The organism is Streptomyces sp. NBC_00887 (genome assembly GCF_045207585.1).
On sequence record NZ_CP108788.1, the window covers coordinates 5,713,514 to 5,769,224 of the forward strand.

The 55,711-nt window shown below is 70.8% G+C and carries 54 protein-coding genes, 3 tRNA genes, 2 pseudogenes and 1 riboswitch (2 of these 60 cut by a window edge); of the genes and pseudogenes, 34 read left to right on the forward strand and 25 right to left on the reverse strand.

Annotated elements, in window-relative coordinates; all coding sequences use genetic code 11:
- A protein-coding gene (cobN, locus tag OG844_RS26110) for a cobaltochelatase subunit CobN (RefSeq protein WP_406393505.1) crosses the window boundary here: on the reverse strand, positions 1-2,784 show its 5' portion. The gene continues 819 nt to the left of window position 1, outside the view; 2,784 of the gene's 3,603 nt are visible here — the first part of the coding sequence; its start codon is at positions 2,782-2,784; its stop codon lies beyond the left edge, outside the window.
- Positions 2,785-2,815: 31 nt separating this feature from the next.
- Positions 2,816-2,967: riboswitch (cobalamin riboswitch) on the reverse strand.
- Positions 2,968-3,166: 199 nt separating this feature from the next.
- Between cobN and OG844_RS26115 the strand changes: the two genes are divergently transcribed.
- From OG844_RS26115 to OG844_RS26130, 4 genes are all read left to right on the forward strand, one after another.
- Positions 3,167-4,444: a cobalamin biosynthesis protein CobG gene (locus tag OG844_RS26115; protein WP_406393507.1), complete on the forward strand. Its 1,278-nt coding sequence runs from the start codon at positions 3,167-3,169 to the stop codon at positions 4,442-4,444.
- A gap of 68 nt (positions 4,445-4,512) precedes the next feature.
- Positions 4,513-5,139 carry a precorrin-8X methylmutase gene (locus tag OG844_RS26120; RefSeq protein ID WP_351170042.1) on the forward strand — a complete coding sequence of 209 codons (627 nt, stop codon included), beginning with the start codon at positions 4,513-4,515 and terminating at the stop codon, positions 5,137-5,139.
- Complete coding sequence (gene cobJ, locus OG844_RS26125; protein WP_406393509.1) at positions 5,136-6,650, forward strand: precorrin-3B C(17)-methyltransferase; 1,515 nt, start codon at positions 5,136-5,138, stop codon at positions 6,648-6,650. Before OG844_RS26120 ends, cobJ begins: the two co-directional genes overlap by 4 nt.
- A gap of 75 nt (positions 6,651-6,725) precedes the next feature.
- Entirely contained in the window at positions 6,726-7,238 is a 513-nt protein-coding gene (locus tag OG844_RS26130) for a DinB family protein (protein WP_406393510.1), read from the forward strand.
- Positions 7,239-7,288: 50 nt separating this feature from the next.
- On the opposite strand, the gene OG844_RS26135 is transcribed toward OG844_RS26130, so the two are convergent.
- Positions 7,289-8,086, reverse strand: coding sequence for a cobalt-precorrin-6A reductase (locus tag OG844_RS26135; RefSeq protein ID WP_406393512.1), 798 nt, complete (start codon positions 8,084-8,086; stop codon positions 7,289-7,291).
- A 15-nt stretch (positions 8,087-8,101) separates the two neighbouring features.
- On the opposite strand from OG844_RS26135, the gene OG844_RS26140 reads away from it, so the two are divergent.
- Positions 8,102-9,220: a cobalt-precorrin-5B (C(1))-methyltransferase gene (locus tag OG844_RS26140; protein ID WP_406393514.1), complete on the forward strand. Its 1,119-nt coding sequence runs from the start codon at positions 8,102-8,104 to the stop codon at positions 9,218-9,220.
- 41 nt (positions 9,221-9,261) lie between these two features.
- Here OG844_RS26140 and cobM read toward each other — a convergent pair whose 3' ends face one another.
- Both cobM and cbiE read right to left on the reverse strand, forming a co-directional pair.
- Positions 9,262-10,011 (reverse strand): precorrin-4 C(11)-methyltransferase, encoded by a 750-nt coding sequence (cobM, locus tag OG844_RS26145; RefSeq protein WP_406393516.1) that lies wholly within the window; start codon positions 10,009-10,011, stop codon positions 9,262-9,264.
- Positions 10,008-11,297 carry a precorrin-6y C5,15-methyltransferase (decarboxylating) subunit CbiE gene (gene cbiE / locus OG844_RS26150; RefSeq protein WP_406393518.1) on the reverse strand — a complete coding sequence of 430 codons (1,290 nt, stop codon included), beginning with the start codon at positions 11,295-11,297 and terminating at the stop codon, positions 10,008-10,010. Before cbiE ends, cobM begins: the two co-directional genes overlap by 4 nt.
- 224 nt (positions 11,298-11,521) lie before the next feature.
- On the opposite strand from cbiE, the gene OG844_RS26155 reads away from it, so the two are divergent.
- The 3 genes from OG844_RS26155 (at position 11,522) to OG844_RS26165 (ending at position 14,069) form a co-directional block, all read left to right on the forward strand.
- A complete protein-coding gene (locus OG844_RS26155; protein WP_406393519.1) occupies positions 11,522-12,259 on the forward strand; it encodes a sensor domain-containing protein in 738 nt (245 codons plus the stop codon).
- A 144-nt stretch (positions 12,260-12,403) separates the two neighbouring features.
- Positions 12,404-12,811 carry a YciI family protein gene (locus OG844_RS26160; protein WP_406393521.1) on the forward strand — a complete coding sequence of 136 codons (408 nt, stop codon included), beginning with the start codon at positions 12,404-12,406 and terminating at the stop codon, positions 12,809-12,811.
- Between the two features lie 22 nt (positions 12,812-12,833).
- On the forward strand, positions 12,834-14,069 hold the full coding sequence (locus tag OG844_RS26165) for an RNA polymerase sigma factor (protein ID WP_406393522.1): 1,236 nt from the start codon (positions 12,834-12,836) through the stop codon (positions 14,067-14,069).
- 26 nt (positions 14,070-14,095) lie between these two features.
- Here OG844_RS26165 and OG844_RS26170 read toward each other — a convergent pair whose 3' ends face one another.
- Together OG844_RS26170 and OG844_RS26175 are read right to left on the reverse strand one after the other, a co-directional pair.
- Complete coding sequence (locus OG844_RS26170; protein WP_406393524.1) at positions 14,096-14,497, reverse strand: hypothetical protein; 402 nt, start codon at positions 14,495-14,497, stop codon at positions 14,096-14,098.
- Between the two features lie 42 nt (positions 14,498-14,539).
- Entirely contained in the window at positions 14,540-14,992 is a 453-nt protein-coding gene (locus OG844_RS26175; RefSeq protein ID WP_406393526.1) for an SDR family oxidoreductase, read from the reverse strand.
- Between the two features lie 7 nt (positions 14,993-14,999).
- On the opposite strand from OG844_RS26175, the gene OG844_RS26180 reads away from it, so the two are divergent.
- Positions 15,000-15,620 carry an HhH-GPD-type base excision DNA repair protein gene (locus OG844_RS26180; protein WP_406393528.1) on the forward strand — a complete coding sequence of 207 codons (621 nt, stop codon included), beginning with the start codon at positions 15,000-15,002 and terminating at the stop codon, positions 15,618-15,620.
- Positions 15,621-15,748: 128 nt separating this feature from the next.
- Positions 15,749-17,272: a M28 family metallopeptidase gene (locus OG844_RS26185; protein WP_406396259.1), complete on the forward strand. Its 1,524-nt coding sequence runs from the start codon at positions 15,749-15,751 to the stop codon at positions 17,270-17,272.
- A gap of 74 nt (positions 17,273-17,346) precedes the next feature.
- On the opposite strand, the pseudogene OG844_RS26190 reads toward OG844_RS26185, so the two are convergent.
- Positions 17,347-17,674: pseudogene (locus tag OG844_RS26190) on the reverse strand (helicase HerA-like domain-containing protein); the annotation flags it as partial.
- 103 nt (positions 17,675-17,777) lie between these two features.
- Here OG844_RS26190 and OG844_RS26195 point away from each other — a divergent pair.
- Both OG844_RS26195 and OG844_RS26200 read left to right on the forward strand, forming a co-directional pair.
- Complete coding sequence (locus OG844_RS26195; RefSeq protein WP_003955420.1) at positions 17,778-18,074, forward strand: type II toxin-antitoxin system VapB family antitoxin; 297 nt, start codon at positions 17,778-17,780, stop codon at positions 18,072-18,074.
- 141 nt (positions 18,075-18,215) lie between these two features.
- The gene (locus tag OG844_RS26200) at positions 18,216-18,815 is read left to right on the forward strand and encodes a LytR C-terminal domain-containing protein (RefSeq protein WP_406396261.1); all 600 of its coding nucleotides are present in this window, start codon (positions 18,216-18,218) and stop codon (positions 18,813-18,815) included.
- A 13-nt stretch (positions 18,816-18,828) separates the two neighbouring features.
- Here the strand turns inward: OG844_RS26200 and upp are convergent, their stop codons facing one another.
- On the reverse strand, positions 18,829-19,464 hold the full coding sequence (gene upp / locus OG844_RS26205) for a uracil phosphoribosyltransferase (protein ID WP_406393530.1): 636 nt from the start codon (positions 19,462-19,464) through the stop codon (positions 18,829-18,831).
- Positions 19,465-19,567: 103 nt separating this feature from the next.
- Between upp and OG844_RS26210 the strand changes: the two genes are divergently transcribed.
- The 8 genes from OG844_RS26210 to OG844_RS26245 all read left to right on the forward strand — a co-directional run bounded on the left by OG844_RS26210 (position 19,568) and on the right by OG844_RS26245 (position 24,342).
- Positions 19,568-19,816 (forward strand): hypothetical protein, encoded by a 249-nt coding sequence (locus OG844_RS26210; protein ID WP_329208900.1) that lies wholly within the window; start codon positions 19,568-19,570, stop codon positions 19,814-19,816.
- 218 nt (positions 19,817-20,034) lie between these two features.
- Positions 20,035-20,610: a hypothetical protein gene (locus tag OG844_RS26215; protein WP_406396262.1), complete on the forward strand. Its 576-nt coding sequence runs from the start codon at positions 20,035-20,037 to the stop codon at positions 20,608-20,610.
- 81 nt (positions 20,611-20,691) lie between these two features.
- Positions 20,692-21,120: a tRNA adenosine(34) deaminase TadA gene (tadA, locus tag OG844_RS26220; protein WP_406396264.1), complete on the forward strand. Its 429-nt coding sequence runs from the start codon at positions 20,692-20,694 to the stop codon at positions 21,118-21,120.
- Positions 21,121-21,199: 79 nt separating this feature from the next.
- Positions 21,200-21,284 (forward strand) — tRNA-Ser (locus tag OG844_RS26225).
- 442 nt (positions 21,285-21,726) lie between these two features.
- Positions 21,727-21,891, forward strand: coding sequence for a hypothetical protein (locus OG844_RS26230; RefSeq protein ID WP_164494166.1), 165 nt, complete (start codon positions 21,727-21,729; stop codon positions 21,889-21,891).
- Positions 21,892-21,901: 10 nt separating this feature from the next.
- A complete protein-coding gene (locus tag OG844_RS26235; RefSeq protein WP_406393533.1) occupies positions 21,902-22,195 on the forward strand; it encodes a Dabb family protein in 294 nt (97 codons plus the stop codon).
- 188 nt (positions 22,196-22,383) lie between these two features.
- On the forward strand, positions 22,384-23,241 hold the full coding sequence (locus tag OG844_RS26240; protein WP_383183084.1) for an RNA polymerase sigma factor SigF: 858 nt from the start codon (positions 22,384-22,386) through the stop codon (positions 23,239-23,241).
- Between the two features lie 234 nt (positions 23,242-23,475).
- Complete coding sequence (locus OG844_RS26245; RefSeq protein ID WP_329208907.1) at positions 23,476-24,342, forward strand: RNA polymerase sigma factor SigF; 867 nt, start codon at positions 23,476-23,478, stop codon at positions 24,340-24,342.
- Between the two features lie 309 nt (positions 24,343-24,651).
- On the opposite strand, the gene OG844_RS26250 is transcribed toward OG844_RS26245, so the two are convergent.
- Positions 24,652-24,867, reverse strand: coding sequence for a hypothetical protein (locus OG844_RS26250; RefSeq protein ID WP_384606402.1), 216 nt, complete (start codon positions 24,865-24,867; stop codon positions 24,652-24,654).
- Positions 24,868-25,237: 370 nt separating this feature from the next.
- Here OG844_RS26250 and OG844_RS26255 point away from each other — a divergent pair, with 370 nt between their 5' ends.
- The 5 genes from OG844_RS26255 to OG844_RS26275 all read left to right on the forward strand — a co-directional run bounded on the left by OG844_RS26255 (position 25,238) and on the right by OG844_RS26275 (position 30,705).
- Entirely contained in the window at positions 25,238-25,750 is a 513-nt protein-coding gene (locus OG844_RS26255; RefSeq protein ID WP_406393536.1) for a MarR family winged helix-turn-helix transcriptional regulator, read from the forward strand.
- Positions 25,751-25,773: 23 nt separating this feature from the next.
- Positions 25,774-28,260 (forward strand): MFS transporter, encoded by a 2,487-nt coding sequence (locus tag OG844_RS26260; RefSeq protein ID WP_406393538.1) that lies wholly within the window; start codon positions 25,774-25,776, stop codon positions 28,258-28,260.
- A 181-nt stretch (positions 28,261-28,441) separates the two neighbouring features.
- Positions 28,442-29,257, forward strand: coding sequence for a YceI family protein (locus OG844_RS26265; protein ID WP_384606398.1), 816 nt, complete (start codon positions 28,442-28,444; stop codon positions 29,255-29,257).
- 9 nt (positions 29,258-29,266) lie between these two features.
- A complete protein-coding gene (locus OG844_RS26270; protein WP_351173178.1) occupies positions 29,267-29,737 on the forward strand; it encodes a PPOX class F420-dependent oxidoreductase in 471 nt (156 codons plus the stop codon).
- A 26-nt stretch (positions 29,738-29,763) separates the two neighbouring features.
- Positions 29,764-30,705, forward strand: coding sequence for an NAD(P)-dependent oxidoreductase (locus tag OG844_RS26275; RefSeq protein WP_406393541.1), 942 nt, complete (start codon positions 29,764-29,766; stop codon positions 30,703-30,705).
- A gap of 10 nt (positions 30,706-30,715) precedes the next feature.
- Here OG844_RS26275 and OG844_RS26280 read toward each other — a convergent pair whose 3' ends face one another.
- Together OG844_RS26280 and OG844_RS26285 are read right to left on the reverse strand one after the other, a co-directional pair.
- Positions 30,716-31,486 carry a TetR/AcrR family transcriptional regulator gene (locus tag OG844_RS26280; protein WP_406393543.1) on the reverse strand — a complete coding sequence of 257 codons (771 nt, stop codon included), beginning with the start codon at positions 31,484-31,486 and terminating at the stop codon, positions 30,716-30,718.
- A 107-nt stretch (positions 31,487-31,593) separates the two neighbouring features.
- Complete coding sequence (locus OG844_RS26285; RefSeq protein WP_406393545.1) at positions 31,594-33,141, reverse strand: MFS transporter; 1,548 nt, start codon at positions 33,139-33,141, stop codon at positions 31,594-31,596.
- A 167-nt stretch (positions 33,142-33,308) separates the two neighbouring features.
- Here OG844_RS26285 and OG844_RS26290 point away from each other — a divergent pair, with 167 nt between their 5' ends.
- Complete coding sequence (locus OG844_RS26290) at positions 33,309-34,178, forward strand: endonuclease/exonuclease/phosphatase family protein (protein ID WP_406393547.1); 870 nt, start codon at positions 33,309-33,311, stop codon at positions 34,176-34,178.
- Here the strand turns inward: OG844_RS26290 and OG844_RS26295 are convergent.
- From OG844_RS26295 to OG844_RS26325, 7 genes are all read right to left on the reverse strand, one after another.
- The gene (locus OG844_RS26295; RefSeq protein ID WP_406393549.1) at positions 34,157-36,370 is read right to left on the reverse strand and encodes a glycosyltransferase family 39 protein; all 2,214 of its coding nucleotides are present in this window, start codon (positions 36,368-36,370) and stop codon (positions 34,157-34,159) included. The two genes, OG844_RS26290 and OG844_RS26295, sit on opposite strands and share 22 nt — an antisense overlap.
- The gene (locus OG844_RS26300; RefSeq protein ID WP_406393551.1) at positions 36,367-37,671 is read right to left on the reverse strand and encodes a glycosyltransferase; all 1,305 of its coding nucleotides are present in this window, start codon (positions 37,669-37,671) and stop codon (positions 36,367-36,369) included. The genes OG844_RS26295 and OG844_RS26300 overlap by 4 nt, the downstream gene beginning before the upstream one ends.
- Before the next feature lie 25 nt (positions 37,672-37,696).
- On the reverse strand, positions 37,697-39,307 hold the full coding sequence (locus OG844_RS26305) for an ATP-binding protein (RefSeq protein WP_406393553.1): 1,611 nt from the start codon (positions 39,305-39,307) through the stop codon (positions 37,697-37,699).
- A 4-nt stretch (positions 39,308-39,311) separates the two neighbouring features.
- Positions 39,312-40,052 (reverse strand): response regulator transcription factor, encoded by a 741-nt coding sequence (locus OG844_RS26310; RefSeq protein WP_406393555.1) that lies wholly within the window; start codon positions 40,050-40,052, stop codon positions 39,312-39,314.
- 71 nt (positions 40,053-40,123) lie between these two features.
- Complete coding sequence (locus OG844_RS26315) at positions 40,124-41,005, reverse strand: amidohydrolase family protein (RefSeq protein WP_406393557.1); 882 nt, start codon at positions 41,003-41,005, stop codon at positions 40,124-40,126.
- 36 nt (positions 41,006-41,041) lie between these two features.
- Positions 41,042-41,926, reverse strand: a complete 885-nt coding sequence (locus OG844_RS26320) for a DUF2797 domain-containing protein (RefSeq protein WP_406393558.1) — start codon at positions 41,924-41,926, stop codon at positions 41,042-41,044.
- 21 nt (positions 41,927-41,947) lie between these two features.
- Complete coding sequence (locus tag OG844_RS26325; RefSeq protein ID WP_406393559.1) at positions 41,948-42,295, reverse strand: hypothetical protein; 348 nt, start codon at positions 42,293-42,295, stop codon at positions 41,948-41,950.
- Between the two features lie 234 nt (positions 42,296-42,529).
- Between OG844_RS26325 and OG844_RS26330 the strand changes: the two genes are divergently transcribed.
- From OG844_RS26330 to OG844_RS26340, 3 genes are all read left to right on the forward strand, one after another.
- Positions 42,530-43,474, forward strand: coding sequence for an RNA polymerase sigma-70 factor (locus OG844_RS26330; protein WP_406393560.1), 945 nt, complete (start codon positions 42,530-42,532; stop codon positions 43,472-43,474).
- A 93-nt stretch (positions 43,475-43,567) separates the two neighbouring features.
- Complete coding sequence (locus OG844_RS26335; RefSeq protein ID WP_406393562.1) at positions 43,568-44,773, forward strand: NAD(P)/FAD-dependent oxidoreductase; 1,206 nt, start codon at positions 43,568-43,570, stop codon at positions 44,771-44,773.
- 471 nt (positions 44,774-45,244) lie between these two features.
- Positions 45,245-46,597 (forward strand): hypothetical protein, encoded by a 1,353-nt coding sequence (locus OG844_RS26340; protein WP_406393564.1) that lies wholly within the window; start codon positions 45,245-45,247, stop codon positions 46,595-46,597.
- A 369-nt stretch (positions 46,598-46,966) separates the two neighbouring features.
- On the opposite strand, the gene OG844_RS26345 is transcribed toward OG844_RS26340, so the two are convergent.
- A complete protein-coding gene (locus tag OG844_RS26345; RefSeq protein ID WP_406396405.1) occupies positions 46,967-47,119 on the reverse strand; it encodes a hypothetical protein in 153 nt (50 codons plus the stop codon).
- A gap of 330 nt (positions 47,120-47,449) precedes the next feature.
- Between OG844_RS26345 and OG844_RS26350 the strand changes: the two genes are divergently transcribed.
- Positions 47,450-49,015 (forward strand): HEAT repeat domain-containing protein, encoded by a 1,566-nt coding sequence (locus OG844_RS26350; protein ID WP_406393566.1) that lies wholly within the window; start codon positions 47,450-47,452, stop codon positions 49,013-49,015.
- 125 nt (positions 49,016-49,140) lie between these two features.
- Here the strand turns inward: OG844_RS26350 and OG844_RS26355 are convergent, their stop codons facing one another.
- Positions 49,141-49,611 (reverse strand): NUDIX domain-containing protein, encoded by a 471-nt coding sequence (locus tag OG844_RS26355; RefSeq protein WP_406393568.1) that lies wholly within the window; start codon positions 49,609-49,611, stop codon positions 49,141-49,143.
- Between the two features lie 2 nt (positions 49,612-49,613).
- Positions 49,614-49,850 (reverse strand): annotated as a pseudogene (locus OG844_RS26360) (XRE family transcriptional regulator); the annotation flags it as partial.
- Positions 49,851-49,905: 55 nt separating this feature from the next.
- On the opposite strand from OG844_RS26360, the gene OG844_RS26365 reads away from it, so the two are divergent.
- Together OG844_RS26365 and OG844_RS26370 are read left to right on the forward strand one after the other, a co-directional pair.
- Positions 49,906-50,247, forward strand: coding sequence for a hypothetical protein (locus OG844_RS26365; protein ID WP_406396407.1), 342 nt, complete (start codon positions 49,906-49,908; stop codon positions 50,245-50,247).
- Positions 50,139-51,161 (forward strand): tyrosine-type recombinase/integrase, encoded by a 1,023-nt coding sequence (locus OG844_RS26370; RefSeq protein WP_406396266.1) that lies wholly within the window; start codon positions 50,139-50,141, stop codon positions 51,159-51,161. The genes OG844_RS26365 and OG844_RS26370 overlap by 109 nt, the downstream gene beginning before the upstream one ends.
- Before the next feature lie 115 nt (positions 51,162-51,276).
- Here OG844_RS26370 and OG844_RS26375 read toward each other — a convergent pair whose 3' ends face one another.
- From OG844_RS26375 to OG844_RS26390, 4 genes are all read right to left on the reverse strand, one after another.
- Complete coding sequence (locus OG844_RS26375) at positions 51,277-51,453, reverse strand: hypothetical protein (RefSeq protein ID WP_401306052.1); 177 nt, start codon at positions 51,451-51,453, stop codon at positions 51,277-51,279.
- Between the two features lie 5 nt (positions 51,454-51,458).
- Positions 51,459-51,671 (reverse strand): DUF2188 domain-containing protein, encoded by a 213-nt coding sequence (locus OG844_RS26380; protein ID WP_401306054.1) that lies wholly within the window; start codon positions 51,669-51,671, stop codon positions 51,459-51,461.
- 596 nt (positions 51,672-52,267) lie between these two features.
- A tRNA-Arg gene (locus OG844_RS26385) sits at positions 52,268-52,340 on the reverse strand.
- Positions 52,341-52,544: 204 nt separating this feature from the next.
- Positions 52,545-52,635 (reverse strand) — tRNA-Ser (locus OG844_RS26390).
- A gap of 298 nt (positions 52,636-52,933) precedes the next feature.
- Here OG844_RS26390 and OG844_RS26395 point away from each other — a divergent pair.
- Together OG844_RS26395 and OG844_RS26400 are read left to right on the forward strand one after the other, a co-directional pair.
- Positions 52,934-53,407: an SSI family serine proteinase inhibitor gene (locus OG844_RS26395; RefSeq protein WP_406393571.1), complete on the forward strand. Its 474-nt coding sequence runs from the start codon at positions 52,934-52,936 to the stop codon at positions 53,405-53,407.
- 256 nt (positions 53,408-53,663) lie between these two features.
- A protein-coding gene (locus OG844_RS26400; RefSeq protein WP_406393572.1) for a PAS domain-containing protein crosses the window boundary here: on the forward strand, positions 53,664-55,711 show its 5' portion. The gene runs 2,023 nt beyond the window's last position; the window shows 2,048 of its 4,071 coding nt (coding positions 1-2,048); the start codon lies at positions 53,664-53,666; its stop codon lies off the right edge, out of view.

Genomic DNA, 55,711 nt, shown 5'->3' on the forward strand with positions numbered 1-55,711 from the left:
GCGCACCGCGTCGTCCAGCAGGCCGATGGTGCGCGGGAAGGCGTCCCGGAAGAAGCCGGAGATGCGCAGCGTGACGTCGATACGGGGACGGCCCAGCTCCTCGTACGGGATCGGCTCCAGGCCCGTGACGCGGCGCGAGGCGTCGTCCCAGACGGGGCGGACGCCGAGCAGGGCGAAGGCCTCGGCGATGTCGTCGCCCGCGGTGCGCATCGCGCTCGTGCCCCACAGGGACAGGCCGACGGAGGTGGGCCATTCGCCGTTGTCTGCGCGGTAGCGCTCCAGGAGCGAGTCCGCGAGGGCCTGGCCGGTCTCCCAGGCGAGACGGGACGGGACGGCCTTCGGGTCGACGGAGTAGAAGTTCCGGCCGGTCGGCAGGACGTTCACCAGACCGCGGAGCGGGGAACCGGACGGGCCCGCAGGGACGAACCCGCCGTTCAGCGCGTGGACGGTGTGGTCGAGCTCGTCGGTCGTGGCGGCGAGACGGGGCACGACCTCCTTGGCGGCGAAGTCGAGGATGTCGGCGACGGCGGACGGCTGTCCGGCGGCCACGCGGGCGACGGCGGCCGGATCCCAGGCCGCGTCCTCCATCGCCTGGACGAGGGTGCGGGCCTGCTCCTCGATCTCGTCGGCGGCGGTGCGCGTGGCCGCGGACTCGTCGAGGCCGAGCGCCTCGCGCAGACCGGGCAGCGAGGTCGTACCGCCCCAGATCTGGCGGGCGCGCAGGACGGCGAGGACGAGGTTGACGCGGTCCTTGCCGGCCGGGGCGCCGCCCAGGACGTGCAGCCCGTCTCGGATCTGGACGTCCTTGATCTCACAGAGCCAGCCGTCGAGATGCATGATGAACTCGTCGAAGCCCTCGTCCTCGGGCCGGTCCTGCAGCCCCAGGTCGTGATCGAGCTTCGCGGCCTGGATCAGTGTCCAGATCTGGGCGCGTACGGCCGGGAGCTTCGCCGGGTCCATCGCGGCGATCTGCGCGTGCTCGTCCAGGAGCTGTTCGAGGCGGGCGATGTCGCCGTAGCTGTCGGCGCGCGCCATCGGCGGTACGAGGTGGTCGACCAGGGTGGCGTGCACACGGCGCTTGGCCTGGGTGCCCTCGCCCGGGTCGTTCACCAGGAACGGGTAGACGAGCGGCAGATCACCCAGTGCGGCGTCGGGGCCGCAGGCGGCGGACAGGCCGGCGTTCTTGCCGGGCAGCCACTCCAGGTTGCCGTGCTTGCCGAGGTGGATCATCGCGTCGGCGCCGAAACCGTTGTCGTCCGCGGACGCGGCGATCCAGCGGTAGGCGGCCAGGTAGTGGTGCGAGGGCGGCAGATCGGGGTCGTGGTAGATCGCGATCGGGTTCTCGCCGAAGCCGCGCGGCGGCTGGATGAGGATCAGCAGGTTGCCGCGGCGCAGGGCGGCGAGCACGATGTCGCCCTCGGGGTTGCGGGACCGGTCGAGGAACATCTCGCCGGGGGCCGGGCCCCAGTGCCGCTCGACGGCCTCGCGGAGTTCGGCGGGCAGCGTGGCGAACCAGCGGCGGTAGTCGGCGGCGGGGATCCGGACCGGGTTGCGGGCCAGCTGCTCCTCGGTGAGCCACTCCTGGTCGTGGCCGCCGGCCTCGATCAGCGCGTAGATCAGCTCGTCGCCGTCGCCGGAGACCAGACCCGGGATCTCCTCCTCGGGCCCGAAGTCGTAGCCCTCGGCCCGGAGCCTGCGCAGCAGGGCGACGGCGCTTGCGGGGGTGTCGAGGCCGACCGCGTTGCCGATGCGGGAGTGCTTGGTCGGGTACGCGGACAGGACGAGGGCGATCCGCTTCTCGGCGGCCGGGATGTGGCGGAGCCGGGCGTGCCGTACGGCGATCCCGGCGACCCGTGCCGCGCGCTCGGTGTCGGCGACGTACGCGGGCAGGCCGTCCTCGTCGATCTCCTTGAAGGAGAACGGCACCGTGATCAGGCGGCCGTCGAACTCCGGCACCGCGATCTGGGTGGCGGCGTCCAGCGGGGAGACGCCCTCGTCGTTCTCCTCCCAGGCGGCGCGGGGGCTGGTGAGGCAGAGCGCCTGGAGCACCGGCACGTCGAGGCCGGTGAGGGCGCCCGCGTCCCAGGACTCGTCGTCGCCGCCCGCGGACGCGGTGGCCGGCTTGGTGCCGCCCGCGGCGAGGACGGTCGTCACGATGGCGTCGGCGGCACGGAGTTCGTCGATGAGCTCGGGCTCGGGGGTACGGAGCGAGGCGACGTACAGCGGGAGGGCGTGGGCCCCCGCGTCCTCGACGGCGGTGCAGAGCGCTTCGATGAACGCCGTGTTCCCGCTCATGTGGTGGGCGCGGTAGTAGAGCACCGCGACGGTGGGCCCGGTGACGCCCTCACGGGCCGTCCGCTCCAGCGGGCCCCAGGCGGGTGCGGGGGCGGGCGGCTCGAAGCCGTGACCGGTGAGCAGCACGGTGTCGGAGAGGAACCGGGCCAGCTGCTCCAGGTTGGCGGGGCCGCCGTGCGCGAGGTAGGCGTGCGCCTCGGCGGCGATGCCGATGGGGACGGTGGACGCGGCCATCAGCTGGGCGTCGGGCGCCTGTTCACCGGTCAGCACGACGACGGGGCGACCGGTCGCCAGCACCAGGTCGAGGCCGTCCTGCCAGGCCCGTACGCCCCCGAGGAGGCGTACGACGACGAGGTCCGTGCCGTCCAGCAGCTCCGGGAGTTCATCGAGGGAGAGCCGGGAGGGGTTGGCGTAGCGGTAGTTGACCGGGCCCGCGGATGCGCGGGCGCTGAGCAGGTCGGTGTCGGACGTCGACAGGAGCAGGATCATGCGGCGTCAGCCCTTCCTCGGGGTGTCCACGCCCCGGGCGGTGTCGGACGGCAGGAGTTCCTGACTCGCCCGGTCGTGGACCGGGCTCACAGTGGCGGGACCGCGCCGGAATCTCACCGGGCTTCCTCCCATGTCGCCGTCTGGCGATGGCGGGCCGAACGGACCGCCGCTAGGCATAGTAGGCGGCGGACGGCCGGGCGTGACGGGATGCCCCTGGACGGGACTTGTCCTGGTCGCACGACGGGCCGGTTTTCGCCCTGCGGCGGCCGGGACCGGGCAACGAACCCGGCACGGGCCCCGGACCGGTCGCGATTCCGGGTCCGGCCGGTGGGTGTCCTACAGGTCACAGTCACCGTAGGACTGTGCCGCGGTCACGGTCGGTATGCTCGCCGCCATGCCCCCATCCGCCCTCCCGCCCCGGTCTCCGGGCGGTGATGCCTGCCCCGGAACACTGCGTCTGCACCGGGCGGACGACGGTGCGCTGGCGCGGGTCCGGCTGCCCGGCGGCGTGCTGACGGTTGCGCGTGCGAACACCCTCGGAGAGGCCGCGGAGCGGCTGGGCGACGGTGAGTTGCACCTCACCTCGCGCGGCAACGTGCAGCTGCGCGGGCTCGCCCCGGACTGCGGTGCGGAGTTGGCCGGACTGCTGGGCAGGGCCGGGCTGCTGCCCTCCGAACGCCACGAGCGGATACGCAACATCGTCGCTTCCCCCCTCGCGGGACTCGACGGCCTCGGAGCCGCTGAGGTCGGAGTGTGGCTGGCCGGACTTGACCGCTTGCTGTGCGGAAGCGACCGTGCGGCCGCGCTCTCCGGCCGCTTCCTGTTCGCACTCGATGACGGCCGCGGTGATGTGGACGCCCTCGGCGCCGACCTCACCCTGCTGGCCCGTGACGACGGCGAAGCGATGCTGCGTGTCGGGGACACCGACGCCGTCCTGCGTATCCCGGCTTCCGAGGGACCCCGCGCCGCACTCCTGGCCGCCGAAGCGTTTCTGGACGCCGCCCCGGACACCGGTGCCTGGCGGGTCAAGGACCTGCCGTGCGGCGCCGCCGCACTGTCCGACGACGTCGTACGGCGGTTGAGGCGGACCGGTACCGCCGTGTCGGAGGACCGCCGCCCCCTCCCCCATGCGTCCCTCCCTCCTGCCCTCGGCCCCGTACGCGGCGGCCGCCGCGAGGTCGCGCTGTCCGTCGGCGTACCGCTGGGGCGCCTTGACCCGAACCAGTGGCGGCTGCTGTCGAGCGCCGGCGAACTGCGGCTCACCCCATGGCGCGGCGTCGTCGTCACCGGCGTCGCACCGGATCGAGCGGACGAACTGCTCGCCGCCCTCTCGGAGGCCGGTCTGATCACCGGACCCGGCTCGCCGTGGGCCGGGGTCGGGGCGTGCATCGGACGGCCCGGCTGTGCGAAGTCGCTGGCCGACGTGCGGGCCGAAGCGGGGGCCGCCGTCGGACCCGCGGGACGGCTGCCTGTGTACTGGTCCGGGTGCGAACGCCGCTGCGGCCATCCGCACGGGGAGTGGATCGACGTGGTCGCCACCCCGGACGGACACCGGATCTCCCATGTGACGGGGGACAGGTCGGACGCCACGGCGACGGTCCGGGACGACCCTGTCGCGCTGGCCGCCGCGGTGGCAGCGGCGCGAGGCTCTCGCACCTGACCGCGCATCACCTTGTTCACCTGTGTCTGGCCGCCGGCCACAAACCCGATGAAGAAAGCGACAGCACTGTGCATCAGTACGAGAAGGACGGACCGGCGATCTACCGCCAGTCCTTCGCCACCATCCGCGCGGAGGCGGATCTGGCAGGGCTGCCCGCCGATGTGAGCCAGGTCGCCGTCCGCATGATCCATGCCTGCGGCATGGTCGACCTCGTACGCGATCTCGCCTTCTCGCCGGATGCCGTGGCCGGCGCCCGCGCGGCGCTGCGGTCCGGTGCGCCCATCCTGTGCGACGTGGCCATGGTCGCCAGCGGTGTCACCCGCAAGCGGCTGCCGGCGGACAACGACGTGGTGTGCACCCTGTCCGACCCGGCCGTTCCGGAACTGGCCGCGAAGCTCGGCACCACCCGCAGCGCCGCCGCGCTGGAACTGTGGCGCGACCGCATGGAAGGGGCTGTCGTCGCCGTCGGCAACGCGCCCACCGCCCTCTTCCGGCTCCTGGAGATGATCGAGGAGGGCGCCCCGCGCCCCGCCGCCGTCATCGGTGTCCCGGTCGGCTTCATCGGCGCCGCCGAGTCCAAGGACGCGCTGGCCGCCCACCCGTCCCGCCTCGAGCACCTGATCGTGCGCGGCCGGCGCGGCGGCAGCGCCATGGCGGCGGCGGCCATCAACGCGATCGCCAGCGAGGAAGAGTGAGCGTGAGCGAGCACAGGAAGACCGGACGGCTGTACGGGGTGGGGCTCGGGCCCGGCGACCCGTCCCTGATGACCGTGCGCGCCGTGCAGGTCATCGCCGAGGCCGATGTCGTGGCGTACCACTCCGCCCGGCACGGCCGGTCCATCGCCCGTTCCATCGCGGCGCAGCACATCCGCGCCGACCACATCGAAGAGGCACTGGTCTACCCCGTCACGACGGAGACCACCGACCACCCCGGCGGCTACCGGGGCGCGCTGGACGAGTTCTACACCGAGGCCGCGGCCCGCCTCGCGGTCCATCTCGACGCGGGGCGCACCGTCGCCGTGCTCGCCGAGGGCGACCCGCTGTTCTACGGCTCGTACCAGCACATGCACAAGCGGCTCGCGGACCGCTACGCCACCGAGGTCGTCCCGGGCGTCACCTCGGTCAGTGCCGCCGCCGCCCGTCTCGGCACCCCGCTCGTCGAGGGCGAGGAGGTGCTGACGATCCTGCCGGGCACGCTGCCGGAGGAGGAGCTGACGGCACGTCTGGCGGCCACCGACTCGGCGGTGGTGATGAAACTGGGCCGCACGTTCCCTGCCGTGCGCCGTGCGTTCGAGGCGTCCGGGCGACTGGCCGAGGCGCGTTACGTCGAGCGCGCCACCATGGCCGGGGAGCGCACCGGCGATCTGGCGGACACCGACGCGGACTCGGTGCCGTACTTCGCGGTCGCGGTGCTGCCGAGCCGGATCGACGCACCCCGCCCCGAACGGGCCGCCGGCTCCGGCGAGGTCGTCGTGGTGGGTACCGGGCCGGCCGGCCCGCTGTGGCTGACGCCCGAGACCCGCGGGGCGCTGGCCGCCGCCGACGACATCGTCGGCTACACGACGTACCTGGACCGGGTGCCCGTACGTCCCGGGCAGCAGCGGCACGGCTCCGACAACAAGGTCGAGTCGGAACGGGCGGAGTTCGCCCTGGACCTGGCACGGCGCGGGCGGCGGGTGGCCGTCGTGTCGGGCGGTGACCCGGGGGTGTTCGCCATGGCCACGGCCGTACTGGAAGTGGCGTCCCAGGACGCGTACGCGGACCTGGCGGTACGGGTGCTGCCCGGCGTGACCGCGGCCAACGCCGCCGCCGCCCGCGCGGGTGCTCCGCTGGGACACGACTACGCCACCATCTCGCTCTCGGACCGGCTCAAGCCCTGGGAGGTCATCGCCGAGCGGCTGCGCGCGGCGGCCACGGCCGATCTGGTGATGGCGCTGTACAACCCCGGCTCACGCAGCCGTACCTGGCAGGTCGGCAAGGCCCGCGACCTGCTGCTGGAGCACCGCTCCCCGGACACGCCCGTGGTGCTCGGGCGCGATGTCGGCGGCCCGGCGGAGAGCGTGCGCACGGTGCGCCTCGCCGATCTCGATCCGGCCGAGGTCGACATGCGGACGATCCTGATCGTGGGGTCCTCGCAGACCCGGTGGGTGCGGCGGGGGGACGGCCGGCAGATCGTCTGGACGCCGCGCCGCTACCCGGAGGGCTGAACGCGGTCGCGGCGGGGACGGGCGGAGCCGGCCGCTGCCCGTCCGCTGTCGGACCCCCGTGCCACGATGGCGGACATGAGCACTCCCGAACGTCCCATGCCCCCTTTGGACGCCGGTGAGCGGGCCTCTCTGGAGAGCTGGCTCGACTTCTACCGCACCACGCTCGCCCAGAAGTGCGACGGCCTGACGGAGGACCAGCTCCGCCAGGCGACGGCGGCACCTTCGCCGATCACCCTGCTCGGACTCGTCCAGCACCTCGCGGAGGTCGAGCGGAACTGGTTCCGCCGGGTCCTGGCCCAGGAGGACGTGCCGCCGCTCTTCACCCCCGGGTCCGACCCCGAAGCCGCCGACGGCGGTTTCGACCTGACGGACGGAGCGACGTACGAGCAGGCGCTGACCGTCTGGCAGACCGAGATCGGCCGGGCGCGGGAGAACTGCGCCGCCCGCGCACTCGATGACACCAGCCCCTTCATGGGCGGGCAGGTCACCCTGCGCTGGATCTACACGCACATGGTCGGCGAGTACGCCCGCCACTGCGGGCACGCCGATCTCGTACGCGAACGGATCGACGGTCGTACGGGCGTCTGAGCCGGCATCGAGGCCCGCGATCGCCAGGCCCTCGCCGCCGTGCTCCCCGGCTAGAGCCGCTCGTTCGGATCATGCCGAGCTCGCGGGGTCACGCACGGGAGGTCACGCAGCCAGCCGACGGCTTCCAGGGGGGTCCCGGCGACCGGCACGCCCTCCGGTACCGGTGGCCGGCGGACGACGACCACCGGGATGCCCGCCTCGCGGGCCGCGGTGAGTTTGGGAGCGGTCGCCTCCCCGCCGCTGTCCTTCGTGACGAGGACGTCGACGCGATGGCGGCGGATCAGCTCCCGCTCCCCCTCCAGCGTGAACGGCCCCCGGTCCAGCAGCGTCTCCATCCGCGCCGGGTGCGGCGCCTCGGGAGCGTCCACCGAACGCATCAGGAACCAGAGCTCGTCCAGACCGGCGAATGCGGCGAGGCCCATCCGGCCCGTCGTGAGGAAGACCCTCCTGCCAAGTCCCGGGAGAAGGCCGGCCGCCTCCGCCAGCGAGCCGGCCGCATGCCACCGGTCGCCCTCCGAGGGCACCCAGCCGGGCCGGCGCAGCGCCAGCAGGGGAACATGGACTGCGGCGGCGGCCTCGGCCGCGTTGAAACTGATCTTCCCGGCGAAAGGATGGGTGGCGTCGATGACCGCATTTACTCGGTGCGCCCGGAGCCAGGCGGCCATGCCGTCGGCTCCGCCGAATCCACCGATGCGCACCTCGCCGGGCGGCAGTTTCGGGCGGCCGACGCGACCCGCGAGCGAGCTGGTCACCCGCGCCCCGGCGGGCAGTCCGTCCGCGGCCACCAGGGACTCCGCGAGCAGGCGGGCCTCCGTCGTGCCGCCGAGGACGAGTACGTGCAGAGGCATCGGATCGGTCCATCCATGAGCAGTGAGGCGCAGGGCGGGCGCACCGCCCAACTCAAGCACACCGGTCTGCGGCCCGGATGGACGACCGGCGCCTGTGCGACCGCCGCGGCCACCGCCGCGTACACCGCGCTGCTGACCGGCGAGTTCCCCGATCCCGTGGCCATCACCCTGCCCCGGGGGCAGACCCCGGCCTTCGCGCTCGCGGTGGAGGAGCTCGGCGACGGCTTTGCGACGGCGGGAGTGGTCAAGGACGCGGGCGACGACCCGGACGTGACGCACGGTGCGCTGGTGAGGGCCACCGTGCGGCCGCTCCCGCCGGGGACCGGAGTGGTCTTCCGGGCCGGGCCCGGCGTGGGGACGGTGACGCTCCCGGGGCTGCCGCTCGAAGTGGGGGAGCCCGCGATCAACCCAGTGCCCCGCCAGATGATGCGGGACCACATGGCGCGGGTGGCGGCCGAGCACGGCGGCACCGGCGACGTCGAGATCACGGTCTCGGTGGACGACGGCGAGGAGATCGCACGTTTCACGTGGAACATTCGCCTGGGCATCCTGGGCGGCCTCTCGATCCTGGGTACGACGGGCGTCGTGGTGCCGTACTCCTGCTCGGCCTGGATCGACTCGATCCGCCGCGGGGTGGACGTCGCACGAGCGGCCGGGCACACCCATGTGGCGGGGTGCACGGGCTCGACCTCGGAGAAGACGGTGGTGACCGAGTACGGGCTGCCGGAGATCGCCCTCCTGGACATGGGGGACTTCGTGGGGGCGGTACTCAAGTACGTGCGCCGGCATCCGGTGGAGCGGCTGACGGTCTGCGGCGGGTTCGCCAAGCTGTCCAAGCTCGCCGCGGGTCACCTGGACCTGCACTCGGGCCGCTCCCAGGTCGACAAGATCTTCCTGGCCGGGCTGGCACGGCAGGGCGGGGCGAGCGAGGCGCTGGCAGCCGAGATCGAGGTCGCCAACACCGGCCTGGCCGCGCTGCAGTTGTGCGCGGCGGCCGGTGTGCCGCTGGGCGACCTGGTGGCCGTGGCCGCGCGGGACCAGGCGCTGTCCGTGCTGCGGGGAGCACCCGTGGCGGTGGACGTGATCTGCATCGACCGCGCGGGGACGGTGGTGGGGCGGAGCGAGGTGAGGTGACCGGGGGCCGTCAGCCCGCGGTACTCGCCGAACAGGGTGGGTCAGCAGGTGTGGCGGTCCCGGGCAGGGGAGTAGAGGTGGCTGTCACGGAACTGCTCCGCTCCCAGCGTCCGACCCACCATGATCACCGCGGTCCGGATCACCCCCGCCGCCTTGACCTGCTCCGCGATGGAGTCCAGTGATCCGCGCAGGATGATCTCGTCCGGGCGCGAGGCCATGGCCACCACGGCCGCGGGGCAGTCGGCCCCGTAGTGCGGCAGCAGCTCGTCGACGACCCGGTCCACGTACCGCGCCGCGAGGTGCAGCACGATCAGCGCGCCGCTCCGGCCCAGCGTGGCCAGGTCCTCGCCCTCGGGCATCGCGGTCGCGCGCTGGGCGATCCGGGTGAGGATGACGGTCTGGCCGACCGTGGGCACCGTCAGCTCCCGCTTCAGCGCGGCGGCGGCCGCGGCGAACGCGGGCACCCCGGGCACCACGTCGTACGGCACGCCCGCCTCGTCGAGGCGCCGCATCTGCTCGTTGACCGCGCTGAAGACCGAGGGGTCGCCCGAGTGCAGCCGGGCGACGTCGTGACCGTCGGCGTGGGCGCGGACCAGTTCGGCGGTGATCTGGTCGATGTCCAGGTCGGCGGTGTCCACGAGCCGGGCGTCCGGCGGGCATTCGGCGAGCAGCTCGCGCGGCACCAGACTGCCCGCGTACAGGCAGACGGGACTGGCGGCGAGAACGCGCGCGCCGCGCACCGTGATCAGGTCTGCGGCGCCGGGGCCCGCGCCGATGAAGTGCACGGTCATCTGTTGTCTCCTGAGGCGTGTGAGTCGGGCGAGGCTTTGCGTACGGACCACTGCGTCACGGGCATCGCCTGGCGCCACCCGGTGAACCCGCCGACCGGCACCGCGTGTGCCACCGCGAGCCGCACCAGGTCGCCGCCGTGCAGCCGGTACCGCTCGGCGAGCAGCGCCTCCGACTCCAGCGTGACCGTGTTGGCGACCAGCCGGCCGCCCGGAGGCAACGCGTCCCAGCAGGCGTCGAGCAGGCCGGGCACGGTGAGCCCGCCTCCGATGAACACGGCGTCGGGGACGGGCAGTCCGGCGAGGACGCCCGGCGCCCGGCCGGTGACCACGCGCAGGGCGGGGACTCCGAGCCGGTCCGCGTTGCGGGCGATGCGCAGGGCGCGCACGGGGTCGCGCTCCACGGTCACCGCACGGCAGGACGGATGGGTCCGCAGCCATTCGACGGCGATCGATCCGGAGCCGCCGCCGATGTCCCAGAGGAATTCACCGGGGGCGGGCGCGAGTACGCCGAGCGTGGCGGCCCGTACATGGCGCTTCGTGAGCTGGCCGTCGTGTTCGTACGCCTCGTCGGGCAGGCCCGGTACGGCGCCGATGCGCAGGGCGTCCGGCGTGGAGCGGCACTCCACGGCGATGATGTTGAGGGGGTCGCCGGGCTCTCGCGCCCAGGTGTCCGCGGTGCCGTCCACACAGTCCTCGCGCTCGCCGCCGAGCTGTTCGAGCACCCGCATCCGGCTTGGCCCGAAGCCGTGTTCCCGCAGGAGTGCGGCCACGGCGGCCGGAGTGGCGGCGTCCGCGCTGAGGACGAGCAGCCGACGCCCGTCGTGCAGGGCGGCGGCCAGCCGGGCCGTGGGACGGCCCACCAGGGTGACGACCTCGGTGTCCTCCAGCGGCCAGCCGAGCCGGGCGCAGGCGTAGGAGGTCGACGACGGGTGCGGCAGGACGTGCAGCGCCCCTGGGCCGAGCTCCTCGGTGAGCGCCCGGCCGATGCCGTAGAACATGGGATCGCCGCTGGCCAGTACGGCGATCCGGCTCCCCTCATGGGCGGCGAACAGGCCGCGCACGGCGGGCCGCAGCGGCGACGGCCAGGGCACGCGCCGGCCCCCGCAGTCGGGCGGGAGCAGCCGCAACTGGCGCTCACCGCCGATCAGTACCTCGGCGTCCAGGAGCGCGGAGCGTGCCGTGTCCGGCAGGCCCGCCCATCCGTCGGCACCGATGCCCACCACGCTCACGACACGCGCGTCGGACGGGAGCTGCGGGGCGGGTGGTTCGGATGGTGCGGGGGACACGGCCGGTACCTCGGTGTTCGGGGGATGACGCTGCCGAACTCTACTGTCCGGTCCGGTCCGCGGCCCGGCCAGGTCGGACGACCGCCCACCGCGATCCCCCGGGGCGCCCGGGGGGCAGCCCCACCCCCAACCGGCCTGGTCACCCCATGCCGTTGGGGGCGCGGATCCACGAGTGTGGAGCGCGTCAGCACGGAGCATCCCCACCCGATGATGTCGAGGCCGCCATGACCACCAGCACCCTCCCGCGCACCACAGCACCGTCCACCGCCGACGCGCCCGTCGCGCGGGCCACGAGGACCGCACCCCCGACGGCGTTCCGGCGCGGCCCGTTCGCCGCCGCCACGTACCGGGAGATCGGTTACGCGCTGACCTCGCTGCCGATCGCCATCGGCGGATTCGTCCTCTCCGTGACCCTGTTCCCGCTCGGCGCCGGGCTCTCCCTCACGGTGCTCGGCCTGCCTGTCCTGGCCGCCCTGCTCGCCGCCGCACGCGGCCTCGGTGCCGCCGAGCGGCGACGGGCGGGCGCGCTGCTCGGCCTGGACGTCACAGGGCCGGCAGACATCCCCGCAGCGCAGCGGCCCGGCTGGTGGGCGGGCGTCCAGGCCCGGCTGACGGACCCGGCGGGCTGGAAGGCGCTGCTCTTCCAGGTCGTCATGTTTCCGTGGCGGGTGGCGAGCTTCTGCCTGACGCTGACCTTCCTGATCACCGGATGGACGGTCGCGCTCTACCCGCTGTACGCCTGGGTCTTCCCCCGGTACGTGGGCTGGTCCGGGTACCAGGTCTTCGACTACACCTCGGACGGCGTCCGCCACCAGTACTACCTCTCCTCCCCCCTGCAGATCGCCGCGGCCTCCCTCCTCGGCCTCGTGATCGTCTTCCTCACCCCGAAGCTCGTCCGCGCCCTCACGAACGTCGACCGCGCGGCGGTGCGCGCGCTGCTCGGCCGGAACCGGGCGCGGTAGGGCGCGGCGCGCCTGCCGCCGGGCCGCACCTGCTGGAGTGATTCCGGAAAACCCTCCGCGTGGTGTCGAGAACCCGTCCGCGGCTCCGACGTCCCCTGTGAGAGTTGCCCATGAGGGGCAGCACAGCCGCCGAGGGAGCGAATCATGAAGTACCTGGTGATGGTGCAGGGATCCCAGGCCGACTACGAGGCGATGCGCGGCAAGGCGTCCGCGAGCAGCCCGGCCTGGAACGAGCAGGACGTGAAGGCGATGTTCGCCTTCATGGAAGGAATCAACAACGACCTCGCCGAGTCCGGTGAGATGGTGGACGGCCAGGGACTGGTCGAGCCCGCGAAGACCCGTTTCGTGAGCGCGGGCGCCGACGGACAGCCGGTGATCTCCGACGGTCCGTACGGGGAGACCAAGGAGCTCCTGGCCGGGTACTGGGTGCTCGACTGCGAGAGCCTGGAGCGGGTGACCGAGATCGCGGCACGCATCGCGCTCTGTCCGCAGCCCGAGGGCGCTCCCGAGTACCCCGTGGTGATCCGCCCGATCGACTCGGGCGGTGCCTGAGGAACCTGGTCGGAGGTGACGAGTGGACCGTAGGACGACGGACGTCGAGGGCCTGCTGCGCCGGCACGCGCCGCAGGTCCTCGGCGCGCTCGTGCGCCGGTACGGACACTTCGACGCCGCCGAGGACGCCGTACAGGAAGCACTCCTCGCGGCGGCGCAGCAGTGGCCGGAGCAGGGGCTGCCGGACAACCCCCGCGGCTGGCTCATCAGGATCGCGTCCCGGCGACTGACCGACCAGCTGCGCAGCGACTCCGCCCGGCACCGGCGCGAGAGGACGGCGGCAGCGCTCACCCCGCGGGACGCGTTCACCGCCCCGCCGCCCGGGGAGAGCCGGGCGCCGTCCGAGGACGACACCCTCACCCTGCTCTTCCTGTGCTGCCACCCGGAGCTGACTCCCGCCGCTCAGGTCGCGCTCACCCTGCGCGCCGTCGGCGGCCTCACCACGGCCGAGATCGCCCGGGCCCACCTGGTGACCGAGGCGACGATGGCCCAGAGGATCAGCCGGGCCAAACAGAAGGTCCGGGGTGCACCGTTCCGCCAGCCTGGGCCCGCCGACCGCGATCTGCGGCTCGCCGCCGTGCTGCAGGTGCTCTATCTGATCTTCAACGAGGGGTACACGGCGACCTCCGGGAGCGACCTGCACCGCGCGGACCTCGCCCGCGAGGCGATCCGGCTGACGCGTTCCGTACGGGGGCTCCTGCCCAGGGAGGGCCGGGTGGCCGGCCTGCTGGCGCTGATGCTGCTCACCGAGGCCCGCAGCGCGGCCCGCAGCGGCCCGGACGGGCAGCTGATCCCGCTCGACGAGCAGGACCGCACCCGGTGGGACCGTGCCGCGATCGCGGAGGGCGCCGCCCTGGTGGAGCAGGCGCTGTCCGAGGGTCCCGCGGGGTCCTACCAGCTGCAGGCGGCGATCGCGGCACTGCACTGCGAGGCGGAGCGCGCCGAGGACACCGACTGGCCGCAGATCCTCGCGCTGTACGACATCCTCGTGGCCGGCGCCCCGGACCCCATGGCCGGGCTCGGCCGCGCGGTGGCCGTCGCCATGGTGCACGGCCCCCGGGCCGGGCTGGCGGAAGTGGACGCGCTGAGCGACCGGCTGGCCGGTAACCACCGGCTGGACGCCGTACGGGCCCACCTGCTGGAGAAGGCCGGAGACCGCGAGGGGGCACGGGCCGCCTACCGGCTGGCCGCCGACCGCACGCTCAGCGCACCGGAGGTCCGCTACCTGCAGATGCGCGCCGCACGCCTGCAGCCCTGAAGCCCAGCGGCCCGGCGCCCCGGCCCTCAGTCCCGGAGCTCCCGCTCCTCGAGCCAGGCCGCGAACGTCGTCGTGCCGGTCACGTCCGGCCGTTCCGTGGTCAGCGCACCGGACCGGACAGCCCTGCCCACCGCGCCCGGCAGCACCAACGGCACGATCCGCGCGCGGCTGCCCGTGACCGAACGCCACTGCCGGGCGAGGTCCCGGACATCGGCGGTCTCGGGTCCGGCCACCTCGACACGGGCCCGGAGCGCGGGCCCCCCGGCGGCATCGGCCACCGCCACGGCCACCGCCACGGCCACCTCCGCGGACGCCACGGTCCGCAGGGGCATCCCGGGCAGGACCAGCACTCCGAAGCGGGCCATCGGCGCGAACAGCCCGGCCACCAGCTCGTGGAACTGCGTCGCCCGCACCAGGGTCCAGTCCACCGGCCCCTCCTCCACCACCCGTTCCTGCGCGGCCTTCGCCCTTTAGTACCCGAAGGGGACGCGCTCGCAGCCGACGACGGAGACACATACGTGGTGGCGGACCCCGGCGGCCTCCTCTGCGGCCAGCAGGCGCCGCGACCCCTCGACGAGCGTCTGCGCCGCACCCTTCGGGGAGGTGCTGTTACTGGCGTCCACCACGACGTCACAACCTTCCAGCGCCCTGTCCAGGCCCTCCCCCGTGGTCAGGTCGACGCGGTACTCCTGCGAGCGACGGCTGAGCACCCGCACCCGGTGACCGCGCGAGCGCAGCGTGCCGACGATCCCCCGGCCCAGGGTCCCGGTCCGCCGGCGACGGCAATGGTCAGCTTCTCGTCGACGTTCATGCTCCGAGAACGGACGGCGCTCCGGGAAGGTGGCATCCCCCGCGCCCCGGAGGTCTCCGGGCTCCCCGCCCGGCCCGCTGGACTCGCCGATCCCCGCCGCTCTGGCGATCATCGTAGATATGACCAAGAGCAACGACGGCAAGGACTTCACGGTGCGGATCGCCCAGCAGTCCGACGCGGACGAGCTCCTCGGACGCAGTCCGCTCGCAGCCCTCGTCGGCATGCTGCTGGACCAGCAGGTCCCCATGGAGTGGGCGTTCACCGGCCCGTACACCCTGGCCGGGCGCATGGGCTCGGACGATCTGGACGCGCACGAGATCGCCGCCTACGACCCGGAGGCGTTCACGGAACTCTTCACCTCCAAACCCGCCCTGCACCGCTATCCCGGCTCCATGGCCAAGCGGGTGCAGCAACTGTGCCAGTTCCTGGTGGCGGAGTACGGCGGAGAGGCGAGCACCGTCTGGGAGGGCGCCGGTACGGGCGCCGAGCTGCTGGAACGCCTCAACGCGCTGCCCGGGTTCGGCACCCAGAAGGCGCAGATCTTCCTGGCTCTGCTCGGCAAGCGGTTCGACGTCCGCCCGACCGGATGGCGGGAGGCGGCAGGTCCGTACGGGGAGGCGGGCTCGCACCGCTCCGTCGCCGACATCACCGGACCCGACTCGCTCGCCGAGGTGCGTGCGTACAAGCAGGAAGCGAAGGCGGCGGCCAGAGCGGCGAAGGCGACGGGACGGGCCAAGTGATCACGAACGGGCCACACAAGCGATCACAACCGGCGCCTGCGGTTCACAGATGCCGGACCACTCGCTAGCTTTCACGCACATCCGTTCGCATCGGAAGGACTCCTGTGCACGCAACTCGTCGCAGAGCCATGGCGGTTGTGGCCGCCACCGCCCTGGCCACACCGCTCCTCCTCGCCGCTTCCCCGCACCAGGGCCACGCACCCCACGACCCGGCCAAGGACGCCGCCAAGCTGTCGCGGACCCTGGTCAAGAACTCGTCCGCGAAGGACGCCCACCGGCACCTGGAGCAGTTCCAGGCGATAGCCGACTCGGCGGACGGCCACCGCGCGGCCGGCTCGCCGGGCCACGACGCCTCCGCCGCCTACGTCTACCGGCAGCTCCAGAAGGCCGGTTACGAGGTCGGCTACCAGGCCTTCGACTTCGTCTACACCGAGACGCTGGCCGAGAAGCTCTCCGTGGTCTCACCCACGCCCCGTGACATCTCCATCAAGGCGATGACGTACACGAAGTCCACGAAGGAGGGCGGGGTCCGCGCGGCCCTCGTCGCCGTTCCGGTCGACGCCACCACCGGCTGCGAGGCGGCCGACTACGCCTCCGCGACCTTCACCGGCAAGATCGCGCTGATCAAGCGCGGCGGCTGCTCCTTCGCCGTGAAGCAGGCGGCGGCGGGTGTCGCGGGCGCGGCGGGCGCGGTGATCTACAACAACACCGAAGGCGTGCTCTCCGGCACCCTCGGGGACGTCGAGTCGGGGAAGATCCCCACCGGCGGACTCCTCCAGGCAGAGGGCGAGAAGCTCGTCGCGGACCTGGCCAAGGGCGAGGTGACGGTCGACTTCGAGATCCGTGAGTTCCAGGAGGAGCGCACCACCCGCAACGTCGTCGCGGAGACCCGCCGCGGGAACCCGGCGAAGACCGTCATGCTCGGCGCGCACCTCGACTCGGTCACCGACGGCCCCGGCATCAACGACAACGGATCCGGCTCGGCCGGACTCCTCGAAGTCGCCCTGGAACTCGCCAAGTCCCACAAGCAGCCCGCCAACAAGGTGCGGTTCGCCTGGTGGTCGGCGGAGGAGAACGGCCTGCTGGGCTCGGAGGCGTACGTCGCGAAGCTCTCCGAGGAGCAGCGCAAGCAGGTCGCGATGTACCTCAACTTCGACATGATCGCCTCGCCGAACGGTGTGCAGTTCGTCTTCGACGGCGACAACTCCGACAACGTCGGCGAGGGCCCCGGCCCCGAGGGTTCCGCCCAACTGGAGCGTGACATCAACCAGTTCCTGGACGGTAAGGCCAAGCCCCACACCGGCACGGACTTCACCGGACGTTCCGACTACGGGCCGTTCATCGAGGCCGGCATCCCGTCCGGCGGTACGGACACGGGCGCCGAGGGCATCAAGACGGCCGACCAGGCGAAGACGTTCGGCGGCACGGCCGGCGTCGCGTACGACCCGTGCTACCACGCGGCCTGTGACGACCTGGACAACATCGACATGGCGCACTTCGACACCAACATCGATGTGATCGCCAACGCCGTGGGCACCTACGCCTACGACCTGCGCTCCCTGACCCGCCCGGTCCCGTCGGCCCCCAGCACCGGTGAGCCCGGCAGCGGCGGCGGACTGCGCGAGGGACACGCGCACGGCGTCACCGAGTAATCCGGACCGCTCCCTCACGCCGCAGGCGGCGGGCTCCGCTCACCGCCTGCGGTGTGACGTGCCGAGGAGCGACCGCGAGATCTCCCGCCCGACCTGCGTCGTCCGGGTGCGGAGATGCCGGAGACGTCGCCCTTGATGTCGGCGAGGAAGACCGGCGCCCCGTTCGCCGACAGCTGCTCGGCGATCAGCTGGAGGGTCTTCGTCTTCCCGGTGCCCGTGGCGCCCGCCATGAGGCCGTGCCGGTTGAGCATGCCCGGAGGGATACGGATCCGCGCACCGGGAAGGGCCGCACCGTCCCGGATGAGCGCGCCGAGTTCGAGCGCGGCACCGGGAGACCGCGTACCCGGCGGCGATGTCCTGAGCCTGCTGCGGCAGTGCGCTCCCGCTCTCGCTCCCAGTCATGGCAGCCCCTGTTCCGGTTTCACCCTGTTCCTTGCGGTTTGGCAAGCATCGCGGTCCCGTCCCGTGGCTGCGCCCGGAGGTCCTTGCCCGGTAGGCTTTCCGTGTGATCTTCAAGCGCATCGGAAATGGGCGGCCATATCCTGACCACGGCCGGGAAAGCACCCGACAGTGGGCGGATGTCGCGCCGCGCCCGGTCCGCCTCGACCAGCTGGTGACCACCAAGGGACAGCTGGACCTCGAGACCCTGCTCGCCGAGGACTCCACGTTCTACGGCGACCTGTTCGCGCACGTCGTGAAGTGGCAGGGCGACCTCTACCTCGAGGACGGGCTGCACCGCGCCGTGCGCGCCGCGCTGCAGCAGCGCCAGGTGCTGCACGCACGCGTCCTCGAACTCGGCTGACCGCGCCACTCCCACCCGTGGCCCATTTCCGGCCTTTCGAGTGCTTTTATGCACATACGGGTGCCATCTGTTGATCGTTTAGTAGGCATCATCACCAGGTCGCACTACGCTGCGCCCATGAGCATGCTGACCCCTCCCGGCATGGGCGGAAAGTACCGCATCACGGGCAACACCTACCCGCGCATGCGCCGCCCCCGTCATCGCCGCAGGCTCGTCCTGTCGGCCGTCGCTGCCGTTGCGGCCCTCGGTCTGGCCGGATGGGGCACGCTACAGCTCATCGATGTCTTCACCGGTGGCGACGGACGGGCGAACGCGGCCGAGCGCACGAAGGCCTGCCCCTCGCCGACGGCTTCGGCACCCGCCAAGGCGCTCCCCAAGCCGGCCACCATCAAGGTCAACATCTACAACGCGACGCCGCGCAGCGGGCTCGCCAAGGCCGCCGCCGACGAACTGAAGAAGCGCGGCTTCACCATCGGCAAGGTGGGCAACGCCACGGCCGCGTACGACAAGAAGGTACCGGGCACCGCACTTCTGCTCGGCGCCCCGACGGCGGCCGACGGTTCCTTCCCGGTGCTCGGCACGCAGCTGCCCGGGGTCGTACAGAAGACCGACGCCCGCCGGACGGCGGACGTCGATCTGATCATCGGTACGAAGTTCAAGGCGTTCAGCACGCCCGCGGCGGCCGCCTCCGCGCTCACCGCCCTGACGAAGCCCGCCCCGGCTCCGTCCGCCTGCCGGTGACCGGCCGGCCCCGTCAGTCGACGGTGCCGTACATCCGGTCGCCGGCGTCGCCGAGCCCCGGCACGATGTAGCCGTTCTCGTTGAGCCGCTCGTCGACCGAGGCGGTGACCACCGTGACCGGCGCGCCGGCCAGCTCGCGCTCCATGACCTCGACGCCCTCGGGCGCCGCGAGCAGCACGACCGCGGTGACGTCGTCCGCGCCGCGCCTGATCAGTTCCCTGATGGCCGCGACGAGCGTGCCACCGGTGGCCAGCATCGGGTCCAGGACGTAGACCTGACGCCCTGAGAGGTCCTCGGGCATCCGCGTCGCGTACGTCTCCGCCTGGAGCGTCTCCTCGTTGCGGATCATGCCCAGGAAGCCGACCTCGGCGGTCGGGAGCAGCCGCACCATGCCGTCCAGCATGCCGAGACCGGCGCGCAGGATCGGCACGACCAGGGGTCGCGGGTACGACAGCTTCACGCCGGTCGTGGCGGTCACCGGGGTCTCGATGTCGACCTGCTCGGTCCGCACATCCCTGGTGGCCTCGTACGCGAGGAGGGTGACCAGCTCGTCGGCGAGCCGCCGGAAGGTCGGGGAGTCGGTGCGCTTGTCGCGCAGCGTGGTGAGTTTGTGCGCGACCAGCGGGTGGTCGACGACGTGGATCCGCATGCCGTCAACAGTAGCGGGGCCCCGGACGGGCTTCCCGCACGTCTGCACTGGCATCAAGCACCTGTTCGGGGGGAAGGTGGGGGCATACGGACCCAGGCTTGGGGTGGTGTGTCGATTGCCCGACGGGGAGCAGCGGAAACAGCGGCAGGCCGGACGCGACGCGCGCGACCTGCCCGACGTGCAGGAGAACGTGCCGGACGCGCAGGAGAGTGACGCGGCGCGCCGGAGGCGCCGGGTGCAGTTCCTCCGTGAGCTCCATGAGGCGAAGCAGCTCCGCGACCGGGTCCAACCCCGCCGCGCCCGCGCGGCCCGTATGCGCCAACAGATGCGGATGCGCACGTTCCGCTGGTGACCACCCGCCGTCCGGGCCTCCACACCCCTCCCTGGACGCCCGCGAGGAGACCGCCGCCGAGCAGGCACTCCCGGAACTCATGGCCGACGCAACGGTCGAAGACGTCTCGCTTCGCGCTCGTTTCTGCCACGATGCCGATTGGGCGGGGCCCAGAGCAGCCGGAAGACCGTCTGCCCTCCCGTCGGACCGATTCACCTATGACCAGTGGGAGAGTCACGGTGTACTTCGCCGCACTGCTCGCGCGCACCGAAGACGGGTGGGAAGCGAGCGATACAGAGCTCGACGATGTGGAAACCCTGTCCGACCTGACAGATCTGGCCCGAGAGGCCTCGGTGGACGAGGACACGGTCCTGGTCTACATCGAGCAGGAGGACGCCTGGTTCGGCGTCGTCCGGGTGGACGGTGAGGAGGACCCCCGTATCTACATCTCGGACGCGTCCACCGCCGCCCGCTCCTCGTACGGGGAGATCCTGCTCACCGATGAACTGCTCGGCCGCGAACCGGGGGCCGACGACGAGATCGCCGCACTCGAGGAACTCGTGGACCTCGACGGTACGGAGGACGGCGAACCGGACGAAGCCGAGGACAGCGCCGACGGCCGGGGCGGCGCCGCTGTCGCCGACCCCGGCCTGGACCACGACCCCGACGCCGTACCGGCGGGGCCACTCGGAGATCTCGGGGTCCTCGCCGACCTCGGGCTGTCCGAGAAGCAGTTGCTGACCCTGCGCACCGACGCGCTGGCGGAGATCGCGGACGCGCTCGGCGCGGCCGAGGTCCTGGAGACCGTCCGTTAGGGTCCGCGGGTGAACGCACCACCACCCCCGCCCTCCTCACCGCCTCCCTCCGATCCCGTACGGGACCCGTGGCAGGCACCCATGCGCCATGCCCTGGACGAGGCAGCGCAGGCGGCGCTGGCCGGCGATGTGCCGGTCGGCGCCGTTGTCCTGGGTCCGGACGGCGCCCTGCTCGCCACCGGCCACAACGAGCGCGAGGCGACGGGCGACCCGACCGCGCACGCCGAGGTCCTCGCGCTGCGCCGCGCCTCAGCCGCTCTCGGCGCCTGGCGGCTGACCGGCTGCACGCTGGTGGTCACCCTGGAGCCCTGCACCATGTGCGCGGGCGCCCTCGTGCAGTCCCGGATCGGCCGCGTGGTCTACGGGGCACGGGACGAGAAGGCCGGCGCCGCCGGTTCGCTCTGGGACGTCGTACGGGACCGTCGGCTCAACCACCGCCCCGAGGTGATCCACGGGGTGCTGGAGGACGCCTGTGCGGCCCAGCTGACAGCCTTCTTCCGCGAGCGCTGACCCTGTCGCGCACGCGCTCGGGCCGGGCGGCGGGAATCTGATTTCGAACCATGGCCCGGGATGGTCTAAGCTCTCTCTCGGTAGCGTGTCCGAGCGGCCGAAGGAGCTCGCCTCGAAAGCGAGTGTGGGGAAACTCACCGAGGGTTCAAATCCCTCCGCTACCGCTCTTACGAAGGGCCCGGCGCAGTGCGCCGGGCCCTTCGGGCGTTTCTCGCGCAGGACATGACCGTGGCCCCGGCTCGGAAGCCGGGGCCACAGTCATGTCGCGCATCAGGTTCGAGGTCGGGGGAAGCGGCATCGGGGGGACAAGCCGCTTCCCCCGGTGAGAACAGGGACCAGGGGCCCTCGCCGCGGTCAGGGGGGAAGTCTCGCGGTGTGGACCCCGGAAGGTCCTGTTCCTCGGCCCGCACGTTTCGGTTGCATCCGGCGGGCTCGCTTCCCATCCTGCCTCCCGGCAGAAGCCGCAGCCGGGGGCAAAGGGCCCGGATCGGAGGGTCCTTCGTCCTTAAAAGCCACATCAGTGATCGGAAACAGCCAGCGGATACGGCCAAACGTGCGGCTAGAATCACCCGACTGCACAGGTGATCGAAAGGGAGAGGCGGGGCTGTGGTGCAAGCGAAGAAGATCGCGCTCTACTTGATTGTGGTCTTCGTGCTGTACACGATCATCACGTCTCCCGCCCGGGCCGCCGACCTCGTCCAGGTCGGTTTCGAAGGCGTCTCGAGCGCCGCACAGGGCGTGGGGGATTTCATGTCCGAGCTCGTGAAGTAGGAGAACCCCCATGATCCGCCACCTGGTCCTGTTCAAGCTGAACGACGGCGTGGAACGGGACGATCCGCGGGTCGTCGCGGGCGTACAGGCCTTCCGCGCGCTCGAGGGAACGATCCCCGAGCTGGAGTTCTGGGAGTGCGCCTGGAACATCACCGACCGGCCGATCGCGTACGACTTCGCCATCAACTCGGCGGTCGCGGACGAGGACTCCCTGAAGCGCTACATCGAGCACCCGGCACATCAGGCGGCTGCCGGACAGTGGCGTGAATTCGCCACTTGGGTGATTGCCGACTACCCGTTCTGACGCGTTTCCCCCTTTCGGCCCTTCGAGCCCTTCACCTTTCAGGAGAGGGTCTTTTCGGCATGTTTAAACCGAATCGCGCTCAACACGACTCTTTGCGGTGCTTGCACACAGTGGACATGTCTTGTGATGCTATGACCGCTTTTGACGGATGAGTTGACCGTAGTTGACCGCAAAGGGGTGGCGACACCGTGCCGGCCAGTACAGCGCCTCAAGTCCCGCCCCAGAACGTCCAGACGGACGACATCCAGACCGAGACGCCCGATCCCTCAGCGCCCACCAGAACCCGGGGCGCGGACACCAGGGCGCTCACCCAGGTGCTGTTCGGCCGGCTCAAGGGCCTCGAACCGGGCACCTCGGAACACCGCAGGGTGCGCGCCGCCCTGATCGAGGCGAACCTGCCCCTCGTGCGGTACGCCGCGGCCCGCTTCCGCAGCCGCAACGAGCCGATGGAGGACGTCGTCCAGGTCGGCACCATCGGCCTCATCAACGCCATCGACCGCTTCGACCCGGAACGCGGCGTCCAGTTCCCGACGTTCGCCATGCCGACCGTGGTCGGGGAGATCAAGCGCTACTTCCGCGACAACGTGCGCACCGTGCACGTCCCGCGGCGACTGCACGAGCTCTGGGTCCAGGTCACCGGCGCCACCGAGGATCTGACGACCGCTCACGGCCGCTCACCCACGACCGGCGAGATCGCCGAGCGGCTGAAGATCTCCGAGGACGAGGTGCTCGCCTGCATCGAGGCGGGCCGCTCCTACCACGCGACCTCGCTGGAGGCCGCCCAGGAGGGCGACGGCCTGCCGGGGCTCCTGGACCGGCTCGGCTACGAGGATCCGGCCCTCGCCGGGGTCGAACACCGCGATCTGGTACGGCATCTGCTCGTCCAGCTGCCGGAGCGCGAGCAGCGGATCCTGCTGCTGCGCTACTACAACAACCTGACCCAGTCCCAGATCAGCGCCGAACTCGGTGTCTCCCAGATGCACGTGTCAAGGCTCCTGGCCAGAAGTTTTGCCCGCCTGAGATCCGCAAACAGGATCGAGGCGTAACCGGAACGGGTAGACCGTACGGAGACCGGTTCCAGCGGCGCAAAAGCCGTACACCCCCTGTTTCCAGGGCAGTTTTGGCGCTTACTTGTCGACATGTCACTACAGCGTGTTGCCGACATGTGACATTCTGCTGGAACCGCGTTTGCCGCAGCTCTACCGCCGGTATTCAGGTGGAGGCTGCGTTCCTCCGATGGTCGTGGCCACCGCGACCGTCCGCGACCTCAAGGGGGTGGCATGTCCGCAGAACAGGGCAGCTCGAAGGTGCTCACGCTCACGAAGAGCGCACCAGCACCTGCCGTGCTCACCAGCTCATCGGAAGCCATCGACACCCGCACTCTGTCCCGCTCCCTGTTCCTGCGGCTCGCCGCGCTGGGTCCCGCATCGGGTCCCGACGGAACGGACAGTCCGGAGCGGACCTATGTGCGGGACACACTCATCGAGCTCAACCTCCCGCTCGTGCGGTACGCGGCGGCGCGGTTCCGGAGCCGTAACGAACCCATGGAGGACATCGTCCAGGTCGGCACGATCGGCCTGATCAAGGCGATCGACCGGTTCGACTGCGAGCGGGGGGTGGAGTTCCCCACGTTCGCGATGCCGACCGTGGTGGGCGAGATCAAGCGCTTCTTCCGCGACACCTCGTGGTCGGTGCGGGTTCCGCGCCGGCTCCAGGAACTGCGGCTCGCGCTCACCAAGACCAGTGACGAGCTCGCGCAGAAGCTCGACCGCTCGCCGACCGTGCCCGAGCTCGCCAAGGCGCTCGGGGTCTCCGAGGAGGACGTGGTCGACGGGCTGGCCGTCGGCAACGCCTACACGGCCTCCTCGCTGGACTCCCCGTCCCCCGAGGACGACGGCGGCGAGGGCTCGCTGGCGGACCGCCTGGGCTACGAGGACGCGGCGCTGGAAGGCGTCGAGTACCGCGAGTCCCTGAAGCCGCTGCTGGCCAAACTCGCCCCGCGCGAGCGGCAGATCATCATGCTGCGCTTCTTCGCCAACATGACCCAGTCGCAGATCGGTGAGGAGGTCGGCATCTCGCAGATGCATGTCTCACGGCTGCTGACCCGGACGCTCACCCAGCTCAGGGAGGGGCTCATCGCGGACTGACCCGTACGGGTCGGTGATTGACGGCGCATCAGCCGGTCCGGCGCGCTACGACGCCGGACACGCGGCTCCGCCGGCCGCCGGGGCACCTTGTCCACCGCCTCGGCGGCCGCGGTGCGCCCGGCGCGGTCTGCGGTCGGGCTCGTTCCCGGCCGGCAAGGCGGCCGCCGGCCGGCAGCGGGCGCCGCACCGCGTGCGGACACGGCACGACGCCCCGGCCCTCCGGCGGGCATGCCGGGGAGCCGGGGCGTCACGCCGTGGGAAGTGACAGGGATGTGACCTGAGCAGGGTCCCCGTCCGCGGGGACCGCGGTCAGCCGAGCGCGAGCCAGGCGACCGCGCCGAGGACGACGACGACCGCGACGACGACCGCGATCACCCCGGCCTTGGGCCCGGAAGACGTCGCGGCAGGCTGCTGCCTGCGCTGCGGCTCGCCCTCGTCGACGAAGGCGCGGAACATCTGCGTGCTGCCCGCCGGGTCGTGAGTGCCCTCGGGGCCCGGCTGCGGGGCGTGGGGGTTGTGTGCCATGGCCCAGGACACTAGCGAACTCAGAGGTGCCGCCCAACCCCCGGGTCCACAGCGGATGCTGCCCGTCCAAGCCGTCCACGGCCTCTTCACGCGTCCACCGAAGCGCTCCGCACCGCCTCCACGGGCCCGTCCGGCCGCTTCCCGCGGAGATTTCGCCGCTTCCCGTGGAGTGCGGCCCCGCTCGCGCTCTGTGCCGCGGAACACATCCGGCGCCGCTCACCGGCCCTGCGCTGTGGGCTTGACCGGGAGCCTACGGAGGCTTTTGCCTTCCTTTACTTCTGCAAGGGTCTTTTCGTTTGCCTGTAGCAACCAACAGCTTCTATCGTTGCCCTAAGCAACAAGATGATCCCGGGAGAAAGCTGGAGGACCGGTGGCCGCACGGAGCCAGTACGAGGAACTGGCCCGCCAGCTCAGCGCCATCGGAGCCGTCAAGAGGGGCCTCGCCCGCATCCTGCCCGCAGAGTGCCCCGGCGGTTCGGCCGCCGTGCTGACCCTGCTGTCCCGGTACGGCGAGATGCGGATCACCAGGCTCACCGAACTTCTCGCCGTGAACATGTCGGTGACCAGCCGGCACGTGGCCCACGCCGTGGACAACGGCTGGATCGAACGGTTCCCGGACCCTGCGGACAAGCGGTCCCGCATCGTGCGGCTGACCCCCGCGGGCAACGACCTGCTGGGCGAACTGTCCAGGAGGACCACGGAAATGTTCGCCCACAACCTCCCCGACTGGTCCGACGAGGACGTCGGACAACTCAACACGTTGCTGTCCCGGCTGCGCGACAGCTTCTCCTGCCGCAGCCTCGTGGGCTGCGCCCCCGGAAAGCACAGCGGCGACTGCCGCACCGGGCACTCCGACGATTCGCACACCCGTACACCTGTGTAACAGAAGCAAAGACAAGGAACTCCATGGCTACGACCACACCGACCGGTGTGCGGGGCGGCCACGCCAAGCACGGGGCATCGGACGCCCCCGACGGCACGCCGATGACACACCGCCAGATCATGGAAGCGCTCACCGGGCTGCTGCTCGGCATGTTCGTCGCGATCCTGTCGTCGACCGTCGTCTCCAACGCCCTGCCGGAGATCATTTCCGACCTCGGCGGCGGCCAGAGCGCCTACACCTGGGTCGTCACGGCCTCCCTGCTGGCCATGACCGCGACCACCCCCCTGTGGGGCAAGCTCTCCGACCTGTTCAGCAAGAAGCTGCTGGTCCAGATAGCACTGATCATCTACGTGCTCGGCTCGGTCGTGGCCGGTCTGTCGACCAGCAGCGGCATGCTCATCGTCTGCCGTGTCGTGCAGGGCATCGGAGTCGGCGGTCTCTCCGCCCTCGCCCAGATCGTGATGGCCGCGATGATCTCCCCGCGCGAGCGCGGGCGCTACAGCGGCTACCTCGGCGCGGTCTTCGCCGTCGCCACCGTGGGCGGCCCGCTGCTCGGCGGTGTCATCACCGACACCAGCTGGATGGGCTGGCGCTGGTGCTTCTACGTGGGTGTGCCGTTCGCGGTCATCGCCCTGATCGTGCTGCAGAAGACCCTGAAGCTCCCGGTCGTCAAGCGCGAGGTCAAGGTCGACTGGTCGGGCGCGTTCTTCATCAGCGCCGCCGTCTCGCTGCTGCTGCTCTGGGTGACCTTCGCGGGCGACAAGTACGACTGGGTCTCGTGGCAGACCTACACGATGCTCGCGGGCTCGGTCCTGCTCACGCTGGTCTTCGTGTTCATCGAGTCCCGTGCCAGTGAGCCGATCATCCCGTTGCGTCTCTTCCGCAACCGGACCATCACCCTGGCCTCGATCGCCTCGCTGTTCGTCGGCATCGCGATGTTCGCGGGCACCGTCTTCTTCAGCCAGTACTTCCAGCTGGCGCGCGACAAGTCGCCGACCATGTCCGGCGTCATGACCATCCCGATGATCGCCGGGCTCTTCCTCTCGTCGACGGTCTCGGGCCAGGTCATCACCAAGACGGGCCGTTGGAAGGCCTGGCTGGTCGCCGGTGGCTTCCTCGTCACCGCGGGCCTCGGGATGCTGGGCACCATCCGGTACGACACCGAGTACTGGCACATCGCCGTCTTCATGTTCGTGATGGGCCTCGGCGTCGGCATGATGATGCAGAACCTGGTCCTCGCCACGCAGAACCAGGTCGCTCCCGCCGACCTCGGCGCGGCCAGCTCCGTCGTCACGTTCTTCCGTTCGCTCGGTGGCGCCATCGGCGTCTCCGCGCTGGGCGCCGTCATGGCCAACCGCGTCACCCACTACGTCAAGGACGGCCTGGCCGACCTCGGCCCCCAGGGCGCCGCGTTCGGCCACGGCGGCACCGGCGGCGGGGGGATCCCCGACCTGGACAAGCTCCCCGCGCCGTTCCGCACCGTCATGGAGGTCGCCTACGGCCACGGTGTCGCCGACGTCTTCCTGTACGCCGCCCCGGCCGCGCTCGTGGCGTTCATCGTGACGATCTTCATCAAGGAGGTCGCGCTGAAGACGAACGCCGGCAACGACAAGGTCCCGGCCGGCGACGGGGCACCCGCCGCGGAGGCCGCCGAAGCCACCACGGGCACCACCGCGCTCGTCGCCGAAGCAACGGCCGGGGTCACCTCGGTCGAGGCCCCGGACGCCCCGGTCGTGACCGCGCAGGGAACGCCCGTACGCGGAGTGGTGCGCGGCGCCGAGGGCGCGCCTGTCGCCCGGGCGGCCGTCACGCTGATCTCGCTGGGCGGCCGACAGCTGGGGCGCTCCGTCGCCCAGGCCGACGGCGGCTACGTACTGGACGCGCCGGGCTCCGGCAGTTACGTCCTGATCGCGTCCGCCGACGGCTTCCAGCCGCAGGCCTCCACCGTGGTCGTCGGCGAGGAGCCGCTCGCGTACGACATCCTGCTCGCCGGTACGAGCGGTCTCGCCGGGACCGTACGGACCTCCGAGGGCGGCAACCCGGTCCGGGGCGCGATGGTCGTCGTGACCGACGTGCGCGGCGACGTGCTGGCCACCGGCACCTCGGGCGACGCGGGCGACTTCACCTTCGGCGAGCTGATCCCCGGCACGGTGACCGTGGCCGTGACGGCCGCCGGCTTCCGCCCGCTGGCCCTGCCGGTGGAGATCGGCGGCCAGGGAGTCACCCGGGTCGACGCGGCACTGCGGGCCGGTGCGCTGGTCCAGGGTGTCGTACGGGCCGGCTCCGGCCGGGCCCCGCTGCCCGACGCCCGGGTCACCCTCATCGACGCGGCAGGCAACGTGGTCGCGGGCTCGACGACCGGGGAGGACGGGGCGTACGCCTTCACCGACCTGGACGCGGGCGAGTACTCGGTCATCGCGACCGGTTACCCGCCGGTGGCCACCGCACTGACCGTGACGGGTGCCGGAGTCGACGACCACGACATCGAGCTCGCCCACCCCGGCGAGTAGACACGGAAGATCCACAAAGACCCCTGGCGGAACAGCGCTTCGAGCGGAGAGGCTGTGCCCGCCGGCGGAAACGGGCCCCGTGGTGGGGACGGCAGGCAGGGGACGGCCTGCTGTCCCCGCCCCGGGGCCCGACTCATTGAGTCACTGAGCAACTGAGTGATGGAGCAAGGAGAGAGCACAGATGGGACTTCGCGCACAGGTACGGACGCGGGACGGCTGGGCGGTCCAGCACGCGGTCATCACGGTGACCGACATGACGGGCGCACAGGTGCTCCGGGCCGCCGCCGACGAGAACGGTTCCGTCCGCACCGACGACCGTCTGCAGGCCGGCGCGTACACGGTGATCGTCACAGCGGTCGGCTACGCACCCGCCGCCTCCACCGCCCTCGTCACGGCCAGTGGCCGGGTCGAGGCCGGCACCGTCGTGCTCACCCGGCAGGGCGGTGTGGAGCTGCCGCCGCCGGGCACCTGGTCGCTGGACCCGGTGCACTCCTCGGTGGCCGCGGTCGCGCAGCACCTGGGAATCTCCAGCGTGCACGGCCGGTTCACCGAATTCGGCGGCCGGATCGAGATCGCACAGGACGTCCAGCGCTCCCGGGTGGAGGCCTTCATCACCCCGGCCAGCATCGACACGGGCAACGGCATGCGCGACAAGCACCTGCGCTCGCCCGACTTCCTGGACGTGGAGCGGTTCCCGGAGATCACCTACCGCTCGCGCGCCCTGACCCCGGCGGGACCGGACCGCTGGACGGTCGACGGCGTGCTCACGATGCACGGCGTGGCCCGTGACGTCGACCTGGACCTCAGCTACCTCGGCACCGGCCCCGACCCGTGGGGCGGGGTGCGGGCGGCCTTCCACGCAACGGCCGAACTGCGCCGCGAGGACTTCGCCATGAACTACAACCAGGTGGTGCAGGCGGGCATCTCCGCGATCGGTACGACGCTGCGGGTGGAGCTGGACATCCAGGCCGTGCAGGGGGAATCCGTACCGGCATAGGGTTGCCGCATGGCACCGAACATCGCGACCAACACCACCGTGGAGCTCGCCGGACTGCTGGACTTCGTACGGCCGCGGCACCGGGCGATCCTGCTGACCACCCGGGCCGACGGCCGCCCCCAGGGCTCCCCGCTGACCTGCGGCGTCGACGACGCGGGCCGGATCGTCGTCTCGACCTACCCCGAACGGGCCAAGACCCGCAACGCCAAGCGGGACGAGCGGGTCAGCGTGATCGTCCTGTCGGACGAGTGGAACGGCCCGTGGGTGCAGATCGACGGCTCGGCCGAGGTGATCGACTCACCGGAGTCGGTCGAGCCGCTCGTCGAGTACTTCCGGAACATCTCCGGTGAGCACCCGGACTGGGACGAGTACCGGGCGGCGATGGTGAAGCAGGGGAAGTCCCTCATCCGGATCACCCCGGAGCGCTGGGGCCCGGTCGCCACCGGCGGTTTCCCCGCCCACCTGGCCACAGGCGGCTGACCCGTCCCATGATGCCGTCCCGACCGATGCCCCGCCCCGACCTGCTCGCGCGGGCCGAGCTCCTGGCCTCGCCCTCCCTCGACGCGTCCGTGGTCGGGGGGCTGGAGCGGATCACCGGGCGCCCGGCGGGACGCGCGTCCGGTACCGCGCCCGAGGGGCCGTTCCTGTACGCGGGTGACACGCTGCCCGGAACCCTGCGCACCGGACAGCTGCTGTGGTTCCACAGCGTCAACGCGGGTACGGACGCGCTGCTGGCCGCCGGACCGTGGCCCGAAGGGGCGCTGCTGACCCGGACAGTGGGCCGGATGGGTGAGCGGATCGCCCAGTACGTGCTGGCCTGGGTGCTCGCCGAATGCCAGTCCGTTCCGGAGCACACGGCACAGCACACCGAGGCCCGGTGGCGCCGCATCCCGTCCGAACTCGCCGCCGGTCAGACCGTCGTCGTCCACGGCACCGGGCGCATCGGCTCCGCCGTCGCCGGTCTGCTGAGGGCGTGTTCGCTGCGCACGGTGGGTGTCTGCCGCACGCCTCACGGCGTACCGCCGGGCTTCGACCGGGTGATCGCCGCCGGCGGGGACGAGGAGAAGGCTGTGTTGGCCGAAGCCCGGTGGGTGGTGTCCGCCCTCCCGCTGACGGCCGCCACGGAGCGGTTCTTCGACGGCGCACGGTTCACCGCGATGAAGGGCGCCTCCTTCGTGAACGTCGGCCGGGGCGCATGCGTGGACATGGCGGCACTGGAGGCCGCCCTGCGTGCCGGGACGGTGCGACGGGCCGTCCTCGACGTGCTGCCCGACGAGCCCGCGGGCCCCGACTACACCGCCTGGAAGCTGCCGCGCACGGTGATCACCTCGCACTCGGCGGGCATCACGGCCGACGAGGACGTCGTCACGGACTTCGCGGCCTGCTGGGAGGCGGTGGCCGGGGGGCGACGTCCCGCACTCGCCGTGGACACGGGGCGCGGTTACTGACGCCGCGGGGCTACCGGCGGACTGCCCGTTCGCACATCGCTTCGATGCCCGCGATCAGGAGGTCCAGCGCGAACACGAAGTCCCGCTCGCGCATCTCCTCGACGGTGTCCCCGCCGCGCGCGGCCATGATGGCTTCCGAGGTCTGCACGATGTGCCGGTGCTCCGGATGGGAGCGGATCGTGCCCATGGCCTGCCGGAAGTACGCGTCCTGGCTCAGCCCGGCCTGCGCCGAACGCTGCAGGAAATGGCCCTCGATGGTGCCGAACCCGTAGACGAACTGGAAGACGGCCGACATCGCACCCGACTGGTGTTCCAGGGGCAGCCCGGTGGCCCGGATGACGTCCTGGACCGCGTACGAGAACAGCATCGAGTGCGGGCCGATGTTCAGGAAGCTCCCGGCGAGTGCCGAGGCCCACGGGTGCGCCACCAGCATCCGCCGGTAGCTGGTGGCCAGTTCGCGCAGCCGCTCGCGCCAGCCCGTGTCCTCCCGGGGCGGCGCGATCTCCCCGAAGACGGTGTCCAGGGCCAGTTCCAGCAGGTCGTCCTTGGTGTCGACGTACCAGTAGAGGGACATCGCCGTGACGTCGAGATCGGCGGCGAGGCGGCGCATGGAGAACTTGGCGAGGCCCTCGGAGTCCAGCAGCCGTACGCTCGCCGCGGTGATCCTGTCCCGGTCGAGGCCGGCCGGCTGATCCGTCCTGCGGCCGCGCGAAGGGGTTCGCCGGTCCAGCCACACACTGATCCGTACAGGGTTGTTCGCACCGTCCGCCGCGGACCCCATGACGCACTCTCCTCGACTCGCGACGGTACGGACTGCCCAGTGTGTCCGTCTCAACGGGCTGCCGTACGGAGCGGATGACACCCCTCCGTACGGCACTCCGTCCGATGCTATGCCCGCTCCGGTGCCCGCTGCTCGGGCCGAGGGTCCTCGGCGGACACCGCCTCCTCCGCGCGCTCCGCCCGGCGCAGCAGTACGGCGGCCAGCAGGCCGCCCGCCAGAACCGCCACCGCGCCGACCAGCTGACTGGCCTCCAGGCCCGAGGCGAAGGCATCGGTGATCCGCTGCCGTTCCCCCTCGCCGTCGGCGGCGGCGAGCGCCGCAGGCAGGGAGGCCGCCCCGACGGCCGCCGGTACGAGAGCGGCGAACCGCGAGTTCAGCACGGCGCCGAGCACGGCGACCCCGAGCCCGTTGCCGAACTCGGCGAGCGTGCCGTTGACCCCGGCACCGACGCCCGCCTTCTCCGGCGGGATGGCGCTCATGATCGCGTTGGCCATGGCGGGCATGGCGAGCGCGATGCCGGCGCCCATGACGACCAGGCCGAGCAGCATGCCGCCGTACCCCTGGCGGCCGAGCAGGGCGATGGCCCCGAGCCCGGCGGCCAGCAGGCTCATCCCGGCGGCGATGGTGGCGGGCGTCCCCGTCCTCGGGACGAGGCGGGCGCCGAGCCCGGTGAGGTTGAGGGCCACCACGGTGAGTGCGAGCGGTGCCGTGCGCAGACCGGCCTCCAGCGGCCCGTACCCGAGGACGAACTGGAGGTGCTGGGTGAGCAGGAAGAGCGAACCGCCCATCCCGAAGGCGACAAGGATCGCCCCCGCGACCGCGCCGATGAACTTCTGGTTGCGGAAGAAGTGCATGTCCAGCATCGGGTACGGGATGTGGAGCTCCCACAGGACGAATCCGGTGAGCACGGCGACGCCCGTGAAGGCGGTCAGCAGGACCTGGCCGGAGCCCCAGCCGTGTTCCGGGCCGGAGATGATCGCGTACACGACGGCGGCCATGCCGATGGTGGAGAGCAGTGCGCCGAGCAGGTCAGGACGGTCGCCCCGGGGGTTCTTGGACTCGGGGACGAGCCGGACGACGGCGATCACGCCGATGACGGCCACCGGGATGTTGACCAGGAAGATCGCGCCCCACCAGAAGTGGTCGAGCATCACGCCGCCGACGAGCGGCCCGACGGCGAAGCCCAGGGAGTTGACGGTGGACCAGATGCCGATCGCCTTGACGCGCTCGGTGTCGTCGAAGATCTGCACGACGACGGCCAGGGTGGTGGTGATCAGCAGGGCGCCGCCGATGCCCATCCCCGCGCGGGCGGCGATCAGCTGCCCGGAGGACTGGGCGAGTCCGGCCACCAGCGAGCCGATACCGAACAGCACGAGGCCGGCGACGAGCATCTTCTTGCGGCCGTAGCGGTCGGAGGCGCTCCCCGCCGTGAGCAGCAGTCCGGACTGGACGAGCGAGTAGGCGTTGATCATCCACTGCACATCGGCGGTGGACGCGTTCAGCTCCGTGGTGAGGGAGGGGATCGCGACGTTCAGGACGGTGTTGTCGAGCAGCACGGTGAGCTGGGCGAGACAGATGACGCCGAGGATCAGCCAGCGCTGCGGATGGCCTCCCCGGGGGGCGAGATCGTTCTGCTCGGCGGCGGTCGCCGTCATGCGGGCTCCTGGATTCCGGTGCGCTTGTACGGTGTATGGGAGTGTGGCGTCGTACACCGTAAGGCATTTCCCGTACGGCGTACAACGTGTTTGCGCCGGGCGTCGGGGCGGGTAGCCCTGTCGACGCAGACCTGACAAGCGTCCGAGCGCGATCCGAGTGGAGTGACATGTACGTGCGTCGTCGTACGGTGGGCGTACTGATCGCTGCAGGCCTGTCGGTGGCCGCACTCGCGCCGCCCGCGGGGGCCGCCGAGGAGGGGCACGCGATCCCGCTCCGCGTCGCGACGTACAACATCCATGCCGGCGCGGGCATGGACGAGGTCTTCGACCTGGACCGGCAGACCGCCCAACTGCGCGCGCTGGACGCCGATGTGATCGGCCTCCAGGAAGTCGACGGCCACTGGGGTGCCCGGAGCGAGTGGCAGGACCTCGCGGGCGAGCTCGCCCGGCGGCTGCACATGCGGGTGTCGTTCGCGCCGATCTACAGCCTCGACCCGGTGACACCCGGTGAACCCCGGCGCGAGTACGGGGTTGCGGTGCTGTCCCGGTACCGGATCATCAGCGCCGAGAACCACGAGATCACGAGGCTCTCGACCCAGGACCCGAACCCGGTACCGGCGCCCGCGCCGGGCTTCGCCGAGGCCGTGCTGCGGGTCCAGGGGCTGCCCGTGCACGTGTACGTGACGCATCTGGACTACCGGCCCGACCCGTCCGTGCGCATCGCCCAGGTCGCCGACACCCGGCGCATCATGGCCGAGGACCGGGGCGCCCGGCAGATCCTCCTCGGCGACTTCAACGCGGAGCCGGACGCGCCGGAACTGGCACCGCTCTGGCAGGAGCTGACGGACGCCGATCCCGGGGCGCCGACCTTCCCGGCCGAGGATCCGGTGAAACGGATCGACTTCGTGGCGGTGTCGAAGTCCGGCGCCGGGGCCGTGCGGGTACGCGCAGGGGCGGTGGCCGAGACGCTCGCCTCGGACCACCGCCCTGTCGTCGCCGATCTCGAACTGCGGCGTCAGCTCCCGCCCGTCGGCTGAGTGAGGTCGTAGAAGGTCGCGCCGCCTGCCGTGACCTCCTTGAAGTTCTCCTCCACCCACGTCGAGATCTGGGACGAGGCACCGCTGCCACCCATGCCGCCACCGCCGCCCGAGCCGCTCGAGACGAAGTAGTGGATCTTCCCGTCCTCGACGTACTTCTCGAACTGCGCGAGCGTCGGGGACGGGTCGCTGCCGTTGAAGCCGCCGATCGCCATCACCGGGTCACCGGTGGCGAGCTGGTAGCTCGCGGCGTTCTGCGCACCGATGGCCGCCGCGGCCCAGGTGTAGTCGTCGGCGTTCTTCTCCAGGAGCTTCTCGGCCTCGGCGCCCACGGACGAACCGCCCAGCAGACCGCCCATGCCGCCACCGCCGCCCATGCCGCCTTCGCCCGTGGCACCGCCGGGCATTCCGCCCTGCAGGCTGCCGGTCCGCCCCTGCTGCTGCCCCTGACCCGGCTGCCCCTGGCCGGGCCGGCCACCGTCCGGGAAGCCGCCGCCCCGGGCGGTGCCCGGCGCCTGACCACCCTGCTGCGTGCCCTGCCCAGGAGGCGTCCCGCCACCGGGACCGCCACCGGTACCGTCGCCGCCACCGGGGCCGCCACCGGGGCCGCCACCGGGGCCGCCCATGCTCCCGCGCGCCGGCCCCGCGGTGACGATCGAGCCCTGGTGCCCGGTGTTCAGCGTGCTGATCGTGTACGCGGTCGGCCCGGCCAGCGACACGGCCAGGCCCAGCCCCACCGCGGTGAGGGCGAGTGCGCGCCCCAGCCGGGCGGCGAGCAGCAGACCCACCGCTCCCACGAGGCCGCCGATCAGGACGGCCCAGCGCAGCCACGGGAAGTAGTCCGGGGTCCGCCCCAGCAGGACGTACGACCAGAGGGCCGTCACCACGACGGTCCCGCCGAGCGCGGCTCCCGCCCACCACTTGGTCCGCTCCTCCCACAGGACGGTGGCGCCCATGCCGGCGAGCGCCGCGACGTAGGGCGCCAGGGCGACGGTGTAGTACTGGTGGAAGATCCCGGCCATGAAGCTGAAGACGAACGCCGTCATCAACAGCGAGCCGCCCCAGGCGAGGAACGCCGCACGGGCCGTGTCGGTCCGCTTCGCCCGCCAGGTCAGCCAGATGCCCGCGACCAGCAGGAGCAGAGCGGCAGGAAGCAGCCACGCGATCTGGCCGCCGATCTCGGAGTTGAACATCCGGCCGATGCCGGTCTCGCCCCAGCCGCCGCCCTGGCCGCCGCCTCCGCCACCGCCACCGCCCACACTGCCGGTCTCCTCGCCGTTGATCCGGCCGAGTCCGTTGTAGCCGAAGGTGAGTTCGAGGAAGGAGTCGTTCTGCGAGCCGCCGACGTAGGGGCGGGAGGAGGCGGGCCACAGTTCGACGATCGCCACCCACCAGCCGCCCGCGCCGGCCATGGCGAGGGCGGACAGACCCAGCTGGCCGAAGCGCCTGCGTACGGACACGGGCGCGAACACCGCGTACAGGACCGCCAGCGGCGGCAGGATCAGGAACGCCTGCAGGGTCTTCGACAGGAACGCGAGACCGACCGCGGCACCCGCCCACACCAGCCACTTCGTCCGGCCGCCCTCCAGGGCGCGCAGCACGCAGTACACGGTGACGGTCATCAGCAGCGCGAGCAGCGCGTCCGGGTTGTTGAAGCGGAACATCAGCGCGGCGACCGGCGTCAGGGCGAAGACCGCCATCGTGATCAGCCCGGCGGCGGCGCTGAACCTGCGGCGCACGGCCGCGTACAGGACACCGGCCGTGGCCACGCCCATCAACACCTGGGGCGCGAGGATCGCCCAGGAGTGGAGGCCGAAGATCCGTACCGACAGGGCCATCGGCCAGAGCGTGGCCGGGGGCTTGTCGACGGTGATGGCGTTCGCGGAGTCCAGCGAGCCGAAGAAGAACGCCTTCCAGCTCTGGCTGCCGGCCTGTACGGCGGCCGAGTAGAAGGAGTTCGCGTATCCGGAGGCGCTGAGATTCCACAGGTACGCGAGCGTGATCACCAGCAGCATGCCGAGGAAGGCGGGCCGTGCCCAGCGCGGATCCTCGGGCCTGCCCTGCCGGATGCGCCGCGCGAGCGGCGCCTTCGGGCGGCCGTGCCCCTGCCGTGCGGCCGACGCCGCCGGTGACGCGAACGGCCCGGGGGTGTCCGGCGGGGCCGGGAGGTGGTCGGGGTGCGTGGCGGTCATCGGACGTTCCTCAGTTCGTGTGCGGGAGCCTTGGGGGCGTCCTGGTGGTCCGTACGCCGGTCCGGGAAGACCCAGGCGCGGAAGAGCAGAAACCGCAGCACCGTCGCCGCGAGGTTGGCCGCGATCAGCACGGCGAGTTCCGTGCCGTGCGAGGGCGCTCCGGACGTCGTGCCCAGCGCGGCGAGCGAGCCGCTGGTGAGGGCGAGCCCGATGGCGAGGACGACGAGCCCCTGAGCCTGGTGGCGTACCGCGCCGCCCCGGCCGCGTACGCCGAAGGTGAGCCTCCGGTTCGCTGCCGTATTGGCGAGGGCGGACACCAGGAGTGCGGCCCCGTTGGCGAACTGCGGCCCGACGCCCTGCCGGAAGAGGGAGTACAGGACGAGGTAGAACAGCGTGGACAGCCCGCCCACGACACAGAAGCCGACCAACTGCCGCGCCAGGCCGCCCGGCACCCCGGGCAGGGCCCGGTCGCGCGGATCGTCCCCGAACGGCCGTGCCAGCCGGTCCAGCGGCAGCGCGCCGACGGCCAGCGCCCGGCCCACCCGCCAGACCCCTTTGAGGTCCTCGGTCGCCGTCCTCACGATGTGCACCGTGGAGTCCGGGTCGTCGACCCAGTCGACCGGCACCTCGTGGATGCGCAGCCCGGCCCGCTCGGCCAGCACCAGCATCTCGGTGTCGAAGAACCACCCGGTGTCCTCGACCATCGGCAGCAGCCGCTGCGCGACCTCACGCCGGATCGCCTTGAAACCGCACTGTGCGTCGCTGAACCGGGCGGCCAGCGAGGAGCGCAGGATGAGGTTGTAGGCCCGCGAGATGAACTCCCGCTTCGAGCCGCGCACCACGCGCGAACTGCGCGCGAGACGCGAACCGATGGCCAGGTCGGAGTGGCCGGAGATCAGCGGGGCGACCAGCGGCAGGAGGGCGTTGAGGTCCGTCGAGAGGTCGACGTCCATGTAGGCGAGGACCGGGGAGTCCGAGTGGGACCAGACGGTGTGCAGTGCCCGCCCCCGGCCCTTCTCCTCCAGCCGGTACGACCGCACCTCCGGGATCAGCGCCGCGAGCCGCGCCGCCACCTGGGGCGTGCGGTCGGTGCTCGCGTTGTCCGCGACGGTGATCCGGAAGCGGTACGGGAACGTTCGCGCCAGATGGTCGTGCAGGCGCAGCACACAGGTCTCGAGGTCCTTCTCCTCGTTGTGGACGGGGACCACCACGTCGAGTACGGGAGCACCGGCCGCGTCGACCGCTGCGGCCAGGAGATGCTCCCGGGCCGGCAAGGTGCTCCAAGGGGTGTCGGTTCGCATGACACGACACTCGCCAACCGCGCTGTCACACCCTTGTGGTGAGCCTGTGGTCCGGCTGTGAGCCGACGGCCGGGCCGCCCTCGTACACCGAGTCCGCGGGCAGATGGACGGCGAAGACCGTGTTCCCCGGCACCGACCGCACCTCGGCCCGGCCGCCGTGCGCGGCCACGACGGCCTGCACGATGGCGAGTCCCAGTCCCGTCGAGCCGGCGTTCCGGGAGCGCGAGGCGTCGCCGCGCGCGAACCTCTCGAAGACGTGCGGCTGCAGCCCGGCCGGGATGCCGGGCCCGTTGTCCTGGACCTCCAGCGTCACCCAGGGCAGGTCCCTGCGTGCTTCCCGTACGCGGACGGTGACCGTGGTCCCCGGCGGGGTGTGCGTACGGGCGTTCGCCAGAAGGTTGACCAGCACCTGCTGGATCCTGGTGGGATCGGCACGTACGGTCGCGGGCACCTCGGGCAGTTCCAGCCGCCAGTGGTGCGTGGGCCCCGCCATGCCCCCGGAACTCCTGCCCGCGTCGCCGGAACTCCTGCCCGCGACGCCCGCGTCGCTCACCGCGTCGACGACGAGCGGTGACAGATCGGTGCTCTCGTACGCGAGCGGCCGGCCCGCGTCGAGCCGGGCCAGGAGCAGCAGGTCCTCCACCATGCCCGTCATCCGTTCCGCCTCGGACTCGATGCGTCCCAGTGCGTGGCGGGTGTCGGGACCGGCGTACTCCGTCCCCCGCCGGGTGAGTTCGGCGTACCCGCGGATCGAGGCGAGCGGGGTCCGCAGCTCGTGGCTGGCGTCCGCGACGAACTGCCGCACCCGCATCTCGCTCTTCTGCCGCGCGTCGAGGGCCGAACCGACGTGGCCCAGCATCCGGTTGAGGGCCGAACCGACCTGGCCGACCTCCGTGCGCGGATCGGCCTCGGCGTCCGGAACCCGTTCGAGCAGGGCGACCTCACCGCTGTGCAGGGGAAGTTCGGAGACCCGGGTCGCGGTGGCCGCCACCCGGCGCAGCGGGCGCAGGGCGACGCCGACCATCGCGGCACCCGCGATTCCGGCGGCGACGAGGCCCGCCCCGGTGACACAGACCTCGACGAGGATCAGGGTGGTGAGAGCGCCGCTCACCTCGCCGGTGGGAATGCCGACGAGGACGGTCGAACCGCTTTCCTTGGGAACGGCCTTCACGCGGTAGCCGCCGAGACCGGGCAGCTCGACGTCGTGCACCGCGTCGTCCGCGGGTACACCGGCCGCTTCCAGGGCATCCCCCTGTGCGGCGGTCAGCGGCCCCGCCTTCTGCTGCGCGTCGAGCGTGCTGTCCTTCGTCGCGATCCGCGAGCCGGTGACGACCCCGTCCACGGAGACGGCACCGAACGTCTTGAAGGGCTGGCCGCCCATGCCGACGAAGTCGAGCGGATCCTTGTTCTGCAGCCCGCCCGGGACAGGCGCTCCGCCGGCCGGCGGACGGTCGTCGGCCCGCGTCGCGATGTCGGTCAGCTGGGCGTCCAGCTTTCCGTACATATAGCTGTGGAAGGCGATGGTGGTGACCGAGCCGATCACGGCGGCGACGACCGCGATGAGTGTCACCGCGTACACGACGAGCCGGGTGCGCAGGGTCCACGGCCGCCGCGCGCGGCGACGGTTCCTGCTCACGGGGCTACTCACCGGGCTTGATCAGGTATCCCGCCCCGCGCCGGGTGTGGATCATCGGGGTGCGGCCCGCGTCGATCTTCTTGCGGAGGTACGAGATGTACAGCTCGACGACGTTCGCCTGGCCGCCGAAGTCGTAGTTCCACACCCGGTCCAGGATCTGCGCCTTGCTCAGCACCCGGCGCGGATTGCGCATCAGGAACCGCAGCAGCTCGAACTCGGTGGCCGTCAGGTGGATCGGGTCCTCGCCCCGGCTCACCTCGTGGCTGTCCTCGTCCAGCACCAGATCCCCGACGACGAGCGTCGACTCGCTGCGGGCCGCGGTGGCCGTGCCCGAGCGGCGGATCAGACCGCGCAGCCGGGCCACGACCTCCTCCAGGCTGAACGGCTTGGTGACGTAGTCGTCGCCGCCCGCCGTCAGCCCGGCGATCCGGTCCTCCACCGAGTCACGCGCGGTCAGGAACAGCACCGGTACGTCGGAGTGCTCCCGCCGCAGCCGGCTGAGCACGGCGAGCCCGTCCATGTCGGGCAGCATCACATCGAGAACCACGGCGTCGGGGCGGAAGTCACGGGCCGTACGGACGGCGCCCGCGCCGTCCCCGGCGCTGCGCACGTCCCAGCCCTCGTACCGCAGGGCCATGGAGAGCAGTTCGGCCAAGGGGGCCTCGTCGTCCACGACCAGTACGCGGACGGGATTGCGGTCCGGCCTGAGCAGTTCGGTACGCCCCTGGGGCGAGGTCGTCGTCATGGCCCCAGCCTGTGAGACGGCCGTGAGAGAGGCCTTTCCCCTCCCTGTGAATTCCCTGAGAATGCCTCTTCTCAGGCGAACAGCGCGCTCGCGTTCCCGTGGCAGACGGCCCGCAGCCACGCATCGCCCAGCCCCAGCCGCTCCAGTGCGTGCAGCTGGTGGGCGTACGGATACGGAATGTTCGGGAAGTCCGTGCCCAGCAGGATCCGGTCCCCCAGATCCGCGAGCCGTCCGCGTTCCACGGCCGGGAAGGGCGTGAGGTCCTCGCTGAAGTCCGTGAACGCCATCGTCGTATCGAGCCGCACCCCCGGGTACACCGCCGCCAGTGCCAGGAACTCCGCGTACTCGGGCATCCCCATGTGCGCCACCACCAGTCGCAGCCGGGGATGGCGGGACAGCAGCCGTCCGACCGGCTCGGGCCCGGTGTGCGCGCCGGGCACCGGTCCGGACCCGCAGTGCATCACCACAGGGATCCCGGCCTCCGCCAACAGTCCCCAGACGGGCTCCAGCAGCGGGTCGTTCGGGTCGTACGCGCCGACCTGGACGTGCGACTTGAAGACCCGGGCCCCCGCCTCGACCGCCTCGCGCACATAGCCCTCCACGCCCTCCTCCGGGAAGAAGGTCGCGGTGTGCAGGCAGTCCGGCACCCTCCCCGCGAAGTCGGCCGCCCAGCCGTTGAGCCACGCCGCCATCCCGGCCTTGTGCGGGTAGAGCATCGAGGTGAACCGCAGCACCCCGAACGAGCGCAGGAGCGCGAGCCGTTCCTCCTCGTCGTGCCGGTAGGCGATCGGCCACTCGAGACCGGTCAGCGGGCCGGCCGAGTCGAAGTACGCCCACACCTTGCGGAGCACCTGCTCCGGCATGAAGTGCGTATGGACGTCGATGATCCCGGGCAGTCCGAGCCGCTCCCAGAACCGCACCACATCGTCACGGTCACTGTCGCCGCCGCTCATCCGCCCCGCCTTCCTCGTCGGTACCTCGCGACGATCTCAGAACAGCCCGTCCTGCACCCCACCGCCCCCCACGGCAACGACCGGCACGCTCAGCCCCGCCCGCGCGTCGGCCCCCACCAGCACCCAGCCGGTGATCAGCCGGGCGTCCAGGACGACGACCCCGTCCGCCGAGGTCGCCAGATACAGATCGGGCCCGGCCGCCGCCACCAGCCGCCCGGCCACCACGCCGCCGTCCACCAGGCCGGTCACCACCCGGGCCGCCGCCCCCACCGCGTCGAGCCCGAAGACCCCGGCGTGGTCGACGGCCTCGAACGGCAGTCGCTCCAGCGCCTCGGGCCACCCGCTCCCCTCAAGCTCGGCGGCACGCCCGTACAACACCTCGACCTCGGCGACCCGTTCCACCGCCTCCGGCAACTCGCCCCGCACGGCACGCTTGCGCGCGTACGGGATCCGGTCGGGCACCCCGAGCGCCGCGCGCAGCAGCTCCTCCGTACGCCGGGCGGCCATCAAGGGCCCGCGCCCCAGCCAGGTGAACACCACAGCGCCCTGTTCCCGGAGCCGCGCCGCGTCCCGGGACTCACGGGTGATCCCGACCTTGACCATCCCCGGCCCGAACCAGGCCAGGTAGACGCGGTACGTCCGCGGGTCGTCGGCGATCGTGTCGGCGGCCACCGAGTGCGCCCGGTCCAGCCGCGCACACTCCGGGCAGCGCGCCCCCGTACTCCGCGCGGACACCACAGCCATGACCGGACACGGGTTGCCGCGCGCCCCGGAACAGTGCCGCTCGCCCTCCGCCCGGAATCCGAGCTCCTTCCCGTACGCCAGAACGCTCTTCCGGCCACGGCCCGCCCCGTCACTCCGCCGCCACCCGAGCACGGGCCCGTCGTCGGGCCACCCCAGCCCGGTGCACTGCCAGCCCATTCGCCCACTCCCGGCTCTTCGTCAGCCCGACGGCCCGGCGGGATCGGTGGCGCACAGGCCGTACGCCCGCTCGATCTCCCCCACGTACTGCTCCAGATCGAAGCAGACCTCCTCGATCACCCCGCTGTCGAGGCCGGGGTACATCAGTTCGCTCCAGACCACCGTCGCACCACGCAGCCGCACCCGGATGTGGAGAGTCGGGTCGGACTCGGGACGCCCCTGCGACGACGCCACACCCACGCTGCGGGCGGCATCCGCCGGGTACAGCGGTCCGCCGGGCCGCAGGAGTTCGTCCGGACGCAGTCCCACGGCTCTGCTGTCGCTGCGCCCGACCACCTCGAGGCCGTCGACGAAGAGGTACGTGTGCACGGCGGTGCACGCGGGCGGTCCGGGGCACGTGCCGATGAGCAACGTGCTGGTCAGACCGCGGCTTCGACGATCCGGCGGCCCGGCCCGGAACACACCCGGGGACCTACGCGGCATCGGCCCTTCGCTGCATCATGCGCCGATCATATTCAGGTCACCGGCGGGCAGCACCGCTCGAGTGATGCGGTGGCCGCAGCCCATGGGCCGGCGAGCGCCCCGCGAGCTAGGATCCGGGCCATGGCTCTGACCATGAACGACGTGGACCGGTTCGAGGCATCCAGGCCCCGCCTGCAGGCCATCGCCTACCGCCTCCTCGGCTCCGCGAGCGACGCCGAGGACGCCGTGCAGGACACGTTCCTGCGCTGGCAGGCGGCCGACGTCGACCGCGTCGAGGTCCCCGAGGCCTGGCTGACGAAGGCCCTCACCAACCTGTGCCTCAACCAGCTCACCTCGGCCCGCGTCCGGCGCGAGACCTACGTGGGCGAGTGGCTGCCCGAGCCGCTGCTCGCCGGGGACCCGATGCTCGGCCCCGACGACACCGCCGAGCAGCGCGAATCGGTCTCGTACGCCGTCCTCGCCCTCATGGAGCGCCTCTCCCCCAACGAGCGGGTGGTGTACGTGCTGCGGGAGGCCTTCGGCTACCCGCACCGGGAGATCGCGGAGATCCTCGGCGTCACCGAGGCCGCCGCCCAGCAGACCTTCCACCGCGCCAGGAAGCACGTCGCGGACGGCAAGGCCCGCACCGAGATCGACGAGGCCGCGACCCGCCGGATCGTCGAGGAGTTCCTCGCCGCCGCCACCAGCGGCCGGACCGAGCCGCTCGTGCGGCTGCTCACCGAGGACGCCATCGCGATCGGCGACGGCGGCGGGAAGGTCCCGGCCCGGGCCAAGGCGTTCGAGGGCGCGCTCGCGGTCGCGAAGTTCATGCGGGGCCTGTTCAAGCCTGCCGAGGCCAAGCGCGCCATCGTGGGCGGCTCACCCGGGGTCTACGTCACGACCGCCAACGGGGCCCCCGCGATCGTGGCGGTCCTCGACGGCCGCGTCGTGGGCGTCATGTGCGTGGAGATCACAGCCGGGGGAATCGCCGCGTTCCGCAACCAGGTCAACCCCGACAAGCTCGAACGCGCGACCCGGCAGTGGGCGGCCACCGAGCACGGGGAACCCCTGTTCAACGCCTTCTGATCCCGATGTGAGCTGCTTCACATCCCCCTCCTGTCAGGAAACGGACGGCTGCCCGGTTCAGGTGGTGAACCCGCGCGAGACAGGAGCCAGGACATGCAGCACCGCATCATCGTCATCGGAGCCGGATACTCCGGAGCCATCGCCGCCGGGCGCCTCGCCAAGCGGCTGCACCGCGAGGACGTCGCCATCACCCTCGTCAACGCCGAGCCCGACTTCGTCGAGCGCGTGCGGATGCACCAGCTGGCGACCGGCCAGGACCTCAAGGCCCGTCCCTTCAGCGAAATGTTCGCGGGCACCGGCGTCGAGCTGAGGCTCGCGAGGGTCACGGGCGTCGACGTCGACCGCAGGACCGTCACCGTCATCGACCAGGGCGACGGGGGTGGCACCGAGGAACTGGACTACGACAGCCTCGTGTACGCCCTCGGCAGCGCCTGGAACAGCCGAGGCGTCCCCGGCACCGCCGAGCACGCCCACGAGATCGCCGGCCGCCCCGGAGCGCTCCGGCTGCGCGAGCGCCTGGCAGGCCTGGACGCCGGGCAGACCGTGGTCGTCGTCGGCGGCGGCCTCACCGGCCTGGAGGCCGCGACCGAGATCGCCGAGGCCCGCCCGGACCTCGACGTCGCCCTCACCGCCCGCGGCGAGCTCGGCGACTGGCTGTCGCCCAAGGGCCGCGACCACGTACGGAAGGTCTTCGACAAGCTCGGGATCACCGTCCACGAGCAGGCAGCCGTCACGGCCGTGGAGGCCGACCACGTCACGACCGCCGACGGAACGTCCGTCCCGGCCGCGGTCACCGTCTGGACCACCGGCTTCGCGGTCCACCCGATCGCCCGCGCCACCGCCCTGGAAGTCACCGACACCGGCCAGATCGTGGTCGACCGGACCATGCGCTCGGTCTCGCACCCGGACGTGTACGCCATCGGCGACGCGGCCATGGCGATGGGCCCCGGCGACAAGCCGCTGCGGATGTCGTGCGCCACGGGCACCCCCATGGCGTGGCAGGCCGCCGACGCCATCGCAGCGCGCCTGACCGGCGGGAAGACCCCGAACACGCCGCTGCGCTACTTCAACCAGTGCATCTCGCTGGGCCGCAGGGAAGGCCTGATCCAGTACGTCACCGCGGACGACCGCTCCGTCGGTGCGGCCCTGACCGGACGGCTCGCCGCCGTCTACAAGGAGCTGATCTGCAAGGGCGCGGCCTGGGGCGTCGCCAACCCACTGCTCGGGATGCCGGCCAGGCCCCGCCGCGTCGTGCGGGAGCGGACCCCGGAGGGCTCGCCCGCCGAGGCATCGGCCTGAAGGCGTCTGCGACCAGGCCGCCCGGTGCTCCCTCGAAGACCTGAGGAACGCACTCGACGAGGACGGCGGCGCGGCCCGCCCGTCCTCACGGCCGCGGTGGGCAGGGCCTCGACCACATGTGGATCGGCGCCGTCGACGGACTCCGCGTCAACCAGACCATCCACGACGTCGGGACCAGTGACGTCAGGACACGTAGGGCCGGCTGCTGACGCAGTCACGCCGAGGCCCCCCGGGACGACCCCGAGGGGCCTTCGGCCTGCTGTGCGTCCGGCGGGGTTCGGCAGGATGCGAACCCGCATCGAGTCTGACCGAACGACAGGTCCCGGTCCGGGCAGGTGGTCGCCCCGTGACTCCGATTGCCCGATCCGTGTCGCCCCGTGTCCTTCACCCTGACGGCCGCCGACGCCTCGCGCGTGTCCGGCCTCCGGGATGTGCTGGCAGCAAGCCAACCAGACACACCGGAGGCGCGCCATGCCGGACGACAGGTCAGCGGGTCCGGATGGGCAGGAGCCTGACGCTTCGGGCGCCGGCGGCGAACAGCCCGAGCTGGACGTACTGCGGTCACGGGTCGACGCGCTGGAGGCCGACAGGACCGCCCGGGCGCCCCACCACCGGTGGCGCTCCTTCTTCTCCGCGCTGCTCATCGTCATCGGCTGCATCCTCGCTCCGCATGCCGCTTTCGCTTCTTGGGCAGCGGACGTGGTGGGCGACAAGGACCGCTACGTGGACACGGTCACGCCGCTCGCTTCGGACCCCGCCATCCAGAATGCCGCGGCGAACAGGGTCACCGACGCGGTGATGCAGCACATCGACCTGCCGACCCTGCTCGAAGGCGTGGCACCCGCGGACCGGCCGCTGGCCCAGAAGGCACTCGGCAAACTCGGCGACTCGCTGGAGAGTGCTGTCCGCAGCTTCGTCCACGACAAGTCGGAGGAGGTCATCGCCTCCGAGACCTTCGAGACCATCTGGATCCAGGCCAACGAGCGCATCCATGTGGCCGTCGAGAAGGCCCTCACCGGCTCCGGCGGCGGCGCGGTGAAGATCAACGACAACTCGGTCTCCGTCGACCTCGGACCGGTCGTCGCACAGGTCAAGCAACGCCTCGTCGACGCAGGCATGACGGTGGCTTCGAAGATCCCGGAAGTGCACACCGACTTCACGGTGCTGCGCGTCGACAACATCGGCGACGTTAAGACGTACTTCCGGGTCCTGCAGATCGCCGGGTTCTGGCTGCCCGTGCTCTCGGTGGTCCTCATCGCGGCCGGAGTCCTGCTTTCCAGGCACCGCAGGCGCGTTCTCGTGACCGCGGCGCTCGGCTTCGCCTTCGCCGTGCTGATGCTCGGCCTGAGCCTGACCGTCTTCCGCGTGGCCTATCTGAACGCGCTGCCCGACAACGTCTCGCAGGCCGCCGCCGAGTCCGTCTACGACACGCTCACGCGCTACCTGCGCACCACGGTCCGCATGGCGGTGACGCTCGGCGTGGTGGTCGCCCTGGCCGCCTGGTTGAGCGGCCCCGGCCGCTCGGCGACCTTCGTACGGCAGTCGTGGCACTCCGGCATCGGGGCGGTCCGCTCCACCGCCGACCGCATGGGCATGCGCACGGGCCCGGTCGGACCGTTCCTGCGACGCCACCGCGCGTGGATCACCTGGATCCTGGTCGGCCTGGCGGTCCTGACGTACGTCCTGTGGAGCTACCCGACGGCGCTGGTCGTCCTCACCATCACACTGGTCTGGCTCTTCGCCACTGCCCTGGTGGAGTTCCTCGCGGACGGCCGCGAGGGCGAACACACCAGGGTGTCCGACTCGATGGGCGGTACGGGCTGACACGGTCGGCCCACCGCACTGCTGCACCTCACCGCTGTACGGGCAACGCGAGAGGCCCTCAGGATTTCTCCTGAGGGCCTCTGGCCTGCTGTGCACTCGGCAGGATTCGAACCTGCAACCTTCTGATCCGTAGGATCGGGCAGCGTGTTGGCCAAGGGCTCCAGCTACACCCGGCTTGATCGCTGATTGTCGTGATCAATGCTCTCAGTGTGCCGTCGTTGCCGTCAGGGTTGCCGTCATCCGCCGGATCGCCGTACCTCATCCCTTGATCCCGTGCACGGCTGGAGCCCCGGTCGAGATGACCGGGGCTCCAGCCGTGGTGTGCTGTTCGTGGCTCTACGAGGTGCACGCGCCCACCGGGCGCCTGCCTCAGCCGACTGTCACGGAGAATCCGTGGCCCATCAGGATCAGTCCAGCCACGATGACGCCCACCGTTACCAGGATGCTGATCAGGCGGGCCGTCCGGCGCTCCTCGCCTATGGCGTACCGGACAGTCCGCCACCACTCCCTATCGAGCTTCAAGCTCCTCACCTCTCCGTCTGTGCAGGTGAGTTGAGCATCGGCGACTCCTCGCAGCGATGATTCATGGCGGTACGCTGTGAGGCACAAAGAACCGTGGTGAATCGTGGTGAACCGAGCCCTCGACTCCACGACCGGGGGAGGGTCGCGTTGCCAGGATCAGCAAGCAGGCCTGTGGGTATCCCTGGCAACATTCCGCCTGGTCCTCTGCGTACATGGTTGGAGTGGCTGGCTGAACTACGGGTGCGGGCTGGAATGCCGTCCTTGTCTGAGGTGGCTCGCAAGGCGAGTCAGCGAGGAGACACCTGCAGCACTGCCACTGTCCGAAGGCTCTTGGTCGGTGAGACCACGAGCTACAGAGCGGCCCAAGCCCTGGCCTACGCCATGGCTGACATGGATAGGCGGCCTGTGGTCGGCAAGCCGTCGGATGACTGGGATGCGTTTGATGCAAAACTCAGCTCCCTCCTCTCGGAGGCGATTGAGAACAAGAGCGCAAGCCCGGTGGGTAAGGAAGCGAAACCTCTCGACAACGAACATGCCGTCCTCTTAGCGGCCACTCGGCTTACGGATAGTGAAAACCGCAAAACAGCACTACGAGCACTAGTCCAGAGATGGCCGCGCAGCCTGGAAACCAGAGACGCTCTGGTGCGCCTAGCCCAAGACGAGCAGAGTGAAATCCAGCTAGCTGCAATACACAGCCTGGCACTCGAATGGCCTGGTGACGTCACAGCGAGGCAATCACTCGTCAATGCACTCCAAGACGACAAGCAGCATGCCCAGATTGTCGCCATATGGGGACTCTCCGAAGGCTGGGCTGGCGACGTCGTGGTTCGCGACGCCTTGGCGGCCCTGACTCTCCACAGCTCTGCACAGGTCCGAGAACTTGCCACTGAGGGCCTGGCAGATGGGTGGGCCGGTGATACAACTGCCCGAGACGTCCTCTTACCTCTGACGCAAGACAGGGTTCAAACCGTTCGGGAGACAGCGGTTGAGGTATTGATGACCGGGTGGTCGGGCGACATTGCCGTCCGTGACGCTTTGCTCAATCTTCTGCGATCTGATATTTTCTCGGTACGAGAGACTGCCGCCGAAGCTCTGATTTCAGGCTGGGCAGATGACACTATCGTCGAAAATGCCCTACATCCCCTCTTGCACGACCCGGCCCCTACGGTGCGATGGGCCGCCGAGCGGGCCCTCTCTCGAAGCGAGAATGCTCCTGCTGCACCTCGATCGTCCTCCGCAAAATCTGCTTCGAGCGTGGACTCTAAAGGCTCAGGGGTTACTGACTGTGACGCTCGCCTTATCGCCGTTCGTCTCCCACGCGACTTCAGGACGGAGATGCCGCTTCATGCGATTTCAGCGCTACATCGAGGAATTGGACTCGACTCTCCCATAACCATCGTGTCGGGCGTCAACGGTAGCGGCAAGTCAATCCTGCTCGCCGCACTTGGCCTGCGCATCGGCTGCATCGGCCAGGAACAGAGGCGACGAATGAGATATCTTCCGCCTCTAGCCATCGAACTGTCAAGCAAACTTGAACTCCTCTGGCGCGAGCAACTCACACCCGAAGAGTGTCTCTACATGCCAAACGAGAACGAGAGACATCTACGCGATTTGTCAATTGACACGACGAGACATCGACTCGTCCTTATTGACAATTGGATGAGTTCCCTGAGTGCAGAAAGAAGAGAGCTGGAACTAGCCAGGCTTAGGCAGCACGCTGAAAGTGGCTGCCAGTTTGTAGTCGTGGCCAATCACGAGAACCTCAACCTCACAAACGAAAGAGTCATTCAGCTTGAAGGTCGCCGCATGCGCGATCAGATGCAGTTTCTAAAAAATAGCCGCAGTGCCCGAGGAGAAAAAGCGACCAGGTTTGGCGCGAGCAGGAATCCGTACTAGGCGATGCTCCATCGCCACAGGTTTTGGACTCAACCCAATGTCACGCGCGCCCTCCCTGCGGGCCTGTCGGCCACGCGTGACCAGCCACTACCTATCGTTACGGGCTCCAGATACCTGCCAGACCATCAGCCGAGGTAGGGCCTCTCTCGGCACTCTAGAAAGTGCCGTAGCCGTAGCTGCTGCGTGTGGTGCATGGGCAGCTTGGCTAGCTCATCCACCGGAACGAATCGCAGCTCCGTGGATTCGTGGGAGATCTCGAGTCGTCCACCAACCACCCGCGCGGTGAAACAGACATTGAACTGTCGACGCACCTCACCGTCCGTATAGGCGATCACGTGGCGCGGGTCGGTGTAAGTCCCGACAAGCCCAGTGATCTCCACGTCCAGGCCCGTTTCCTCTTTCACCTCACGGATGGCGGTCCCGGGCAGCGAGTCGGTCATCTCCATGCCGCCGCCGGGCAGCGCCCAGAGGTCGTTGTCCCGCCGGCGCTGGAGAAGGAAGCGTCCCTCGTCGTCAGTGACCACTGCGGATGTCGCGACGACCAAACTGTTGGGCTTGGGGGCATCCGGATCGTCGTAGTACTCGGTCCGTGCCATGGTCACCCTTCTCGGACTGGCGTCGCGGTCGCCCACACCGCGTCGAAGCTGTGGGCGTACGTGTCGAACATGCTGCCTGCCCTGCTCCGGCGCACGTGCCAGACGGGGGCGCTGTAGGCGTTCACGCCCCAGACATGAGCGTTGACCAGTGCCTGGTCATCGGCACGGTAGATCGAGTTGTAGAGCGTGGTCGCATGGGTCCGCACCTCAATGCCAGGTACCCCGACGAGGGGGCGATATCGGTTCGCCGTGCTCGGCGTGGTGGGACGAGGCGATGGAGCGGGCCGCCGCCTGATGGCCAAGCCGAGGAAGAACGCGAACAACGAGGGCACCATCTACCAGCGCAAGGACGGCCGTTGGGAAGGCAGTGCATACGTCCTTACGACAGACGGCATCTACAAGCGGCGCAGCGTCTACGGCAAGACCTGGGACGACGCGCACGAGAAACTCACCAAGCTCAAGGCCGACTCCCTGAGCGGTCTCCCGGTAGCCACCAGCAAGATGACGCTGAGCGAGTACCTGGCGTACTGGCTGGCGAACGTCGCCAAGGGCAAGGTCCCCGCCGGACGACATACGTCAACTACGAGTCCCTCGTCCGGAACTACGTCACGTCGGAGTTCGGCAAGAAGAAGCTGACCCGGCTGACCGCCCGAGACATCCGCGCCTTCCTCACCAAGACGGCGGCCACCTGCCAGTGCTGCGCCCAGGGCAAGGACAAGAACCGCCCGGAGCACAAGCGGCGCTGCTGCGCCCTCGGCAAGTGCTGCAAGAAGCTCCCGTCAGATCGGACCGTCCGCTTCCTGCTCGTGATCCTGCGTGCCGCTATCCAGCACGCCGTACGTGAGGACGAACTGCCGCGCAACGTGGCCCGAAACGTGGAGCTGAGTATGGGAACGAAGCGCGAGATCGAACCGCTCACGGCCAAGGAAGGGCGTCAGCTCCTGGCGGCGGCTCGGGAAAACCGCCTGTGGGCCGCGTACGAACTGGCGGTCCGCATCGGCCTTCGGCGCGGCGAGCTGCTGGGCCTGCGCTGGTCGGACCTGGATCTCTACGAAGGAGTGCTCACCGTCCGGCAGGCGCTCCAAAGGGTCGGCGGCGAACTGCTGATCGTCGCGCCGAAGACCCAGCGCTCGGCCCGTCGCGTGGCCCTGCCTGCTGAGTGCGTGACGGCGCTTCGTGCTCAGCGTGCCCAGCAGATCGCCGACAAGAAGGCAGCGGGGGACAACTGGAAGGAGACTGGCCACGATCTCGTCTTCACCACGAAGAACGGGACACCGATCGAGCCGCGCAACATGAACCGCTCCTTCGAGGCGCTGAGCGTCCGCGCTGGCGTCCGCAAGGTCCGCCTGCACGACCTGCGCCACACTTGCGCGTCGCTCCTCGACGAACAGGGCACCGACGCACGCATGATTATGGAAGTGCTCGGCCACAGTTCGATCCGCGTGACCATGGACATCTACACGTTCGTACGGCTCGACTCGCAGCGCTCGGCGTTCGATCGAGTGGGGGATGCCCTGCGGAAGGACGACGACACGAAGCCAGGTGCATAGACGGAGGCGCAGTCGAGGCTCTGACCGGAACCCATTGTGGCTCCGCACATTCCGGCGCTAAGACGGAGTCCCCGCCGCGTTGGCTGGGGCTCCGTCTTAGAACGGACTACCTGAGTCAGCCGCTGATCAGGTCGATGGTTTCGACCCGAGCGGACCGGATTCTGAGCGTCACGACGACGTCACCGTCGCTGTCGACCGCGTAGAAGTCGATGAAGTCGCCAACGGTCTTGAACCCGGAGGCTTCGACCTCGCGCTTCCCGCTGAAGTCCTTATTGATCACGTACTTGTCCATCGCGATCAGCCCTTCGACTTCTTCGGGTCACTGCCCGGCGGGACGGTGTTCTGCTCTCGCACCTGACCGTTCGTGCCCCGGATGCGCAGCTCTCCGCCACCGTCGTTGGCCAGGATCTCCTTGGCACGCGCGGCCGCCTCAGCCTGGGTCGGCAGAACGGCGCTGGCTCGTTCAGCCCCAGGCTTCGTCACTGCCCAGCCGTCGTCGCGCTTCGACACGTCCCGAATGTTGGGTTGCCCTGTCACGAAACATCCCTTTCCGAGATCGGACGCGCAGGACGGCCATCTTGGAGGAACCAATAGACGGCGATAGGGTCCGAAGGCGCGACCAACGCATCAGGCCCCATCCACGCGCCCAACCTCAAGTTGGGCCCCGGCTGGGGCCTGCTTTGGTTTGGCGGATCAAGTGAAGCACCCCAGACGACCCGTCAGCAAGCAAGGACACCCCAACATGTACTGCGAAACGGGGAGTCCGCTACAACATCTTGTGTTTCAGGCAAGAGCTCAACACCAGGATACCGGCGCCCACTGACAGTGAGGATGGCCCGACGGAGACGAAGGAACTCCGAAGCGACAACGGCCCTCACCTACGCAGACCCTCAATGATCCAGACTCACGGTCGGGGGCGCATGAGAGCCGGAGGCGGGCGGGCACACACCGGCCGGCCGCACACTCTCGGCTGGTCCACAAGAGATGCGTGCACTGACGACTCACGGGCGCACTGGTCGCGGCTAGAGACTGTTGCCGTCAAACACTGCCGTCAACGCAAAAGCCAGAGGCCCCGTGGATCACTCCACGGGGCCTCTGATCTGCTGTGCACTCGGCAGGATTCGAACCTGCAACCTTCTGATCCGTAGTCAGATGCTCTATCCGTTAAGCTACGAGTGCTTGGCGTTCCGGGCTTTTCTGCCTGGTCGGCGTTGCGGGAACAACATTACATGACCTGCGCCGTCACGCGAAATCCATTAGCCATACCGCTCCTGACCTGCGAAAACGCCGTCCTGGAGCAGGTCTGTGGCCCGCCCGCAGGACACCCCCGGCCAGCAGAACGACCGAAGCCCCGCACCAGAGGTACGGGGCTTCGGGATCTTGCGGAGGCGGAGGGATTTGAACCCTCGATGGGCTTTAAGACCCAAACCGCATTAGCAGTGCGGCGCCATAGACCGGACTAGGCGACGCCTCCAGCACACCCCGCGCGAGCGCGAGTGGTGCGTGCAGATGATGACACAGTCGAGCGTGCTGTCACCAATCGCCGCCTACGGTACTAGGCAGGCGGGCGGCGAGGCAAAGCGTCCGGCGGCGCGGCGATCCGGTCGGCCCCCCAGGAGTTGCGCAACGTGCGGACGCGCGGAGCGTTAGAGATGGCGAGGGCTCCGCCCTCTGTCCGCCACCGTCCTTCCGCCCGGCGCGCGCACCCACACGGCGTGCACCGGGAGCAGCCCGGCGCGCCCCTGGGTGCGCCAGAACTACAGGAGCCCCGCATGCTGCGCCGTCTCACGCTCACCGCCGTCGCGTCCTTCGCCGCACTGTCGGCCGCCGCGCCCGCCGCAACGGCCGTGACCCCTCTGCTGCCGCTGCCCCCGCTCCCCGTTCTCCAGGGTGACTGGACGGGTGGGCAGGACACGCGGAAAACCCGGCTCACGGTGACGGTCTCGGAGTCGGGCAATCGGACGGCCGACGGAACGTTCGAGCTGGAGTGCGACCCGGCCGGCGGCACCCACCCCACGGCTCAGCGCGCCTGCGACCTGCTGGCGGCGGCCGCGGAGTCGGGCGCCAACCCCTTCGTACCGACGGACCGGAACGCCATGTGTACGCAGCAGGCGGGCGGACCCGCCGCCGCCCGGGTCCAGGGGACCTGGCAGGGGCAGAACGTCGACGCGCGGTTCAGCCGGGCCAACGGCTGCGAGATCTCGCGCTGGAACAACCTTGTGCCGGTGCTCCCGTCCGCCAGATAACCGGCTCTGCGGGGCGTGTGCGACGCCTCCTGGCGGGCCAGCGGTGCGCGTCGTCGCACGTCACAGGGGGCGCGCGCGGTCACGACATGGACCACCGGCGTACACCGTGTGCACAGAACCTTGGTGAGAGCTCCCCCTCATCCGCCGCCCCATGTGCCCTCGGTGCCTTTAGACTCCTTTCGTGACAGCCTGAGGCCCGAGGGGCAGGATGGGGCCCGCTGTCGGCAAGGTGCGGTATTCAGGGAGGAAGCGTCTCGTGAGCAGCAGGCCATCCCGAGGCGCTGCTCGCCTCGCAGCCATACTCGACGCCCTCCCGGACGGGCTCCTGCTCGTCAACTGCAACGGCACGGTCGTCAACGCCAACACCATCGCCCTCGAGATGTTCGAGACCCCGGGCACCGCGCTCGTGGGGCGCGGACTGCTCGATCTGCTTCCGGAGTTCGACTCCAGGCTGATCCCGGGGTCGATGCGCAGGCCGGAGACTGCGGACGAGCAGGGCAGGACCAAGCCGACGCGGATGACCGCGCGCCGGACCGACGGCACCGACTACCCGGTCGAGGTCACCAGCGCGAGCCTCGACAGCGGCCAGGCCGGATACAACGACATCCACTCCAACTTCACCGGCGACGAGCTGCTCATGCTCGTCGTACGGGATCTTTCGGGCACCGTCGACACCGAGGCCGAGCTGGCCCGTTCACAGCGCCAGACCGAGATGATCCTGCGGGCCGCCTCCGAGGGCGTCGTCGGTACGGACACGGACGGCCGGGTCGTCCTCGTCAACCCCGCCGCCGCCCAGATCCTCGGCTTCCGCGCCAGCGACCTCGGCGGCAAGGAACTCCACCCGCTGATCCTGCACTCGCGCGCGGAGGGCGACCCCTTCCCTTACGAGGAGTCCCCGCTCGCCGACACGCTCAAATCCGGCCGCAAGCACCGGGTGCGCGGCCAGGTCCTCTGGTCCAAGAGCGGCGCGCAGGTGCCGGTCGACCTCACGACCGCGCCCGTGCGCGACGGGGACCAGCTGGTCGGCGCGGTGATGACATTCACCGACCGCAGGCCCTACGAGGAACTGACGGAACAGCACACGGACGAAATCACCGGGCTGACAGAACGGCACGCCGCCGAGGTCGCCGAGCTCACCGAGAGCCACCGTGCCGAGGTCGCCGGACTGACCGAACGCCACGCGGCCGAGCTGGCCGACCGGACCGAGCGCTACGCCTCCGAGCTGGAGGAACAGGCCGATCAGCTCTCCGAGCTGGGCGAGCGGCACACCCAGCTGACCGCGGTGCTCGGCGAATCCCTGCGCGGCCCGCTGGAGGAGCTGCGCGGTGAGCTCTCGATGCTCGCCGCCGATCCGGCGGGCCAGCTGTGGCCCGAGGCCAACCAGATCCTGCACCACCTCGCCGCGGGCTACGCCCGGATGACGACGCTCGTCGACAACGTGCTGAGCTACCAGCGTCTGGACGGCGGCGTGGAGGCGCTCGTCAAGCAGACCGTGCTGCTCGACTCGGTGGTGACGGCCGGTATCGACGGTGCGGTCGAGCTGATCGGCCCCGGCCGCGCGCAGTTCGCGGTGCACGCGCCGCCGATCGAGGCCGAGGTCGACCCGGGCCGGCTGGTCACGGCGCTCGCCCACCTCGTCGCGGACGTTGCGGGCGTCGACTCGACCGGCAAGGCCCGGCTCGTTCCGGGCGGCGGCTACGTCGACTCGACGGTGGTCGTGGCCGCGGCGCAGCGCGGTGACGTCGTACGGATCGAGGTGCGCGGGCCGTTCGCCGGGGGAGACCCCGTGCACGTGCCGATCGTGCGCGGGATCGTGCGGGCCCATGGCGGTGTGCTCCAGACGCATGAGATGCCCGGAATGAGCGGCAGTGCGTACGTCCTGGAGGTACCGCTCGGCGCGGGCTCCGGGACGCTGGCGCCCCCGCCTGTGCCCGCGCCTGTTCCTGTGCCCGAGGAGACTGTGCCGGAACCTGCCCCCCAGCCTGCGACCAGCGGTACGAGTGGCAGCCGGCGCAGGGCCCGGAGGGCGTCGACGGACGCGTTTCTGGAAAGCCCCGCGGACACGGCTGCCGAGGCCGGAGAGGCCGCGGCGGGCGAGCCGACGGGGCGGCGCAGGGCGCGTCGCGGACCGGCCGCGCCACAGGAGCAGCAGGAGCAGGAAGCGATCGCGCCCCAGCGGAGCGAGGGCTCCGGGCGCAGGCGCGGGCGGCCCAGCCCGGCGGAGACGGAGGCTCAGGCGGACCGGCCCCGCGAGGCGCTGGCTCTCCCGGCACCCTCACCTGCCTCCGCGGCTCCTCCGGCACC

What these genes read in the sequence shown, in the direction of transcription:
- OG844_RS26115 (WP_406393507.1), top strand. Translation starts at nt 3,167, where the DNA reads ATGCTCGCCGCCATGCCCCCATCCGCCCTCCCGCCCCGGTCTCCGGGC.
- OG844_RS26130 (WP_406393510.1), top strand. Translation starts at nt 6,726, where the DNA reads ATGAGCACTCCCGAACGTCCCATGCCCCCTTTGGACGCCGGTGAGCGG.
- OG844_RS26135 (WP_406393512.1), bottom strand. Translation starts at nt 8,086, where the DNA reads ATGCCTCTGCACGTACTCGTCCTCGGCGGCACGACGGAGGCCCGCCTG.
- OG844_RS26140 (WP_406393514.1), top strand. Translation starts at nt 8,102, where the DNA reads ATGAGCAGTGAGGCGCAGGGCGGGCGCACCGCCCAACTCAAGCACACC.
- cobM (WP_406393516.1), bottom strand. Translation starts at nt 10,011, where the DNA reads ATGACCGTGCACTTCATCGGCGCGGGCCCCGGCGCCGCAGACCTGATC.
- OG844_RS26155 (WP_406393519.1), top strand. Translation starts at nt 11,522, where the DNA reads ATGACCACCAGCACCCTCCCGCGCACCACAGCACCGTCCACCGCCGAC.
- OG844_RS26160 (WP_406393521.1), top strand. Translation starts at nt 12,404, where the DNA reads ATGAAGTACCTGGTGATGGTGCAGGGATCCCAGGCCGACTACGAGGCG.
- OG844_RS26175 (WP_406393526.1), bottom strand. Translation starts at nt 14,992, where the DNA reads ATGATCGCCAGAGCGGCGGGGATCGGCGAGTCCAGCGGGCCGGGCGGG.
- OG844_RS26180 (WP_406393528.1), top strand. Translation starts at nt 15,000, where the DNA reads ATGACCAAGAGCAACGACGGCAAGGACTTCACGGTGCGGATCGCCCAG.
- OG844_RS26185 (WP_406396259.1), top strand. Translation starts at nt 15,749, where the DNA reads ATGGCGGTTGTGGCCGCCACCGCCCTGGCCACACCGCTCCTCCTCGCC.
- OG844_RS26200 (WP_406396261.1), top strand. Translation starts at nt 18,216, where the DNA reads ATGGGCGGAAAGTACCGCATCACGGGCAACACCTACCCGCGCATGCGC.
- upp (WP_406393530.1), bottom strand. Translation starts at nt 19,464, where the DNA reads ATGCGGATCCACGTCGTCGACCACCCGCTGGTCGCGCACAAACTCACC.
- tadA (WP_406396264.1), top strand. Translation starts at nt 20,692, where the DNA reads ATGCGCCATGCCCTGGACGAGGCAGCGCAGGCGGCGCTGGCCGGCGAT.
- OG844_RS26235 (WP_406393533.1), top strand. Translation starts at nt 21,902, where the DNA reads ATGATCCGCCACCTGGTCCTGTTCAAGCTGAACGACGGCGTGGAACGG.
- OG844_RS26245 (WP_329208907.1), top strand. Translation starts at nt 23,476, where the DNA reads ATGTCCGCAGAACAGGGCAGCTCGAAGGTGCTCACGCTCACGAAGAGC.
- OG844_RS26250 (WP_384606402.1), bottom strand. Translation starts at nt 24,867, where the DNA reads ATGGCACACAACCCCCACGCCCCGCAGCCGGGCCCCGAGGGCACTCAC.
- OG844_RS26260 (WP_406393538.1), top strand. Translation starts at nt 25,774, where the DNA reads ATGGCTACGACCACACCGACCGGTGTGCGGGGCGGCCACGCCAAGCAC.
- OG844_RS26265 (WP_384606398.1), top strand. Translation starts at nt 28,442, where the DNA reads ATGGGACTTCGCGCACAGGTACGGACGCGGGACGGCTGGGCGGTCCAG.
- OG844_RS26270 (WP_351173178.1), top strand. Translation starts at nt 29,267, where the DNA reads ATGGCACCGAACATCGCGACCAACACCACCGTGGAGCTCGCCGGACTG.
- OG844_RS26275 (WP_406393541.1), top strand. Translation starts at nt 29,764, where the DNA reads ATGCCCCGCCCCGACCTGCTCGCGCGGGCCGAGCTCCTGGCCTCGCCC.
- OG844_RS26280 (WP_406393543.1), bottom strand. Translation starts at nt 31,486, where the DNA reads ATGGGGTCCGCGGCGGACGGTGCGAACAACCCTGTACGGATCAGTGTG.
- OG844_RS26285 (WP_406393545.1), bottom strand. Translation starts at nt 33,141, where the DNA reads ATGACGGCGACCGCCGCCGAGCAGAACGATCTCGCCCCCCGGGGAGGC.
- OG844_RS26290 (WP_406393547.1), top strand. Translation starts at nt 33,309, where the DNA reads ATGTACGTGCGTCGTCGTACGGTGGGCGTACTGATCGCTGCAGGCCTG.
- OG844_RS26295 (WP_406393549.1), bottom strand. Translation starts at nt 36,370, where the DNA reads ATGACCGCCACGCACCCCGACCACCTCCCGGCCCCGCCGGACACCCCC.
- OG844_RS26300 (WP_406393551.1), bottom strand. Translation starts at nt 37,671, where the DNA reads ATGCGAACCGACACCCCTTGGAGCACCTTGCCGGCCCGGGAGCATCTC.
- OG844_RS26310 (WP_406393555.1), bottom strand. Translation starts at nt 40,052, where the DNA reads ATGACGACGACCTCGCCCCAGGGGCGTACCGAACTGCTCAGGCCGGAC.
- OG844_RS26315 (WP_406393557.1), bottom strand. Translation starts at nt 41,005, where the DNA reads ATGAGCGGCGGCGACAGTGACCGTGACGATGTGGTGCGGTTCTGGGAG.
- OG844_RS26320 (WP_406393558.1), bottom strand. Translation starts at nt 41,926, where the DNA reads ATGGGCTGGCAGTGCACCGGGCTGGGGTGGCCCGACGACGGGCCCGTG.
- OG844_RS26330 (WP_406393560.1), top strand. Translation starts at nt 42,530, where the DNA reads ATGGCTCTGACCATGAACGACGTGGACCGGTTCGAGGCATCCAGGCCC.
- OG844_RS26335 (WP_406393562.1), top strand. Translation starts at nt 43,568, where the DNA reads ATGCAGCACCGCATCATCGTCATCGGAGCCGGATACTCCGGAGCCATC.
- OG844_RS26340 (WP_406393564.1), top strand. Translation starts at nt 45,245, where the DNA reads ATGCCGGACGACAGGTCAGCGGGTCCGGATGGGCAGGAGCCTGACGCT.
- OG844_RS26355 (WP_406393568.1), bottom strand. Translation starts at nt 49,611, where the DNA reads ATGGCACGGACCGAGTACTACGACGATCCGGATGCCCCCAAGCCCAAC.
- OG844_RS26365 (WP_406396407.1), top strand. Translation starts at nt 49,906, where the DNA reads ATGGCCAAGCCGAGGAAGAACGCGAACAACGAGGGCACCATCTACCAG.
- OG844_RS26375 (WP_401306052.1), bottom strand. Translation starts at nt 51,453, where the DNA reads ATGGACAAGTACGTGATCAATAAGGACTTCAGCGGGAAGCGCGAGGTC.
- OG844_RS26395 (WP_406393571.1), top strand. Translation starts at nt 52,934, where the DNA reads ATGCTGCGCCGTCTCACGCTCACCGCCGTCGCGTCCTTCGCCGCACTG.